Consider the following 46,823-nt stretch of genomic DNA (forward strand, 5'->3'; position numbering starts at 1 on the left):
GCTGGTGGCCACGCAGCTGGCCAAGGCGCTGACCGACCCGGCGGCCGCCGCCGCGCTCGCCGAACTGGACGCCGTCCTGCTCGGCGGCGGCCCGGCCCCGCAGGGGGTGCTCGACGCCGCCGCGGCGGCCGGCGTCGCCGTGGTGCGCACCTACGGGATGAGCGAAACCGCGGGCGGTTGCGTGTACGACGGTGTGCCGCTGGACGGCGTCCAGTTCGGCGAGCGCGGCGGCGGCCGCCGGGTCGGTCAGCGCCTTGGCCAGCTGCGTGGCCACCAGCGACGTGTATCGCCGGCCCGATCCCAATCGTTCTATCGCGCTGGGTAATTCGGCGACATCGAAGCCTGCGGAGACGTCCAGCTCGACGGGCGGCGAGCCGGCCAGCGCGCTGCGCACCAGCACCTGCAGCCCGGCGATGTGATGCGGCGGCAGCGCCAGCAGCCAGCGGCCCGGGCCGCCGAGGCGGTCATGGGTGGCCGTCGCGCTGGCCGTCAACGCGGTCGCGCTGAGCAGCGCCCCCTTGGGGGCGCCCGTGGTCCCCGACGTCGTCACCACCAGGGCGACGTCGTCGTCGATGGGTTCACCGACCCGCAGCCCGGCCGTCAGCTCCTCCGAGCCGGGCGCGAGCGCGACCAGAGCGGGGTCGCGCCCGTCCAGCACGCGTTCCAGGGCGGGTAACAGCGACGAGACGGCCGAGCCCGGCGGGACGGTGAGTGCGCGCAGTAGGGCTATGCGGGGTCCTCGACCTCGTCCGCGTCGTCGAACGGCCACCCCTGGGCCGCCAACCGCACCCGCACCCGCTCGACGTCGTCGGGCGAGGGCAGGTTGTCGGTGATCTGTGTGATCAGGACGCCGATGTCGACATCGTCGAACTCGCCCCGGCTGATCAGCTCGCAGGCGACGGCCTTGACCTCGTCGTTGGACAGCCGGCGGGCCAGCAGCGCGAGCACCGGGAAGGTGTCCGTCGGCGGGACGCCTTCCGGGTATCCCGCGCGCAGCCACGAGACGATCGAATTGAGAAATCCGTTCACGCTGGTACAGCTCCCCCCGGTGTCCGGCTCGGTGACGCGGTGGGCATCATTCGATGCTACTTGGGCTTGGCTCCGAGGAAGGCGACACCGGTGTGGTGGGCGATGAAGTCCCGGGAGATGTACGCCAGGGCGAAGGCGATCGCCACGATCACCACCGCATAGATCAGCCAGGCGAGCGCCAGCAGTGCCGGATTCTTCTGTGACGAGCCGCCCTCGGTGCCGGCCTGCCCGGCGCCCACCGCGTGGAACCGCAGCCCCAGGGCGAACAGCCCCGGCAAGGCGGCGCCGGCCAGCATCGAGAAGAGCAGGATCTTGAGGGAGGCCTGGTAGTTGAACCAATCGCCGAAGTGACTCATCAAGCGTTCGCCTTCATCGTGGGGTCGTCGGAGTCGTACCGGCCGGTCGTGCCGCTGCCGTTCGTCGGGGGAACGCTCGATGGCGGCCGGTGCTCGGCGGAGTCCTCCAGCCCGGCGGTCAGGTCGCCCTTCCATTCGGCGTTGACGTTGTTGTGGTCGACCTTGACCTTGCGCGACCGGATGTAGATGGTGGCGGAGACCGCGACCAGCAGCGCGAAGCCGACGATGGCGCCGGGGTAGCCGCCGATCAGGTGCACGATCCAGTAGGTGACCGCACCGACCAACCCGGCCAGCGGCAGCGTCACCAGCCAGGCGACGCCCATGCGGCCGGCGACTCCCCAGCGGACCTCGCCGCCGGGCTTGCCGAGCCCGCTGCCCAGCACCGAGCCGGTGCACACCTGCGTGGTCGACAGCGCGTAGCCGAAGTGGGCCGACAGCAAAATCACCGCGGCCGAGGAGGACTCGGCCGCCATGCCCTGCGGCGACTGGATCTCGACCAGGCCCTTGCCCAGCGTGCGGATGATCCGCCAGCCGCCCAGGTAAGTGCCCAACGCCATCGACACCGCGCAACCGACGATGACCCACAGCGGCGGCATGGAGGCGTTCTTGCTGACCGAGCCGTAGGACATCAGCGCCAGGAAGATGATGCCCATCGTCTTCTGGGCGTCGTTGGTGCCGTGCGCCAGCGAGACCAGCGACGCCGACCCCCATTGGCCGTACCGGAAGCCGGCCTCGGTGCGCTTGGTGGGGATGCCGCGGGTGATCCGGTACACCAGCCAGGTCGCCACCGCCCCGACCACGATGGCCAGGATCGCGGAAACGACGGCGGGGATGATCGCCTTGGAGACCACGCCCTTCCAGATCACCCCGTGCGCGCCGACGGCCGCGATGGTGGCGCCGACGATGCCGCCGATCAGGGCGTGCGACGAGCTCGAAGGGATGCCGAGGAGCCAGGTCAGCAGGTTCCACACGATGCCGCCGACCAGGCCCGCGAAGACCAGCTCGAGCGTCACGATGTGCCCGTCGATCAAGCCCTTGGCAATCGTGGCGGCGACGGCGGTGGACATGAACGCGCCCACGAGATTGAGCACCGCGGACAGCGCGACGGCCGCCTTGGGCTTGAGCGCGCCGCTGGCGATCGAGGTCGCCATCGCGTTGCCGGTGTCGTGGAAGCCGTTCGTGAAATCGAAAGCCAGTGCCGTGATTACGACAATGATCAGAAGGAACAATTGGATGTTCACAGCGCCCGATTCTGGTGGTAGGGGGATTCCATTGTCGAATGCAGCAAGACCCGAATCGCGGATGTACCTAGACTCGTCGCCAGATGTTACCTCTCAGTTAACCGGACTTTCCCGCTCGTTCACCCCGGGTGTCGCGCCGTAACGGGTGGTCCGGCGGGATCTGGACGAAGATCAGCGTGATTCCGTCCGGGTCGGTCACGTGCATTTCGTATAGGCCCCATGGCTCTTGGCGCGCCTCGCGGGCGATCGCCACGCCCCGGCTCTGCAACTCGGCCTGGGTGGCCTCGATATCGCGCACCTGCAGCCACAGCGCGCCGGGGAAGGGGCCGCGGGAGTGGTCCGGTGATCCGTAGCCGGCGAGCTCCAGCAACGACTGGCCCGCGAAAAACACTGTGCCGCCGCCGTACTCGCGGGCTATTGCGAGCCCGATCTGGTCCCGGTAGAAGGCCAACGACTGCTGATAGTCCGCCGGCCGGAACAGCATCCGGCTGGCCAGGATCTCCATAGCGTCGTGTCTATCACGTCGCTGTGGGCTCAGTCGCCTTCCGCGCGATTCGGCTGGATCCGCTGCCGCTGCATGAGCGTGTTGACCAGCCGGGGGCCGAAGGTGTCCAGGGCCTTGGCCGCGATCGCCATCCGCGGCGCGATCCGCACCGGCCGGGTGCGGGCCGCGGTCAGCATCCATTCGGCGGCCTCCTCCGACGTGAGCGCCGGCATGCCCTCGTACGCCTTCGTCGGCGCGATCATCGGCGTGGCCACCAGCGGGTAGTACAGCGTCGTCGAATGCACACCCTTGGGGCCCCACTCCGTCTCCACGACGCGGCTCACCGCCGACAGCGCCGCCTTCGACGCGTTGTAGACCGCGAACAGCGGCGACGCCTCCGACAGCACTCCCCAGGTGGAGACGTTGATGACGTGACCGTCGCCCCGTTCGAGCATCCCGGGCGCCAGCCCGCGGATCAGCCGCAGCGGCGCGTAGTAGTTGAGCGTGATGGTCCGTTCGACGTCGTGCCACCGCTCCAGCGACTCGGCCAGCGGCCGCCGGATCGAACGGCCGGCGTTGTTGATCAGGATGTCGACCCCGCCGAGGCGCTTTTCGACGTCGGCGACCAGCGCGTCGACGGCGTCCATGTCGGAAACGTCGCACGGCAATGCGACCGCGCTGCCGCCCGCCGCGGTGATCCGTTCCGCGAGCGCGTCGAGCAGGTCCTCACGCCGGGCGACGACGGCGACCGTCGCGCCCTCGCGGGCCAGCAGTTCGGCCGCGGCCTCGCCGATGCCCGACGAAGCCCCGGTGAGCAGGATGCGCTTGCCGTCGAGGTCGACCGGCTTGATGGCGGGCCGGTTGACCAAGACCTGCGGGGTCATCGGCGGCCGCATGGTGGCCAGCACCAGCTGATCGGTGAAACGGCGAAGGGGACTCTTGCTCACGGGGGGAGAGTCTAGGGGCGGGCCCGAATTGGCCGAGTGTCACGCCAGCGTGGCGTTGGCCGTCGAGCGTCACGCCAGCGTGACCCTCCTAAATCGTGACCCTCCTAGAAGTAGCGGGGGAACCGGCTCCAGTCGGGCGGCCGCTTCTCCAGGAAGGCGTCGCGGCCCTCGACTGCCTCGTCGGTCATGTACGCGAGCCGGGTGGCCTCACCCGCGAACAGCTGCTGACCCACCAGCCCGTCGTCGAGCAGGTTGAAGGCGAACTTGAGCATCCGTTGCGCCTGAGGCGATTTGGCGTTGATCTCGGCCGCCCACTCGATGCCCGCCCGCTCCAGGTCGGCGTGGTCGATGACGGCGTTGACCGCGCCCATCTGGTGCATCTGCTCGGCGGTGTACGCGCGGCCGAGGAAGAAGATCTCGCGGGCGAACTTCTGGCCCACCTGGCGCGCCAGATACGCGCTGCCGTAGCCGCCGTCGAAGCTGCCGACGTCGGCGTCGGTCTGCTTGAACCGGGCGTGCTCGCGGCTGGCCAGGGTGAGGTCGCACACCACGTGCAGGCTGTGCCCGCCGCCGGCCGCCCACCCGTTGACCAGGCAGATGACCACCTTGGGCATGAACCGGATCAGCCGCTGCACCTCGAGGATGTGCAGCCGCCCGGCGCGGGCGGTGTCCACGGTGTCCGCCGTGTCGCCGCTTGCGTACTGGTAACCGCTGCGCCCGCGGATGCGCTGGTCGCCGCCGGAGCAGAACGCCCAGCCGCCGTCCTTGGGCGACGGGCCGTTACCGGTCAGCAGGACCACCCCGACGTCGGGGGACATCCGGGCGTGGTCGAGCACGCGGTAGAGCTCGTCGACGGTGTGCGGACGGAACGCGTTGCGCACCTCGGGCCGGTCGAACGCCACCCGGACCGTCGCGTCGGTGACGTGGCGGTGATAGGTGATGTCGATCAGCCCGTCGAACCCGTCCACGGGCCGCCAGGCCGTCGCGTCAAAGGGATTGTCGCTCATGGCGTTTCAATCGGCTCGAAGCGAAACACCGCGCAGCGGCCGGCCAGGGCCTCGAACTCCTCGGGGCGGCCCTCGGTGACCAGCCCCGCCCGCTTCATGAAGCCGACGCCCGTCGGCACCTCGGTCGGAAAGAGCCGCAGGATCGGACGCGCGTCCTCGGCCGGCAGCTCGGCCACCCGCACCTTCTGCACGTGCCGGCCGCGCGCGATCGTCGCCTCACCGGCGGCCCGCACGTTGGCGACCCAGTCGGCGCCCGGGAACCCGGCGACGACGTACTGCCGGCCGTCGACCGTCATCGGGGTCACCGGGGTCGAGCGCGGCGCTCCGGACTTGCGGCCCTTCACCGTCAGCACGACGGGGCTCTCGCCGCCGAAACTCATACCCAGCCGCGACATCTGGATGAAGACCTTGTTGGCCGGCTTCAGCCACCACGGCGGTTTGATCGATTTGCCGCTTCCCATACTCAGCGACGTTACCTCTGGACGGACTCCACACGATGGGGCTGGGGCTCGGTTGTGCCGATGGCGTCCAGCCTTTCCAGCGCCTCGGCATCCAGGGTGACGTCGCCGGCGCCGAGGTTTTCCTCGAGGTGCCCGACGGATCGCGTGCCCGGGATCAGCAACGTGTTCGGCGCGTGCGCCAGCAGCCACGCCAAGCCGACCTGGGCGCCGGTGACCCCGAGCCGGCCGGCGATCTCGGCCACCACCGGATGGTCGGCGACCTTCGGGAAACCGGGAAACGACGATCCCAGCGGGAAGTAGGGCACCCACGCGACACCCGCTGCGGCGCAGAGCTGCAACGTGTCCTCCTGCGAGCGGTCCAGCGCGCTGTAAGCGTTCTGTACGCAGACGATGCCCGCCGGCAGCGCGCGCCGCACCACGTCCACCGGCACGGCGCTGATGCCGATCGCGCCGATCTTGCCCTCGTCGCGCAGCGCGATCATCTCGGCGAGCTGGTCGTCGACGTCCACCTGCTGATCGCCCTCGGCGGCCACGCCGGGGCCGAGGTCCATGCGCCGCAGGTTGACCACCGGGACGCAGTCCAGGCCGAGCTGACGCAGGTCGTCCTCGACCGCGGCGCGCAGCTCGGCGGGCTTTTGCGCCGCCGCCAGCGGCATGGGCTGTTCGCCGGTGAAGCGCGCGCCGACCTTGCTGACGATGACGAGGTCGTCGGCGTAGGGGAACAGCGCCGCCCGGATCCGCCGGTTCACCTCGCCCGGGCCGTAGAACGACGCCGTGTCGACGTGGTTGACCCCGAGCTCGACCGCGCGGCGCAGCACCGCGGCCGCGTCCTCGACGGATGGGGCCTCGAACAACTGCATTGCGCCGTAGCCGATGCGCGCGACGGTCGACCCGCCGATGCTGCCGGGACCGCCTGGCCGTGGTGTGTCCGTCATGGGTGCTCCCTCGTGCCACACTGGAGAAGATGCGGAGGGTCCTCCGCTTATTTGAGCGTAGCAGAAACGGAGGAGCCTCCGCTTGGCCGAGATCCGATCGGACGCGCGCCGCAATCGCGAGCGGCTAATCGAGGTGGCGACGGCGGCGTTCGCCACCGCCGACGGGCGACCGGTGTCGCTGGAGGCCATCGCCCGCGAGGCGGGCGTCGGGATCGGCACGCTCTACCGCCATTTCCCGAATCGAGAGGCGCTGGTGGAGGCGATCTACCGCGCCGAGCTCGACGAAGTGGCCGCGACGGCCGAACGGCTGCTCAAGCGCCACCCGCCCGAGACGGCGTTGCGCCGCTGGATGGACCGCTACGCGTCATTCGTGGCCGCCAAGCGTGGGATGGCGGAGTCGTTGCAGGCGATCTTCGCCTCCGGCGCAATGCAGGCCAACCAGACTCGGGACAGCATCGTCGGCGCGGTCGACCTGCTGTTGCGGGCCGGCGCCGAGGACGGCAGCCTGCGCGCCGACGTGCAGGCCGACGACGTGGTGTCGAGCCTGATCGGCATCTTTTTGGCCAGCGGCTCGCCGGAGCAGACCGGCCGCATGCTCGACCTGCTGGTCGCCGGCATCGCCGCCGCCTGATCACCGAGCGTCACGCCAACGTGACGGCAGCCGGCGAGCGCCACGCTGGCGTGACGCTCGAGCCGAAAGACTCAGCCGACGGCGCGGTCGGCGCCCTCCCAGAACCGCGCGCGCACGGCCTTCTTGTCCGGCTTGCCCAGCGCGGTCACCGGCACCGAGTCGACGACGATCACCTGCTTGGGCGATTGCACCGAACCCTTGCGCTCCTTGACGGCGGACTGGATCTCGACGGTCACCCGCGCCACCGACTCCTCATCGGAGGGGTGGTCGGGCCGCAGCACGATCACGGCGGTGACGGCCTCGCCCCACTTCTCGTCCGGGGTGCCGATCACGCACACCTGCGCGACGGCCGGGTGCTCGGCGACGACGTCCTCGACCTCGCGCGGGAACACGTTGAACCCGCCGGTGACGATCATGTCCTTGACCCGGTCGACGATGAACCAGAAGCCGTCCTCGTCCTCGCGGGCCATGTCACCGGTGTGCAGCCAGCCGTCCTTGAACGTCTTGGCGGTCTCCTCCGGCAGGTTCCAGTACCCGCCGCTCAAAAGCGGCCCGGACACGCAGATCTCGCCGACCTCACCCTGCGGCACCGGCTTGCCGTCGGCGCCCAGAAGCGCCGTGCGGGCGAACAGGGTGGGCCGCCCGCAGGAGGTGAGCCGCTTCTCGTCGTGGTCCTTCTTGGCCAGATACGAGATCACCATCGGGGCCTCGGACTGCCCGTAGTACTGGGCGAAGATCGGCCCGAAGCGGCGGATGGCCTCGGCCAGCCGCACCGGGTTCATCGCCGAGGCGCCGTAATAGACCGTCTCCAGCGACGACAGGTCACGGGTGTGCGAATCCGGGTGGTCCATCAGCGCGTAGATCATCGACGGCACCAGCATGGTCGCGGTGATCTTCTGCTCCTCGATCACCCGCAGCACCTCGGCCGGGTCGAACTTGGTCAGCACCACCAGCTCGCCGCCCTTGATGATCGTCGGCACGAAGAACGCCGCCCCGGCATGCGACAGCGGGGTGCACATCAAAAAGCGCGGGTTCTCCGGCCACTCCCACTCGGCCAACTGGATCGTGGTCATCGTGGTGATCGACTGCGCGGTGCCCAGCACGCCCTTGGGCTTGCCGGTGGTGCCACCGGTGTAGGCCATCCCCCCGATGTGATCGGGCGGCAACTCGGCCGCCACCAACGGCTTCGGCGGATACTTCGCCGCCTCGGCCACCAGGTCCACCGCGGAATCCCCGAGCGCCTCGGGGACCGGCCCGATGGTCAGGACCTGCTTGAGGCCGGGCACCTTCTCCAGCAGGCCCAGCGCCCGCTCGACGAACATCGGGTTGGGGTCGATGATCAGCGACGTCACGCCGGCGTCGTTCAGCACGTAGGCGTGGTCGTCAAGGGAGCCCAGCGGGTGCAGGGCCACCCGCCGGTAGCCCTGGGTCTGGCCGGCGCCGATGATCATCAAAACCTCGGGCCGGTTCAGCGACAGCAGCCCGACGGTCGCGCCGGTGCCCGCACCGAGCGCCTCGAACGCCTGGATGTACTGGCTGATCCGCTCGGCGAGCTGTCCGCCGGTCAGCGTGGTGTCGCCGAGGTATAGCACCGGCTTGTCCTTGTTGCGCTTGAGCGCACCGACGGTCAGGTGTCCGGAATGAATGGGATGGCGCAGCAGCTCGTCACTCATGTGGCCAAGACTAGAACGTGTTGCAGTTTTAGTCAGCCACCCCCTCGAAAGACGCCTAGGGGTCGGGCTGGGCAAGTATGCGCTGCCACCGTTGTCGTCCCCTTGCCGTGAGGCCGACGTCGCGGGTGTCGGGCCACTCCTCGATTTCCGCGATTGTCTGTTCGCACCATGCGATGACATTTCGGTAGAACTCGGCGATGAACGTCGCCTCGGGTTCCACGAGGTGAAGCCGCTCCGGAAAAGGTCCACCCGTGTGCAGGAGCTCTTCGATGAGCGCCTTGCCCTTGGCATGCATCTCGCGCGCCTCGCGGGCGGTGGCTTCGAGTGACTCGCGCAGGTCGTGCTTGGTTGCCTGGTCTCCGAGAAACAGCCGGAGGAATCCCTCCGCTTCGACCACCGGCACGGCCGGCTGGGTGCCGAACCAGTCCTCAAGTGCCGCACGGCCTTCCGGGGTGATGGTGTACCGAGTGCGTTGACGGCGACGGCCCTCGACTGTCTCGGCGCTGGCGTGACCGCGCTCGACGAGCCGCTTGAGCTCCGCGTACAGGTGAGCCTCCGACCGCGGCCAAAAGAAGTGCACGCCGCGTTTGATCTGGGCGACGATCTCGTACGCCGTCCACGATCTGATGCCGAGCAGACCGAGAAGCGCGAAAGATGTCGTGGTGGGTTTCGAGGCCATCCCTTGACAATACTCAATCCTGGAGTAATTTACCTCCAAACTGGAGTATTGGAGGTGCAGGATGAACGACACCGACCACGTCGCGCTTGTCGACACCACCCGCGACGAACTGAGGGATCGCATCGGGCGGGCGCGGGACCGCTTCGACCGGTTGATCCGCACCGCCGACCCGCATGCCCCCGTTCCCGGCTTGGACTGGACTGTTCAGCAGGTCGTCGCTCACGTGCTATCGGTCGCGCACCGCTACCAGGCGTTTGCTGAAGGACGGGACTTCCGCCGCGCCGCCTACCCGCGCGAATTGGACGAAATCAACCGCGTCGAGCTCAACGCGTTGTTGGCGCCAGTCGGCGAAATCGCCGACCAGATCAGCGATCTCGCCCCCGTCATGGACGCGTTCTTCGATACTTGCTCGAACGACCTTGTGTACGAGGCCCATTGCGGCGCCTTCGCGGACGGCATCACGCTGCAGACGAACTGGCTCGGTGAGTTGATCCTCCACGGGCGGGACGTCGCGCGGGCGACCAGGACGCCGTGGGAGGTTGAGGAACGCGACATGCTGCTCATCGCACGCGGTCTCATGCAGCTTGGCGAGGGGCCGGGATACGTGCGCGCGGGGTTGCCCGCCGGCACCGATGTCTGTGTCGCCTTCAAGCTCCCCGGTGCGCGCCCTTATGTGATCCGTATTCACGACGGTGCCGCGGAAATGCGCGAGCGCCGGCCCGCGGATCGCCCCGACGCCGTGCTCAGGATGCCCGCTTCGACATTGTGCGACATGCTCTACCAGCGCATCGGTCCGCTGACCGCTGCTCGCAGGGGCCTGATGATCGTCGGCGGGCGCCGGCCGTGGAAGGCACTCAAGCTGCAGTCCTGTTTCGAACGCCTCTGACACCCCGGAGCACTAGCATCCCTGCACATGGCCGCTGCAGATCTCGTCGTCACCGGAACCGTACTGACCGTCGACGAAAAACGGCCCACCGCCGAGGCGCTCGCCGTCGCCGACGGCCGCATCGTCGCCGTCGGCAGCCGGTCGGAAATGAACGACCACATCGGGCCCGACACCAAAACGCTCGATTTCGGGGACGGCTGCGTCATGCCGGGATTCGTTGAGGCGCATGGCCATCCGCTGATGGAGGCGCTGGCGCTGTCGGACCGGATCGTCGACATCCGGCCTGTCACGTTGCCGGCCGCCGACGACGTCGTCGCCGCGGTGCGGCGCGAGGTCGCCGCCAGGGGAGCGGACGGCGCCTACCTGAACGGCTGGGACCCGCTGCTGCAGTCCGGGTTGCCGCAGCCGACGCTGGCGTGGCTGGACGAGATCGCGCCGGACGGGCCGCTGATCATCATCCACAACTCCGGGCACAAGGCGTACTTCAACTCGCACGCGGCCCGCCGCGCCGGCCTGACCCGCGACACCGCCGATCCCAAGGGCGCGCGGTATGGCCGCGACGTGCACGGCGAGCTGGACGGCAGCGCTGAGGAGACCGGCGCGGTGTTCCCGCTGCTGGCCGGGGCCATCGCGCCCGGCGACTACCCGGCGATGCTGCTCGCCGAATGCGCGCGGCTCAACCGCGCCGGCCTGACCACCTGCTCCGAGATGGCCTTCGACCCGGCGTTCGGGCCGGTGGTCGAGCGGCTGCGCGACCAGCTGACGGTCCGGTTGCGCACCTACGAGATCTCCAACCCGCAGATGCGCACCGACGCCACCCCCGGCCAGGGCGACGACATGCTGCGCCAGGTCGGCATCAAGATCTGGGTCGACGGCTCGCCGTGGGTCGGCAACATCGCCCTATCCTTCCCCTACCTGGACACCGACGCCACCCGCACCATCGGCGTGCCGCCCGGTTCCTGCGGGCACGCCAACTACACCCGCGAACAGCTGAGCGAAATCGTCGGCGCCTACTTCCCGCTGGGCTGGCCGATGGCCTGCCACGTACAGGGCGACGCCGGGGTGGACACCATCCTCGACGTCTACGAGGAGGCCCTGCGCCGACACCCCCGCGACGACCACCGGCTGCGGCTCGAGCACGTCGGCGCCATCCGGCCCGAGCAGCTGCGGCGCGCCGCCGACCTCGGGGTCACCTGCAGCATCTTCGTGGACCAGATCCACTACTGGGGCGACATCATCGTCGACGGCCTGTTCGGTGCCGAGCGCGGATCCCGTTGGATGCCAGCCGGTTCCGCGGTCGCGACCGGCATGCGCATCTCGTTGCACAACGACCCCCCGGTCACGCCCGAGGAGCCGCTGCGCAACATCAGCGTCGCGGTCACGCGCACGGCGCCCAGCGGCCGGGTGCTGGCGCCCGAGGAGCGGTTGACCGTCGAGCAGGCCATCCGCGCGCAGACCATCGACGCGGCCTGGCAGTTGTTCGCCGACGACGTGACCGGCTCGCTGGAGGTGGGCAAGTACGCCGACCTGGTGGTGCTGTCGGCCGATCCGCGGACCGTGCCGCCCGAGCAGATCGCTGATCTGGACGTGCGCGCGACGTTTCTCGCGGGCCGCCAGGTCTACGGGCAGTGACGCCCACGCGCCCGCCCCGCCTGCAAGACCTCTTGGACCGCCTGCACGTGGTCGCGTTGCCGATGCGGGTGCGGTTCCGCGGCATCACCACCCGCGAGGTCGCGCTGATCGAGGGCCCCGCGGGCTGGGGCGAGTTCGGCGCCTTCCTGGAGTACGCCCCGCCGGAGGCCGCGCACTGGCTGGCGGCCGGCATCGAGGCCGCCTACCGCCCGCCACCGCCGCCGCGCCGGGACCGCATCCCGATCAACGCCACCGTCCCGGCCGTCGACGCCGCCCGGGTGGGCGAGGTGCTGGCCCGATTCCCGGGCGCCCGCACGGCCAAGGTGAAGGTCGCCGAGCCCGGCCAGACCCTGGCCGACGACGTGGACCGGGTCAACGCCGTGCGCGACCTCGTGCCGACCGTGCGCGTGGACGCCAACGGCGGCTGGAGCGTCGAGCAGGCGGTGCGAGCAGCTCAAGCCCTGACCGCCGACGGCCCGCTGGAATACCTCGAACAACCCTGCGCGACCGTCGAGGAACTCGCGGCGCTGCGCCGGCGGCCAGAGCTGCCGGACGTGCCGATCGCCGCCGACGAAAGCATCCGCAAGGCCGACGACCCGCTCGCGGTCGTCCGCGCCCGCGCCGCCGATATCGCGGTGCTCAAAGTCGCTCCGCTGGGCGGTATTTCGCCCATGCTCTCGATCGCCGCGCAGATCGACATCCCGGTCGTGGTGTCCAGCGCGATCGACTCGGCGGTGGGCATCGCGGCCGGGCTGGCCGCCGCGGCGGCGTTGCCGGTGTTGCGCCACGCGTGTGGGCTGGGCACCGGCGGGTTGTTCGTCGAGGACGTGGCCGAGGTCGCAGCGCCCGTCGACGGCACCCTGGCGGCGGGGGCGGTGACCCCGGATCCGGCGCGGTTGCGGGCCCTGGCCGCGCCCCCGGAGCGACGGCAGTGGTGGATCGACCGGGTCACGGCCTGCCACCCGCTCCTTGTACCGTCGTCCGAGTGATCAACCTGGCTTACGACGACCGCGGCTCCGGCGAGCCCGTGGTTTTCATCAGCGGCCACGGCGGCGCCGGGCGGACCTGGCACCCGTATCAGCTGCCGGCGTTCCTGGCCGCCGGCTATCGCGTCATCACCTTCGACAACCGCGGAATCGGTGCCACCGAGAACGCCCAGGGTTTCACCACGCAGACGATGGTGGCCGACACCGCGGCGCTGATCGAAGGGCTCAACGCCGCCCCGGCCCGCATCGTGGGGATGTCGATGGGGGCGTTCATCGCCCAGGAACTCATGCTCGCCCGGCCCGAATTGGTCAGCTCCGCGGTGTTGATGGGCACCCGGGGCCGCATGGACAAGGCGCGCCAGTTCTTCCGCGACGCCGAGGCCGAACTCAGCGACGCCGGCGTCCAGTTGCCGAACTCCTACGACGCGAAAATCCGTCTGTTGGAGAACTTCTCGCGCAAGACGCTCAACGACGACGTCGCCGTCGCGGACTGGATCGCGATGTTCTCCATGTGGCCGATCAAGTCCACCCCGGGCACCCGCTGCCAGCTGGACGTCGCCCCGTACACCAACCGGCTGCCGGCCTACCGCAGCATCACGACGCCGGTGCTGGTGATCGGCTTCTCCGACGACGTGCTGACACCGCCCTACCTGGGGCGCGAGGTCGCCGACGCGCTGCCCAACGGGCGTTACGTGCAGATTCCCGACGCCGGCCACCTCGGGTTCTTCGAACGCCCGGACGCCGTCAACGAGGCGGCGCTGAAGTTCTTCGCCGGCAACTGAGGGCGCGCCCAACGCCGGCTTTCCGGGCGAATTCCGGGCGGACCAGCCCGCCAACTCCACGTTCGGCCCCCGGTCGGCGGGCTGTGACAGGCTGTAGGAGTGAACCCCTCGACGACTCAGGCCCGCGTCGTCGTTGACGAGCTGATTCGCGGCGGCGTCCGCGACGTGGTGCTGTGCCCCGGGTCGCGCAACGCGCCGCTGGCCTTCGCGCTGCACGACGCCGACCGCGCCGGCCGGATCCGGCTGCACGTCCGCATCGACGAGCGCACCGCCGGCTACCTGGCCATCGGGCTGGCGATCGCCGCCGGCGCCCCGGTGTGTGTCGCGATGACGTCGGGCACCGCCGTTGCCAACCTGGGGCCGGCCGTGGTGGAGGCCAACTACGCGCGGGTGCCGCTGATCGTGCTGTCGGCCAACCGGCCCTACGAGATGCTGGGCACCGGGGCCAACCAGACCATGGAGCAGCTGGGTTACTTCGGCACCCAGGTCCGCGCCGCTATCAGCCTGGGCCTGGCCGAGGACGCACCCGAGCGGCTGGAGTCCTTCAACGCGACGTGGCGATCGGCCACCTGCCGGGTCCTGGCGGCCGCGACGGGATCCCGCACCGCCAACGCCGGCCCGGTGCAGTTCGACATCCCGCTGCGCGAGCCCCTGGTGCCCGATCCCGAACCCCGGGGCGCCGCCGTGCCGCAGGGGCGGCCCGGCGGGCGGCCGTGGACCTACACGCCGCCGGTCACGTTCGACCAGCCGCTGGACATCGACCTGTCGCCCGACACCGTCGTGATCGCCGGGCACGGCGCGGGCGTGCACCCCAACCTCGCGCAGTTGCCGACCGTCGCCGAATCGACGGCACCGGCACCGGAAAACCCGCTGCACCCGCTGGCCCTGCCGCTGCTGCGCCCGAAGCAGGTGATCATGCTCGGGCGGCCCACCCTGCACCGGCCGGTGTCGGCGCTGCTGGCCGATCCGCAGGTGCCGGTGTACGCGTTGACCACCGGACCGCGCTGGCCCGACGTCTCGGGCAACTCGCAGGCCACCGGGACGCGAGCGGTCACCACCGGCACGCCGAGTGCGGCCTGGTTGAAGCGCTGCGCGGAGGTCAACCGGCACGCCAACGACGCGGTGCGCAACCAGCTAAAGGCGCACCCGCTGACCACCGGCTTGCACGTGGCGGCGGCCGTCGCCGACGCCCTTCGGCCGGGTGACCAGCTGGTGCTGGGGGCGTCCAACCCGGTCCGCGACGCCGCCCTGGTTGGCCTGGACACCCACGGCATCCGCGTCCGCTCCAACCGCGGGGTGGCAGGTATCGACGGCACGGTGTCCACCGCGATCGGGGCCGCGCTCGCCTACGAGGGCCGCACCGTCGCGCTGATCGGCGACCTGACGTTCGTCCACGACAGCTCCGGGCTGCTGATCGGGCCCACCGAGCCGACCCCGCGGCAGTTGACCATCGTGGTCTCCAACGACAACGGCGGTGGCATCTTCGAGTTGCTCGAGCAGGGCGACCCGCGATTCTCCGACGTGTCGTCGCGGATCTTCGGGACGCCGCACGACGTCGACGTGGGTGCGCTGTGCCGCGCCTACCACGTCGAGAGCCGGCAGATCGAGGTCGACGAGCTAGGCGCGGCGCTCGACGAACCCGCGCCCGGTATGCGGGTGCTGGAGGTCAAGGCCGACCGGTCGTCGCTTCGGCAGCTGCACGCCGCCATCAAGGCGGCCCTTTGATCGACCCAAAGGCATTGCTGCACATACTGATTCACGGTCGCAGTGACAAGCCGCCCAACACCAGGCCCCGGATCGCACTGCGCTGGGCCCGCATGACGGTGCTCATCGTGACCGGCTTGGTCACCCTGCAGTCGGTCTTGCTGGTGGCCGGCGCCTGGCGCGATGACCTTGCGATTCGACACAACATGGGGGTGGCGCAGGCCGAGGTGCTCAGCGCCGGGCCGCGCCGCTCCACCATCGAATTCGTCACACCCGAGCGGGTCACGTACCGCCCGGAGCTCGGCGTGCTGTACCCGTCGCATCTGGCCACGGGCATGCGTATCTACGTCGAGTACAACAAGAATGATCCCAATCTGGTTCGGGTGCAGCACCGCAATGCCGGGCTGGCCATCATCCCGGCCGGTTCCATCGCCGTGGTGTGCTGGCTGGCCGCGACGGCCCTCCTGATCGGGCTGGCGGTGCTGGACAAGCTGCTCGATCGCCGCGACGAGGCCGCGGCGGCACCGGCATAGCCGGGGTTGGAAGCGTCCGACCAGCAGATTTCGCGCGACGTATGCCCGCAGGCAACCTTCGCGACAGCCGGCGCTGACACCGTAGTGGTGTGCGCGTTGCAATCGTCGCCGAATCGTTCCTGCCGGAAGTCAATGGTGTCAGCAACTCGGTGCTCCGGGTACTCGAGCATCTGCGCCGGACCGGTCACGAAGCCCTCGTCATCGCCCCGGACACCCCACCGGGCGTGACCCCGGCGGATCGCGTCCACGACGGGATCCGCGTGCATCGGGTTCCCTCGCGGATGTTTCCGAAGGTCACCACGTTGCCGCTCGGCGTGCCGATGCCCCGGATGGTGAGCGTGCTGCGCGGATTCGACCCGGACGTAGTGCATTTGGCCTCGCCGGCCTTACTGGGTTACGGCGGCGTCAAGGCGGCGCGCTGGCTGGGGGTGCCGACCGTCGCCGTATATCAAACGGACGTACCGGGTTTCGCTGCGAGCTATGGCATCCCGATGACGCAGCGGGTCGCGTGGGCCTGGTTCCGGCATCTGCACAGCCTCGCCGACCGAACCCTGGCGCCGTCCACCGTGACGATGGAATCGCTTGTAGAGCACCGCTTCCCGCGCGTGCATCGCTGGGCGCGCGGCGTCGACGTGCTGCGGTTCGCCCCGTCGGGGCGCGACGAGGCGCTCCGGCGCCGATGGTCACCGCGGGGCAAGCCGATCGTCGGCTTTGTGGGCCGGTTGGCCCCGGAGAAGCACGTGGAGCGGCTGATCCCGCTGGCGGCGCGCGACGACGTGCAACTCGTCATCGTCGGCGACGGCGTCGACCGCGGCAAACTGCAAAAGGCAATGCCGACAGCGGTTTTCACGGGCGCGCTGTACGGCGACGAACTCGCCGTGGCGTACGCCAGCATGGATGTCTTCGTGCATCCCGGCGAGCATGAGACGTTTTGCCAAGTCGTGCAGGAAGCGCTGGCGTCGGGGTTGCCGGTGATCGCCCCCGACGCCGGCGGCCCACGCGACCTCGTCACGCCGTGGCGCACTGGTTTGTTACTGGGCGTCGACGAATTCGAGGCGAGGTTGCCTGAGGCCGTCACCCATTTGATCGACGAACGCCACCGCTACGCATTGGCCGCCCGGCGCAGCGTGCTCGGCCGCAGTTGGCCGGTCATCTGTGACGAGCTGCTCGGTCACTACGAGGCGGTGCTGTCGCCGTTCTCCCGCAGGCGGATGTTCGCCAAGCGCTACGCGCAGGGCCAGTGAACTAACGGTCCGCCCGCGGGACCAACCCCAGGCGCTGACGTCAGTGGTCGTGCCCGGGCGGGGGATCCTGGATCGGGTTGTCGGGTCGCCCCGTGTGTGGTTGCTCTGGTGCCTGGCCGGAGCGCGCCGCCAGCAGATGCGTAATACGTTGCGGATCCCCCACAGCCGCCAGTTCCTTGAGAAAGGAATAGACCCCCTGCAGGGGAAAGCGGAAGGGTTCATCCGTCGTCTTGCGCAGCACGGCGCACGCGAGACTGTCTCGGATGCCCGGATTGGCGGCAACCAACTCGGAAGTGATCTGGCCTGGGATGATCGGCATCATCATGCTGTCGCTCGACAGCACGGCGAGCAGGACCTCGTAGCCGTTCGCGGCGGCCAGGTCGTGGAAGAACCCCGGCTGGATGTTGTAAAGGCCATGGTCGACCCATCCCAGGCACGGTGTCCAGTGGATCATCACGCCCCCCGGGGCGGTGTGATCATGAATCGCCTTGAAGCAATTGGCCTGATTGAAGACGTGCTCGGTCGTGCCGTTGTTGATGCAGACGTCGAACCTTGTCCCAAGGTCGAAGGGCAGGTTGAGATCCTGCTGCAGACGGTAGTGATTGGGTGGGAGCAGGTCGATGGCGTTGTAGCTGCGGAAGTCGAACAGGGCTCGGTAGATTCGCTTGGCGTCGGCGTAGACCTGGGCCACACCGTCCGGCGGCGTCTCGGCCAGCAACGCGTCGCGCCGTGGCCCTTCGGCGAGAAGGAGCGGGATCGCCTGCACCACATCGATCATGGTCTCGGCTTCGCCGAATTCCAGGAGGCGGCCTTGCTGAGGAAGCAGCCCGCGGCGCGACGCCTCCAGCAGGAAGCTGAGCTCGACATTGGTGATTGCCATCACGAAGTCGGGTTAGGGATGCGACGACGCATGCTCGTAGATCCTATGGCTTCTCGCCGGCAGGGAAAACGGCTACCGGTGATGCGTCACCACGGTCCAACCGCAACCGGGCGTCGTGGACCCGAATACCGGGGGAATCTCGGCAGCCGAGCACGCGATTTTCGGCTCAGCGGACCGTTCTCCGGCCATTCTTTGCGTCGCGGGGTCAGAATGGGCCGTGATAGGAGGGGTCGATATGTCGTCCCATTTGGAAGTGTGGAAGCCGTCGGGGCGGGAGCTGGTCGCGCTCAGTGGTGAACGGGTGACCCTCGGCAAGTCCTTGACCAACGCGGTGTCGTTGGAGCACGACCCGACCGTGTCGCGGGTACACGCCGTCCTGGAGAATTTCGGGCAAGCCTGGTCCGTGCGTGATTTGGGAAGCCGCAACGGCACCTACGTCAACGGGGAAAGAATCGCGGCGGAACGGATCCTGCGGTCGGGAGACGAATTGCGGCTCGGCAGTTCGCGGTTGGTGTTCTGGATGACAAAAGGGGCTGGCGAAGCGCCGGGCGACCAAGAGACCGAAACCGGCAAGTCCATCCTGCGGCCGCCCCGCATGACCGCGCGCGAACTCGATGTCCTCAAGGTTCTGTGCCGCCCGTTCGTCGCCGACGACCCGTTCCCCGAGCCCGCATCGGTCCGCCGGATGGCCCAGGAACTCTTCGTCACGGAGGCGGCCGTCAAGCAACACCTGCAGCACCTGTACGACAAGTTCGGCATCACGGCCGAGGGGGATCGCCGGGTCCGGCTGGCCAACGCGGCCATCCGGCTCGGGGCCGTCAACCGCTCCATGCTGCGTGACCGTCGCACCCAGCAGAAGTGAGCCCGCGGATATTTCGTTACCCGCCGTGTGGCTTGGCCAGCTCGTCGAGTACCCCGCCGCCAAGCAGGGCAACGGCATTGAGGGCGCTGCGACGGTACCCGTCGCATGTGGGGCACGACTCGATGTGGCGCGCAATGCGTTTCCGCATCAGGACGGTGAATTGATGGTCCCAGCCGGTCAGGTCCGCGGCGAGCCGCGGGCAGCCGTGTTGGGTCGCGCGGCGGGCCACCAACAGGGCGCCCAGTGAGCGTTCGATGGTGTCGCGCAGCCGCTGCAGGACCTTCTTGGTGGAGTCGTAGCTGATGCCCAACGCTTGCGCGAGCTCGGTTCCGGTCGCGCCGTGGCGGTAGGCAAGCTCCAGCACCCGCCGGTCGCGCTCGCACAATCCGTCGGCCGCCTGGTTGATCAGTTGACGGAGTTCGTTCTGGGCGGTCAGCGTGAACGGCCCGGGACCGGTCGCCGCATCGTCGGGCAGCTCGTCGCAGGCGGCCTCGCGGCGGCGTTCGGACAAGGCCCGCAGCGCACTGCGGCGGGCGATGGCGTAGAGCCACGGCCTCAGCTTGTCCGCGTCACGCAGCTTCGGCAACTGTGTGGTGGCGGTGCAGAAGACATCCTGCACGCAGTCCGAGGCGGCGTGGCGATCACGCAGCATGCCGACGCAGTAGGCGTGCAGTGGGCCCGCGTAGCGGTGGTAGATATCGGCCAGCGCCGCGCGATCACCGGCCGCCGCGGCCCGGGCGAGGTCTGCGTCGCTGAGGATGCTGCGGTTCGGCAGTGTGGTCGTGGAAGTCATGACCGAAATGCTCGGGGATTATCGGCGATCAGGTAATTACCGTGGGGGCCACTTTCTTCTCTCGGAAGGGAAGGGTTTCCTACCCATTTGGTAAGGCCCGGGCATGCCGGGCCGCGGCCGGTCGTCAGCAAATCGAGTATCGCCGTACTCAAGACAGCCGGTGGGCGCGGCGGGATCATCAGACGATGACCCATGCAGCCAGCACAGACCGGCCGCTGCCGGACGTCGACGTCGTCGTGGTGGGCGCGGGTATCGCGGGCCTGTACCTCGCCTACCGGCTAAGCCGTGCCGGATACCGGTTCCGCGTCTTCGAGGCGGGCGACGACCTCGGCGGCACGTGGTACTGGAACCGCTACCCGGGCGCCCGGGTTGACGTGCCCAGCGTCGACTACATGTACAGCTTTGATCCCGACTGGCACCGCGACTGGCGGTGGTCGGAGAAGTACGCCACCCAGCCGGAGATCCTGCGCTATCTCAATCACGTCGCGGACAAGCACGACCTGCGCCGCCACCTCACCTTCTCGACGCGGGTGCAGCGCGCAGGATGGGACGACGATGCCTCGCTATGGCGGGTGGGCACCGACCGCGGGGACGAACTCACCAGTCGTTTCGTCGTGATGGCCACCGGCTGCCTGTCCATGCCCAAGCAGGCCGAGGTCCGGGGGCTCGAGCGGTTCGCCGGCGAAATCTACTTCACCAGCGCCTGGCCGCACGAGCCGGTCGATTTCACCGGCAAGCGGGTGGCCGTCATCGGCACGGGTTCCTCCGGGGTGCAATCGATTCCGGTGATCGCACAGGAGGCGGCGCAGCTGGTGGTGTTCCAGCGGACGCCGAACTTCTCGATCCCGGCGCACAATGGTCCGGTGCCGCCCTCGAAGGTCGCGCAACTGACGAATGAGGCGGAATACCGTGCGGCCGCGAAGCTTTCGTTCGGCGGCATCCCGATGGAGCGCGACATCACTCCCACCTTCGGCGTTTCGGAGGCCGAACGCCAACGCCGCTACGAGCGCGCCTGGGCTGACGGCTTGCTGTTCGAGGCGATCAACGTCTTCGCCGACGTGCTGAGCAATCCCGCCGCCAATCACGAATATGCCGAGTTCTTCCGCAACAAGATCCGCTCGATCGTCGACGATCCCGACACCGCCGCCGAACTCTGCCCGACTGATCACCCGCTGGCGACGAAACGGCCGTGCCTGGACACGAACTACTACGCCACCTACAACCTGCCGCACGTGCGCCTGGTCAACGTCCGCAAACATCCCATCCGGGAAATCACGGCGGCGGGGATCGACACCACCGGCGAGTCGTTCGCTTTCGATGCGATCGTCTTCGCGACCGGTTTCGATGCGGTGACGGGCGCGATCACGGCGGTCGACATCAGGGGCCGTAATGGTCTGGCGCTCAAGGGCAAATGGGCCGACGGACCGCGGACCTACCTCGGCTTGACCACGGCCGGTTTTCCCAACTTGTTCTTCATCACCGGTCCCGGCAGCCCCTCGGTGTTGACCAACATGGTCGTGTCGATCGAACAGCATGCGGATTGGGTGCTCGACTGCCTCGGCCACCTGAGCGCGGACGGCTTCGAAGTCATCGAGCCCACCCAACTGGCGGAGGCCGGGTGGACGCAGCACGTCAACGACTGCGCCGACATCACCCTCTACCCCCAGGCGAACTCGTGGTACATGGGCGCCAATGTGCCCGGCAAATCCCGGGTCTTCCTGCCGTACTGCGCGGGCTTCGACTTCTACCGTGCCGGCTGCGACGAGGTGGTCGCCCGCGATTACCTGGGCTACAGGAGATCTGGCCCCGCCGGCTCACGCTGCAACGACGGAGTGGTGCGCCGGTTGCAGCCGGACGTCGAGATGGTCCTCAACGAGGTGGCGGCGCTGAATCTGCCGCCGATGGAATCGATGGGCGTCCAGGAGGCTCGCGCGTTGTACGCGCAGATGTCGATGGCGCGGCCGCCGGGACCGGATGTCGGCGAGATCGTCGACGGCGTGCTGCCCGGCCCCGCCGGCGATTTGGCGTACCGGCTTTATCGGCCTGCCACCCCGGGTCCGCATCCGGTGGTCGTGTATTTCCATGGCGGTGGCTACGTTCTCGGCGACGCCGTCGCGGATGATCCGCTGTGCCGGGATCTTTGCGTGCGGAGCGGCGCCATGGTGGTCTCAGCTGACTACCGCCATTCGCCCGAGAACCGCTTTCCTGCGGCCGTCGATGACGCGATGGCCGCGGTGCTGTGGGTCGCCGACAACGCCGAGGCGCTCGGCGGCATCCCGGGTCGGTTGGCGGTGTGCGGCTGGAGCGCGGGCGGGGGACTCGCGGCGGTGGTGTGCCGGCTGGCGAGGGACCTGGGCGGCCCGACCATCGTGGGCCAGGTGTTGTTGACGCCCTTGACGTCCGGCGAGATGACGCGCGCGTCGTTCACCGAGAACGCCGATGGCTACGGTCTGACGACGCCGCTACTTCGGTGGTGCTACGACCATTACATCGACGCGTCGGATCGAGAAGACCCCCGATTCGCCCCCTTGAATGCCGCCGACCTGTCCGGGCTGCCGCCGGCCCTCGTGGTGACCGCCGAGTTCGATCCCCTGCGCGATGTCGGCGAGGCCTACGCCGCCGCGCTGCAGGCGGCGGGGGTGCCGACCGAGCATGTCGGCGCCCGCGGTCACACCCACCTATCGGTGCCGATGGTCGACGTGGTCATCTCCGGCGCGCCGGTGCGGGCGCGGATGGCGGATGCGCTACACGAATTCCTCGTACAGACAAGGGTTTCCCAGCCCACGCCCTGACGGCTCGGCAACAGAGAAAGGACTCGCAAGGATGGTCACGACGCGCGCTGAGGCAGCGGAATACGTCAAGGACGCCGGAGGATTGAAGCTCGTCGTGTTCGGGGCCGACGGGCACGAGGTCGCGGCGATGTTCGTTGAAGGCGCGGTGACGTACAACCCCGAGGAATCGACCTTCATTGCCGTCGCCGAGGACGGTCACCCGGTGGGCGAACTCTTCGTGGACGAATCGGTCGACTACGACGAGAACATCGACGCCTTCGTCATCCGCACCGTGCGCTAGTCGCGGCGACATCGATCTCGGGCGTGAATTCGACTGGCAGCGTGGCGGGTCCGCTCAGCCCGGTCAGCGGCTTCCACGGCGCGGGTCCGGTGCGGCGCGCGTCGGGCATGCGCCGCGCCATGGTCGCCAGGGCTTCGGCGAGCTCGAGTCGGGCCAGGTTCGCGCCCAGGCAGTAGTGCATGCCGGCGCCGAACGTCTGCATCGGCGGGGCCCCCACTCGGGTGATGTCGAGTCGGTCGGGGTCGTCGTAGACGGCGGGGTCGCGGTTGGCTGCGGCGGTGTTTGCGATGACCACGGTGCCCGCGGGGATCACCACCCCGGCGACTTCGACGTCCTCGAGAGCGATGCGCAACGTCGCGGCCGCGATGGGCGAATGCCGCATCGTCTCTTCAACCGCACTGTTCGCGACTTCTGGGTGCTCGCCCAGCAACCGCCACTGCTCGGGACGGTCGCACAGCACGTGCACGGAGGCGGCCAGCTGGTTGCGGGTGGTGTCGGTGCCGGCCATCAGCAGGCCCGCGGCCAGCATGCGTAGCTCGTCGGCGCTCAGGTGGTCGCCGTCGTCCTCGGCGCGGATCAGGTCGGAGATGAGGTCGTCGGTCAGCCGGTGGCGTCGCTGCGCGACCATGTCGTCGATGTAGGCGTCGAGCTCGTCCCACGCGGCCAAGATGTTGTTCTGATGAGCGGCGACCTCCCAGCTGAAGGCCTTGAAGATGTCGTCGGTCCACTCGGAGAACAGCTTCCAATCTTCGGCCGGGGCGCCCAACAGCGCACAGATGATCGGGATCGGGTATTGCCGGGCGATGTCGGCGACCACGTCGCAGCGCCCAATTGCGGTGTGGTGGTCCAGCAGTCCGTTGATCACCCCGTCGATCGTTGCGCCCAGCCGCGCGGTGGCGCGCGGTGTGAACGCCTTGGACACCAGGCGGCGCAGCCGGTGGTGCTCGGCCCCGTCGAGGCTGATCAGGTTGGTGGCGACGCGCTCCCACAATGGGCCGGTCGTGATGCCCTGGGAGGCAAGGAACATCCCCTGGGGCACGCGGAAGCGCGGGTCGCGCAGCACACTTCGGACCAGTTCGTAGGTCAGCACTTCCGGCCCATGCGGGCCGATCGCAATCGGTGCCCGGCGGCGCGCCTCGTGGAGAATCAGGTGAGCCTCTTCGGGGCTCTGGCAGTGCTCGTAATCAATAGTCGGCAGGCCGGCATCGAAGACGCTCGGGCAGGCCGACGTGTCAACCGTGAGTGTCATGGTGGTGCTCCCCAAGGGCGTCGGTTGAGTGGTTTCGCCACCAAGTCTTGTTTGCGCTAGACCACCCCACACGCGTAGTCGACTACCTGTCTTGCGGTACCGGTACTTTCGCGAAGTGGTTGGGCTCACCAGGCGGTGTGAAGCCGGTCGCGCCCGTGCGCCGGGAGTGGCGGTGCCGGATGACGGAAGCCGTTCCCCCGGTATGTGCCTTACCCGCTGAGCGGGCCGCAACGGATTTCGAGACGCTCCCGCACCGTGTCGAGAACCCGGCGTTGGCGCTCGCACTCCCGGCGGTGCGTGAGCATGAACCGCGCCATGCCCGGCACCCGTCGCGGCAACGGGTACCACTTATCGAAATCGAGGTTGTTGTCGGTGAATACGCGACGGGGGACGTCGTCGTAGATCAGGCTGAGATTGTGCTGAACGAGGGCGAAGAGCACGTAGGGAAACGCCAGCGGCGCCTTCTGCCTCAGATTCATCCAATCTATTTCGTAGAGCGGAATATCCGTGAGCTTGCCCAGGAACATCAGGTGGCCCAGGAAGTACCCCATGAACGCAGGCAAGTGCAGCATGGCCGACCGCACATTGATGGAAACGACTGCGCCGCTGGGTGAAACGTACGGCTCATACGGGTATTCGTCTGGGAACTTGACGTATCCGGTGCAGTTGATTATCCAGCTACCCGGTTCGATCGTCTTCGTCGATCCGCTCCGGAACACCAATTCGGTCGTGCCGTTGCGATCGACCGCATCCTCGAAATAGTCCATCACGACGTCGTTCAGCCCGGCGGAGATCGTGCGGTTCTCGGCCTCGGACAACACTCCCAACACGAAGTTGTCCGCCTGGGGGGTCAGGAAGGTGCCGTGCGTGGCGCGATACCAAGCCTGCACCTCTGATTCGTTCGTGCCGTCGTACCGGTGACTCAACTGGGTGGCGACCGCGCTCGGCGGCGTGCCCGCCCACCAGCGGCGGGCGCCGCTCGGCAACAGGTCGTCGCGGCAGGAGAAGAACGTGCCGCGGCCGGCGACCATGTTGACCTCGCGGCCGGGGTAGCTCGTGATCAGCGCGTGCGCGGTGTCCATCGCGGTTTTTCCGCCGCCGACGACCCACACGGGCGCATCGCTTTCCCTGATGTGGCCCGCCCGCACGTCGCAGTAGTCGGGCGACACCGAATGGACGCGCTTGCTCGAGATGGCCAGCGGTTCGTTCGGGGTGATCCCGAGGCCGAAGGCCTTGATCAAACGCGTGGTCTCGACGACGAGCTGCCGGCCGTCGGGGGCCCTGCAGGTGACCCGCACGATGCCGTTCGTCTCTTCTGCGGACTCGAAGTCCCAGCCGAGATACTCCTCGACTCCGACCCGCTGCCTGATCACGTCGACGCAGTGCTCGAAGTGGGCGAGCACCTCGCCCTTGGTCGCCAGATAACTGCGCTCCTTGGCGAGCGTCCACTCGATGTTGCCCGCCGTGAACATGGGGTGCGGCTGGTGCAGGCGGACATAGGGGTAGACGTCGACCCACATGCCGCCGACGCGTCTCCGGCGGTCGATCAGGATCACCGTCTGCTCACGCGATAGGTATCGGCTGGCGGCGAACAAGGCATTCAACCCGGCGATGCCGGCGCCGACGATGCACACGTCGCTGGTTGCCACCGGCGCGGACTGGGGTGCGGACATCGGACCGCCTTTCCTCGCAGATGCCCACAATTATGGGTCCGCACCGCGCTGCCGACATGCGTAATCGACTACCTCATTGGTAGGCGCCGACGTCCGCGGCTCGCTACCCCTGGGCCAACTCGGCGACCGGCTGCCATTCCTCCCAGGTGCACAGCCGGCTCTCGTAGTCGGCCTTGGCCGTCGCCAGCGGTGAAGCGCCGAAAAAGACTCGCAGCGGCGGCTTTTCGGCGTCGACCACCTTCAGCAGCGCCGTGGCGGACGCCTCCGGACTGCCCGGGCTGGCCCAGCGCTTGCTGCGCTCGGCCTGCACGGCGGCACGAACATCGTCGTACGCCGGCAGCGGATCGGCGTGCCTGGCCGAATCCCCGGCCCAGTCGGTGTCGAAGCCGCCCGGCTCGATCAACGTGACGTGCACACCGAACGGGGCGACCTCTTGGGCCAGCGCCTGCGAAAAGCCTTCCAGCGCCCACTTGGACGCGTGGTACATGCCGACCAATGGGAAAGCGGTGATGCCCCCGATCGAGGACACCTGAATGATGTGGCCGCTGCGCTGGTCGCGCAGGTACGGCAACGCCGCCTGGGTGATCCACAGCGCCCCAAAGACGTTGGTCTCGATCTGATCCCGTGCGTCTTGTTCGGACAACTCCTCGACGAACCCGAACTGCCCGTAACCGGCGTTGTTGACCACGATGTCCAGCCGCCCGAAGTGGTCGTGCGCCTGCTTGACCGCGGCGAAGTCGGCGTCCCGATCGGTGACGTCCAATCGGATCGGCAACAGCGCGTCGCCGTACTTCTCGGCCAGGTCGTCGAGCGATGCCGTGTTGCGGGCGGTGGCGGCGACCTTGTCGCCGCGCTCGAGCGCCGCGATCGCCCACGCGCGCCCGAAGCCTCGCGATGTACCGGTGATAAACCAAACTTTTTCAGTCACGCAGTGTTGCAACGCCGCCGTCACCGCGTAATTCCCGGACGGTAGCGTTTCCCTCGTGAGTCGTGCGGCGTTGGACAAGGACCCCCGGGACGTCGCGTCGATGTTCGACGGCGTCGCCCGCCGCTACGACCTGACCAACACCGTGCTGTCGCTGGGGCAGGACCGGTATTGGCGGGCCGCCACCCGGTCGGCACTGGCGATCGGACCCGACCAGAAGGTGTTGGACCTGGCCGCCGGCACCGCGGTGTCCACCGTCGAGCTCAGGAAATCCGGGGCATGGTGCGTGGCGGCCGACTTCTCGGTCGGGATGCTCGCCGCGGGTGCCGCGCGCAACGTCCCGAAGGTCGCCGCCGACGCCACCCGGCTGCCGTTTGGGGACGACGTATTCGACGCGGTCACAATCAGTTTCGGGTTGCGCAACGTCGTCGACCCGCAGGCGGCGCTGCGCGAGATGGCCCGCGTCACTCGCCCGGGCGGCCGGTTGGTGGTGTGCGAATTCTCCACGCCGACCAACGGGCTGTTCGCCACCGTCTACAAGGAGTACCTGATGCGGGCGCTGCCGCGGGTGGCCCGCGCGGTGTCCAGCAATCCCGACGCCTACGTCTACCTCGCGGAGTCGATCAGGGCGTGGCCGGACCAGACCAAATTGGCGCACGAGATTTCGCGGGCCGGATGGGCGGCGGTGCGGTGGCGCAACCTGACCGGCGGCATCGTGGCGCTGCATGCGGCCTACAAGCCGCTGCGCTGAAAACGGGCTAGTGGGTGCCGGCCCGCTGAACGAAGCCGACCTGGTCGGGGCAGTAGTGGTCCACAGCGGCCCCGAGGAACTGGAACGCCTGGCCCTGGGTGGTGCCGCGCGGCAGGTTGTGCTGGATGAAGTTGGCCGACTTGTACGGGTCGCCGTCCACGCCCCGGCCGATCCGGTCGCAGGTGATCTTGCCCAGCCACGCGAGCTGGTCCTGCGGCTGGTAGATACCGAAGCCGTTGACGGTGTTCTTGAACGGGGCGTCGTAATCGTTCGACGGCGGCGGCGAGGCCAGCGCCGGCGCGGCCAGCGCGATGGCGGCGGCGGCCAGGCCGCCGATAGTAGCCAGCTTCGTTCCCTTCATTAGCCGGACTATACACCGCTCATCTGAAGCGCGCGGAAAAATGTCCACTGCCCCGATCCGGCCGGATGACCGTTTGCGCAGGTCAGTCGGCTCAGCTGAACGGCACCCGGCGATCGATCAGCCGCGACAGCCGGCCGCCGCCCCGCCAGGCCCGCGCGACCCAGTCCGCGTCGTCGTCGGTGACCAGGTTGGCCATCACCCGCACGGCGATCGTCATCAGCCGCGGCGAGCGCATCGCGATCGGTCCGGTCGCGGGCAGGAAGCGCTGAAAGGTCAGCAACAGCGCCAGCCGGCGCGCGACCGAGAAGCCCCGGCCGTAGTGCTGCTGCAGCAGCGACGGCCACACCCGCGACAGGTCTTGAGACAGGCCACAGCAGTCCAGCAGCTCGGCGGCCAACCGTCCCGTCTCCATCCCGTAGTCGATGCCCTCCCCGTTCAGCGGGTTGACGCAGGCCGCGGCGTCGCCGATCAGCATCCAGTTGGGCCCGGCCACCCCGGACACCGCGCCGCCCATCGGCAGCAGCGCCGACGCCACCGCCCGCGGCGGGCCTTCGAAGCCCCATTCGTCGCGCCGCAGGTCGGTGTAGTAGTCGATCAGCGGGCGCAGCGCCAGGTCGGCCGGCCGTTTCGACGTCGACAAGGCCCCGACGCCGATGTTCACCTCGCCATTGCCGAGCGGGAAGATCCAGCCGTAGCCGGGTAGCACCGCGCCGTCCGGCGAACGAAGCTCCAGGTGCGACGTCAGCCACGGGTCGTCGGCGCGCGGGGTGGCCAGATACCCGCGGGCGGCGACGCCGTACACCGTCTCCTGGTGCCAACGCCGGCCTAGTTTGCGGCCCAGCGAAGAGCGGGCCCCGTCGGCTACGATCAGCTGCCGGCAAGCCACCTCCGTGCCGTCGGCCAAGGTCAGCGATGCCACCCGCCTCGACGAGTCATGATGCACCGCAACGGCTTTCGTTCCCAACATCATTCGCGCGCCGGAATCCTCGGCGACCTTGCGGATCCGGTCGTCCAACTCGAGTCGGGCCACGGCGCTACCGGTCGACGGAAACGACGGGCCCGGCCAGTCGACCTGGACCTCGCCGCCGAAACCGCTCATCCGCAGGCCGCGATGCCGGATGCGGGTGTCCAGCCAGTCGCCCAGCCCGAGGCGCTCGCACTCGGCGACCGCGCGCGGCGTCAGCCCATCACCGCACGCCTTGTCCCGGGGGAAGCTGGCGGAGTCGATGACCAGCACGTCGTGGCCCGCGCGCGCGGCCCACGCGGCCGCCGCCGAACCCGCGGGTCCGGCGCCCACGACCACCAGGTCGGCTTTGGTCTCCACGCTCACCAGTATGTTGGTCGGGTGAGTACTCCGGCGACGGTGGTGGCGGGCATCGACTTCGGCGACCCCGCCTTCGCCGCCACGGTGCGCGACGGCGTCGGGCGGATCGAACGGCTCATGGACACCGAGCTGCGCAGCGCCGACGACGTGATGACCGACTCGCTGACCCACCTATTCAAGGCCGGCGGCAAGCGATTCCGGCCGTTGTTCACCGTCCTGTCCGCCCAGATCGGGCCGAACCCCGACGCGCACGAGGTGACGATCGCCGGCTCGGTCATCGAGCTGGTGCACCTGGCCACCCTCTATCACGACGACGTGATGGACGAGGCGGAGGTGCGCCGGGGCGCGCCCACCGCGAACGTCCGCTGGGGGAACAACGTCGCGATCCTGGCGGGGGACTACCTGTTCGCCACGGCGTCGCGGCTGGTGTCGCGGCTCGGGCCCGAGGCGGTGCGCCTGATCGCCGAGACGTTCGCCCAGCTGGTGACCGGGCAGATGCGGGAGACGCGCGGCCTGACGGGCCCGGCCGAGGGGGCCGATCCGATCGAGCACTACCTGAAGGTGGTGTACGAGAAGACCGCCTGCCTGATCGCCGCGGCGGGCCGGTTCGGCGCCATGTTCTCCGGCGCCGACGCCGAGCAGGTCGAGCGGCTCAGCCGGCTCGGCGGCATCGTGGGCACCGCCTTCCAGATCTCCGACGACATCATCGACATCGACAGCGACTCGCATGAGTCCGGCAAGCTGCCCGGCACCGACGTGCGCGAGGGCGTGCACACGCTGCCGATGCTCTACGCGCTGCGCGAACCCGGGGCCGACGCGGTGCGGCTGCGTGAGCTGCTGGCCGGGCCCATCGACGACGACGCGGCGGTGGCCGAGGCGCTGGCGCTGTTGCGGGCGTCCCCCGGGATGGCCAAGGCCAAGCAGACGCTGGCCGAATACGCGGGGCAGGCGCGCGACGAGTTGGCCCTGCTGCCCGATGTCCCCGGCCGGCAGGCGCTGCAGACGCTGGTCGACTACACCATCAGCCGGCACGGTTAGCGCGTCGAGGGAACCTTTGGCGCCTTTTCAGGCGTTCAATGAGCGATAGTCGACGCTCCAAGGAGGACCCGATGACCTGGCATCCCCATGCCAACAGGCTGAAGACCTTCGCCCTGTTGGTCGGTATGTCCGCGTTGATCGTGTTCGTGGGCTCGCTGTTCGGCAGGACCGCGATGTTCCTGTCGGTGCTGTTCGCCATCGGCATGAACGTCTACACCTACTACAACAGCGACAAGCTGGCGCTGCGGGCGATGCACGCGCAGCCGGTGTCCGAGCTGCAGGCGCCGGCGATGTACCGGATCGTGCGCGAACTCGCCACCGCCGCGCACCAGCCGATGCCCCGGCTGTACATCAGCGACACCAACGCGCCCAACGCGTTCGCGACCGGCCGTAACCCGCGCAACGCCGCCGTGTGTTGCACCACCGGCATTTTGGGAATCCTAAGCGAACGCGAGCTGCGGGCGGTCCTGGGGCACGAGCTGTCCCACGTCTACAACCGCGACATCCTCATCTCCTGCATCGCCGGAGCGATGGCGTCGATCATCACCGCCCTGTCCTACATGGCGATGTTCTTCGGCGGCAACCGCGACGACGAGGGCAATCCCTTTGCGCTGCTGTTGGTTTCGCTGCTGGGTCCGATCGCCGCCACCGTGGTGCGGCTGGCGGTGTCGCGGTCGCGCGAGTACCAGGCGGACGAATCGGGTGCGGTGCTGACGGGCGACCCCCTGGCCTTGGCGTCGGCGCTGCGCAAGATCTCGGGCGGCGTCCAGGCGGCCCCGCTGCCGCCGGAGCCGCAGCTGGCCAGCCAGGCCCACCTGATGATCGCCAACCCGTTCCGCGCGGGCGAGCGGATCGGGTCGCTGTTCTCGACGCACCCGCCGATCGAGGACCGCATCCGCCGGCTGGAGGCGATGGCGCGCGGCTAGCCGAGCATGAGTCCGTCGCGGGATTTGATATCGCCCGCGCTATCAAATCCGGCGAGAGCCATATGGTGCGGAGAGGCCCGTCCCTGGGGATGAGTGACTCCCGGATTTGATATCACCCGTGCTATCACATTGCGCGTGGACCACTACACCTACCGAGCGCAGTGGTTGACCGACTACGACGAATACCTAGGCGTATGCGTCGAATTGCCGTACCTGAGGCGCCAAGCGCCCACCGCGCCCCAAGCGGTGGCCGCCATCGAGGACGCCGTCACCGAGCATGTGGAGGTCCTGCGCGCCTGCGGCGACGAAGTTCCCGAACCGCTGTCGCGGCGCCACTACGGCGGGCGATTCCTGGTGAGAACCTCGCCGGAGTTGCATGCCCGCCTCGCGCTGGAGGCCACCGAGCAGGGTGTGCCGATGAACCAGTGGATCGTCCAGAAGCTCAGCGGGAGGGCGCCGAGCGGCACCTTCGGGCTTTCCGGGTGGGATTGAGCATGCCAATCAGGCAGCGGCCTCGGGCCTTTCGGGCTCGACGACCTCACTCGCATTTTTGCCAGCGGCATGGCCGGTCTCGAACCTCCCGCGGATGTTCACCGTGCCGCCGTTGGCTTCGTGCTGGCGCTGCCAGTCGCTGATCGTCTGATGCGCCGCGTGGTCCAGGTAGTGCACCGAAACATCCACGGTGACAACGGTTCCGGTGGGAATCGAGGCCAGGACCCGGGTGAGTCGCGGGAGCGCCAGGAACGTGCACGCGGCGCCCTCGATCTGCACCTGCCACTCGCCGTCGACGGACGTGGCGTCGACCTTGGCCCGAATCACCCGCCAACCGGTCAGCGCGATGGCCAGCGCGAGGCCGATCATCACCCCGTGCAGCAGGTTGAGGAACACCACACTGACGGCGGTCACGACGTACACGGCGAGATCGCCGTGCTTCATCGCGGTTTCGATATGGGCCGGCTTGAGCAACTGGATGCCGATGACGATGAGCAGCCCGGCGAGCGCGGCGGTGGGGATTTCGTCGACCAGCCCGGCGAACGGGATGGTGAACAGCAGGATCCACACGCCGTGCAGGAACGCCGAGGCGCGCGACTTGGCGCCCGCGTTGACGTTGGTCGAGCTGCGGACGATGACGCCGGTGACCGGCAGCCCGCCGATCGTGCCCGACACCATGTTGGCGGCGCCCTGCCCGACCAATTCCCGGTCGAAGTCGGTGCGTGGCCCGTTGTGCATCCGGTCGACCGACACCGCCGACAGCAGGCTTTCGACGCTGGCGATGAGCGCGACGGTGATCACGCCGATCGCGACCGCGCCCCAGCCGTCGTGCGGAATGTCGGGCAGCTGCAACGCGTCCAACGGCGAGCCCTCGAGGTCGATGCGGCGCACGTGGAACGGAAAGACGACCGACACCACCGTCACGACCACGATCGCGACCAACGGGCCGGGAACGCGGCGCAACTTGGCGGGAACCCACCGCCAGCAGACGAGGATGGCGATCACCAATGCGCCCAAGATGACCCCCGGCCGGTGCGCGCCGATGATCTGCCCCGGCAGCTCGATGACGTTGTGCCAGGCCGTGCTCTTGGATTTTCCGCCCAGCAGAACGTGCGCCTGTTGCAGCGCGATCGTGATGCCGATGCCGGCCAGCATGGCGTGCACGACCACCGGCGAGATCGCCAGCGCCGCCCGCGCGACGCGGCTGAGCCCCAACAGCACCTGCAGGGCGCCGGCGGCCACGGTGATGAAACACGTTACGCCCCAACCGAAGTCGGATACCAGGTCGGCTACCACCACCGTCAGTCCGGCCGCTGGGCCGCTGACCTGTAGCGGCGACCCGCCGATGGCGCCGACCACGATGCCGCCGACGATGGCGGCGATCAGGCCGGCCAGCACCGGGGCGTTGGATGCGATCGCGATCCCCAGGGACAACGGGAGCGCGACCAGGAAAACGACGAGCGACGAAGGGAGGTCGTGCCGGATGATCGACCGCACGCGGTCTTTGCGCGGGCTGGCGGTCTGGTCGTGAGGTTGGTTGCCGAGCTGTTCGATGTGTTGCATCGGTCGCTTCCCTCGTTAGATGTTTGCGGGGGATGTTCCGATGTCCGCCCCATATGGCGCTGTATTACGTCGGCGTAAACTCTTGGCGCACAAACGGTTACGACCCGGCCGGACCCACACTGGCACGGCCGGGAATCCCTGGCTGCTGCATCGACGGTATTTTGCTGGCGAACCGAGGGTCAAGCGGACGGGCCCGGCCCATATGGAATGCAAAGATTTGAATTCGACCGGTGTCAGATGGCCCGTCAGAAGCCCGAGCCGTGCACCTCGTGCCCGGGTACCTCGACCATCAGGCCGCGGTAGGCGTCCTCGACCGTCGCACCGTGGTTGATCACCGCGTCGACCTCGCGGGCGATCGGCATGTTCAGGCCGAACTCATTGGCGAATTCCATGATCACGCTGGCGGCCTTGACGCCTTCGGCGACCTGGTTCATCGAGGCGATGATCTCGTCGATCGGCTTGCCCGCGCCGAGTTGTTCACCGACGTGGCGGTTGCGGCTGCGCTGGCTGGTGCAGGTGACGATCAGGTCACCCAGGCCGGCCAGGCCCGGGAAGGTCTCGGGGTTGCCGCCCAGGGCAACGCCGAGCTTGGTCATCTCCCGCAGCGCGCGCGCGATCACCAGCGCGCGGGTGTTCTCACCGATGCCCAGCGAGTAGCCCATTCCCACCGAGATGGCATAGACGTTCTTCAGCGCCCCGGCCATCTCCACCCCGATGACGTCGTCGGTGGTGTACACCCGGAAACGCCGGGTGCGGAACAGCCCGGAAAGCCGGGTCGCCAGGTGCTGGTCGGGCATGGCCAGCACCGCCGCGGCGGCGTAACCCTCGCCGACCTCGCGGGCGATGTTGGGCCCCGCCAGGATGCCGGCCGGATGACCGGGCAGGACCTCCTCGATGATCTGCGACATCCGCATGTTGGTGCCCTGCTCGAGCCCCTTGACCAGGGACACCACCGGTACCCAGGGCCGCAGTTCCTTCGCCAGCTCGGTCAGCACCCCGCGGAACCCGTGTGAGGGCACGCCCATGACTACGACGTCGGCGCAGTTGGCCGCCTCGGCGAAGTCGGTGGTGGCGCGCAGGGTGTCGCTCAGCACCGCCTCGTCGCCGAGGTAGCGGCTGTTGCGGTGGTTTTCGTTGATGTCCTTCGCGGTCTCCTCCGAGCGCACCCACTGCAGCGTCGGTCCTCGTCGCGCGCAGATGGAGGCAACCGTGGTCCCCCAGGAACCGCCACCGAGGACAACGACCTTGGGTTCACGCATCTCTGCTGCCATGGCGATCAGCGTATTGCCGACATCGAAGATTTAGAAGCAGTTCACCCGGCGAGTGCCCGGTCGGACGCCCGGCCGAACACCATCGCCTCCTCGATGCGGTCGAAGCGGTAATCGATGGCGTCTGCCAGGTAGTTCTGCCGCACGTTCCACGGCCGCCTGGTTCCCGACTTCGGGAGCGCGTGCACCGAGCGCAGCACGTAGCCGGCGTTGATGTCCCACGAGGGCTTCTCGGTCATCGGCTCGTTGCCGCGGTGCGGGTAGGCGTGCGTGTAGCCGTGGGCGGCCATGTGCGCCAGCAGCTTTGCCGTCGCCCGGGCGGTGATGTCCGCGCGCAGCGTCCACGATGCGTTGGTGTAGCCGACGCACCAGAACAGGTTGGGCACGTCCTCGAGCATGTGTGCCTTGTAGACGAAGCGGTCGTTGGTCTTGATCTCGTTGCCGTCCAGGCTGATCGCGGTGCCGCCCAAGGCCTGCAGCTGCAACCCGGTGGCGGTGACGATGATGTCGGCGTCGAGGTGCCGACCGGATTCGAGCGCGATGCCCGTCGCGTCGAAATGGTCGATGTGGTCGGTGACCACCTCGGCGCGGCCGGCGCTGATGGCCCCGTACAGGTCGGCGTCGGGGATCAGGCACATCCGCTGGTCCCACGGGTCGTACCGCGGTTTGAAGTGGGTGTCGACGTCGTAGCCGGGGGGCAGGCTGGCGATCGCCTTGCGCCGCAGCAGCCACCGCACCAGGCCCGGCGCCTTGCGGGACAAGGCGAAGAACACCGCCTCGGTCAGTGCGCTGTACATCCGGACAACCAGGTGGGCGGGCTTGCGCGGCAGCACCTTCCGCGCGACGGCGGCGACCCTGCCGTATTTCGACGCCGAGATCAGATAGGTGGGCGAGCGCTGCAGCATGGTGACCTTCGCGGCCCGATCCGACAGCGACGGCAGCAGGGTGACCGCGGTGGCCCCGCTGCCGATCACCACGACCTTCTTGCCGGTGTAATCGAGGTCCTCCGGCCAGTGCTGGGGATGCACCACGGTCCCGCCGAACGTTTCGATGCCCGGGAAGTCGGGGGTGTACCCCTCGTCGTAGTTGTAGTAGCCGCTGCCGAAGAAGAGGAACCGGCCGCGGTAGCGCTTCGGCGCGCCGTCCTGCTCGACGGTGACCGTCCAGGTGTCGGTGGACGAATCCCAGTCGGCCGAGCGGACATGACTGTCGAATCGGATGTGGCGATCGATCCCGTATTTGTGCGCCGTGGCGGCCAGGTACTCGCGGATGTGCACACCGTCGGCCACGCCCTCCTTACGGGTCCACGGCTCGAACGGGAACGACAGCGTGAAAATGCTGCTGTCCGAGCGCACCCCGGGGTAGCGGAACAGGTCCCACGTGCCGCCGATCTGCGCGCGCCGCTCCAGGATGGTGTAGGTCAGCTGGGGGTTGCGCTCGTTGATCCGGTAGGCCGCGTCGATGCCGGAGATGCCGGCACCGACGATGATGACGTCGGAGTAGTCGGCCTCGGTAGGGGTCATCGCCATTGAGAACCTCGCTTACGGCCGTGGGCTACCGGTAGTTCACGAACTGCAGCGCGACGTCCAGGTCGGCCTGCTTGAGCAGCGCCTGGACGGCCTGCAGGTCGTCGCGCTTCTTGCTGGTGACGCGGATCTCGTCGCCCTGGATCTGCGTCTTGACGCTCTTGGGGCCCTCGTCGCGGATCAGCTTGGTGATCTTCTTGGCGTTCTCGCTGCTGATGCCCTGCTTGATGGTGCCGCTGACCTTGTAGGTCTTGCCGGATGACTGCGGTTCACCGGCGTCGAACGCCTTCATCGAGATGTCGCGGCGGATCAGCTTCTCCTTGAAGACGTCGACAGCCGCCTTGACGCGTTCTTCGGTGGACGACGTCAGCTCGATTGCCTCGTCGCCCTTCCACGCGATCGTGGTGTCGGTTCCGCGGAAGTCGAAGCGAGTGGCCAGCTCCTTGGCGGCCTGGTTGAGCGCGTTGTCGACCTCCTGGCGCTCGACTTTGCTGACAATGTCGAACGATGAGTCCGCCATTCGATCCGTCCCTTCATCCGGTGATGGCCGTTTGTGCTTTGTCTACCCCCTCGTTGTAACCTGTCTGGCGGCAGGTTGCCCGAGCGGCCAATGGGAGCGGACTGTAAATCCGTCGCGAAAGCTTCACAGGTTCGAATCCTGTACCTGCCACCAAGCTTCATCAGAGCGCGGGCTTCACGGCTTTCGGCTCGTCCTCGATCCGCACGTCGCGCCCGGCGCCCGCCGACACCGTGGCGGCCTCGCCGCGAGCCAGGCCCACCGTCGCGACGATCACCAGCGCCGCGGCCACTCCCAGCACAACCCAGTCGAAGCCGTGCGCGTCCAACGTCTCACCGAGCACGGTGATCCCGAGGACCGCGCCCACGATCGGCTTGGCGGCGATGATCGTCGGCAACGAGGCGGTCAAGGCGCCGGCGCGGTACGCCGACTGGTGGATCACCATCCCGGCCGCCCCGCAGAACACCCAGCCGTACACCTCGGGTCTGGTCCACAACTGGTCGGGGTTGTGTTCGAGGATGTCGACGACGCCTTTCATCAGCACCGCGAAGACGGCCAGCAACGAACCGGCGACCGCCGCGAGCAACAACGCCGCCACCGGCCGATCCGACCAGACCCGGGCGCCGGCCATCGCCAACAGCAGCGGCGGGGCCATGGCCAGGGCCACGATCAGCCATACGTCGGCCGCCGCGCGCTCCTGACCGCCCGCCGGCTGGCCGACCGCGATGACAACCACCAGCGCCGCGGTGAGCACCACCGCCCACAGCCACTCCGGGCGGGTGACCGGGTGGCGGCTCATCCGCGCATAGATCGGCAGCGCGAACAGCAGCGACGTCACCTGAAGCGACATCACCAACAGCACGGAGCCCTTGTCCAGGGCGGCGGCCAGCAAAACGTAGCTGGCGATGTCGCCGAGACCGCCCAGCAACCAACGCCTGTCGCGCAACAGCATGCCGAACAGCGCGAGGTGGCCGACGGGTTTGTCGGTGACCTCCTGCGCGGACCGCTGGCGGACCACGTTGCCGATCGCCGACGCCAGCGCGGCAAGGAGGGCAAGGATCGCCGCCATATCAGTGTTCGACACGGGTTACCTCCTCGCCTGGGCGTCGCTGCACGGATTTGCTCACCAATCTAGTCGGGCTGCGGCAAACCGCCCGTCGAGCATTCTCATAGCGGGAAAGCGGTGCCGGTGAGCTGCTCGGAAAGGTCCCACAGCGCCGCGGCGGTGCCCGCCCGCTTGGCCGGCCAGTTACGCCAGGTCGGCTGGGTGCGGCCATACAGACCGAAGCGCGGGCCGACGAAGGTGTCGCCGGGCAGATCCTGCGAGACCGCGTACAGCGTCTGCCTGGCCCCGAAATCGGCGTCGGTGGACACGATGCGGTCGACGGCCAACACCGCCGCGTCGCCCAGCTTGCGTCCGGAGTTGCCCTGCAGGTTGGTGTGCGACCAGCCGGGGTGGGCGGCCAGCGCGCGCAGTGGAGAACCGACGGCGTCCAGGCGCCGCTGCAGCTCCTTGGTGAACAGCAGGTTGGCCAGCTTCGACTGGCTGTAGGCCAGCCACGCCGAATACGGGCGGGAGCGCCAGTTCAGGTCCTTGAGGCTGACGTAGCCGAAGTGGTGCATCAGCGAGGACACCGTCACCACCCGGTCGGTCAGCTTGGGCAGCAACAGGTTGGTCAGCGCGAAATGGCCGAGGTGGTTGGTGCCGATCTGGCCCTCGAAGCCGTCGGCGGTCACCGCGTGTTTGGTGGCCATGATGCCGGCGTTGTTGACCAGCACGTCCACCGCCGTCATCTCGTCGGCGAAGCGCCGCACCGAGCCCAGGTCCTGCAGGTCGAGGTGGCGGACGTCGACGTCACCGCGCATCCGATCCGCGGCGGCCTTGCCCTTCTCGGTGTCGCGAACGGCCAGCACGACGCGGGCGCCGGCCCGGGCCAATTCGCGGGCGGTCACTTCCCCCAGTCCGGCGTTGGCGCCGGTGATCACGACGGTGCGTCCGGCGAAGGAGGGCAGGTCTGCTGCGGTCCAACCAGGCATGCAGCCCACCCTAACTACGTGATGCCTCCCACCCGAACGCCGCAGGTATCGTGCGTGGGATGGCCGGTGGAACTCCGACGCCGCGGATGTATTTAGGGGTCATCGTCAATCCGCTCGCGCGCAGGAATCGCGGCGCGCGCGGTGACCGCGTCGCCGAGCTGCGCCGCATCGTCGGTCCGTGGGGCGAGGTCCACGAAACCGCCTCGACCGAGGAGCTGGGCAAGACCCTGGACGGGCTCCACCCGCGGGTCACGCACCTCGTGGGCGACGGCGGCGACGGCGCGCTGCACTGGTTGATCAACGAAATCGAGCGCTGCGAAGCCGATCCGGAACGCTGGCCGACGTTCGTGCCGTCCAACGGCGGCAGCGTCAACGCCGTCGCGCGCAAGGCGCGGGTGCGCGGGCGGCCCGACGCCATCGTCCGCGCCCTGGTGGCAGCCGCCGAGGCGAACCGGCCCCCGCCCGAAATGCGTTTGGACACCCTGCAACTCGACGGCGAGACCGCGGACGGCGCGGCGTTTCATCGCCTGTGTTTCGGACTCGCCGCCGGCGGCGTCGGCAACCGGTTCTACGACATGTATTACGGAAAGCCCGACCACGGCCGTACAGAGGTCGCCCGGGTGATCGGCCGTTCGTTCCGCGATTACCTAGCGTCCAAGGTCGGCCGTTCGCGGGCGTCCAGTTACTCGTCGGTGCTGTTCACCCCAACGCGTGCCCGGGTCGTCATCGACGGCGAGGAGGTCCCGTCGCGGACGCACCGCGTGCTGCACGCGGGAGCGATCGACCTGCGGATCGGGGGACCGTTCCGGCTCTTCCCGAAGGCCGAGAATCCCGGCGCGCTGCATTTCCAGGCCGGCGAGATACGGCCCTCGCGGATCGTGGTCCAGCTGCCCGCGGCACTCACCAATGGCACGCTGCGGGGTCCCGGGGTTCGCGACGTGAACGGCCGCGAAATGACCATCGAGGCCGAGGGGGAGCCGCTCTCGCCGATCATCGACGGCGAACGCTTCGTCGGGATCACCCGGTTGGTGGCCCGGGCCGGCCCCCGCATCCGGGTTGCCCAGCCGAGCTGACTCCGTAGCTCAGTAGGTCAGCAGCGGCGAGACGGCTCCCGTGGCGCATCTCACTCGCCGCCGGGAATGCGAAGCTCGATATTGGGGTTGCTATGGCCTTTGCGGTGCGAATACGAAATGCACCCCGGATTCGGCCGAAGTCATCCCAGGAGAAATCATGATGCTGAGAAATACGTACCTCAGTATCCGCACGGATGCGACAAGGCCCGGGCGATAAATGCGCTGTTCAACCCATAAACGTGAATACTGAAGTCCGTAGATGCGGATCCCATGATTGTCGACGGGTGCCGGTAGTTAAGTCCATCCTGTGAGATTAATGTGCGGTCTCCGGAAATGCCTTGCACGCTTTGCTCAACATCCATCAACGGCGTTACATTGGGCGTTATCAATTGATCCGAAAAGTTCTTATCGCTCATAGTTGACCCGGAAGGGGGTGGCTCCTGCGATGGAGACGCTCATTGACCATCTGCACATGCGCGAAGCCCAAACACCCGACAAGACCCTCTTCCGCTTCGTCGACGACGAAGGCCGCGAGCTGGAGCACTACACCTATCGGAGCTTCTCCGAGCGGACGCGCGAGCTGGCCGCGTACCTGTCGACCGAAGCCGGGCTGCGGCCGGGCGATCGAGCGTTGCTCGTCTACCCGCCCGGCCTGGAGATGGTCGCGGCGTTCTACGCCTGCGCGCGGATCGGGGTGATCGCCGTGCCGGTCAGCCCGCCGCTGCCGATGTCGTTCGAGTCGGGTCTGGCCAAGCTCAGCTTCATCGCCCGCGACTGCCAGGCCAAGGCGGTGCTATCGACCAAACAGTTCGAGTACGACTACCGCATGCTGCTCAACCACCTTGACGGCGGCTCGCCGTGGGCGGAGGCCCAGCGGCCCCCGGAGCTGCCCTGGTTCAGCACCGACGGCACGCAGGAGTTCGGCGGCGCCCACGTCCCCGACACCCCGGAGCCGGTGCTCTTCCTGCAGTACACCTCCGGATCCACCAGCGACCCGAAGGGCGTGGTGGTCAGCCACGCCAACGTCATCGCCAACGCCTCGGCCTTCGCGGGTGGCGAGGTGCTGGTCAGCTGGCTCCCACAGCACCATGACATGGGCCTGATCTCCGCCTACTTGTTCATCCTGCTGGTCGGCGGCACCACGCACGCCATGTCACCGCTGGACTTCCTCAAGCGGCCGTCGTCGTGGCTGCGGCTCATCAGTGACGTGCGCGCGACCCACACGCCGGTGCCCAACTTCGCCCTCGAGTTGTGCCTGCGCGAGGACAAGCTGCCCACATCCGAGCTCGCCGGGATCGACCTGAGCAGCCTGGAGAACATCGTCGTCGGCGCGGAACCGTTGCGCGCCAGCACGTTTGCGCGCTTCCGGCAACGGTTCGCCCCCTACGGCCTGGAACCCAACGCCCTTACCGGCGCGTACGGCATGGCCGAGAACACCCTGATCGTTTCGCTTCGCGGCCGCCAGACGCTGGCGCTGAACAAGCGTGCGCTGGAGAGGAACCTCGCGCGGGTCGAAAAGGCCCAGCCGGAGAACAGCAACCAGGCCCCGGTGGTCAGCTGCGGCAAGCCGATCGACGGCAACGTGGTCCGCATCGTCGACCCCGAGACCGGCGAGGCCCTCGGGGAGGGCCGGGTCGGCGAGGTCTGGCTGGATGGCCCGTCCAAGGGCGGCGGCTACTGGAACCGCCCCGACGTCACCGCGGAGGCGTTCGCGGCCCGCATCGCCGGCGACACCGAGCGCACCTACCTGCGAACCGGCGACCTCGGCTTCCTCTACGAGGGCGAGCTGTTCGTCTGCGGCCGCAGCAAGGACCTGATCATCGTGCGCGGCGTCAACTGCTACCCCTCCGACATCGAGGGCATCGTGGAGCGGTCTGCCCCGCAGGTGCGCGGCGGCTGCGTGGCCGCGTTCGCGGTGGAGCGCGACGACCAGGAGGTGCTGGCCGTGGTGGCCGAGGTCCGTGACGCGGGAGCGCTGCCGGACGGCAAGGCGCTGGCGCGGGCCATCCGCCGGCATGGCCACATCGACCCGCACACCATCGTGTTCGTGCCGCCGCACACCATCCCCAAGACCACCTCGGGCAAGATCCGGCGGTCCTCGACGCGTCAGCTTTGGCTGGACGGCGAGCTGCCCGTCCTGGCGAGCTACACGCACCAGGCCCACGAATGGGCGCAGACCGACCCGGGCCCGCTGGACCGGTTCCGCAACCTGATCGAGAGCTACGACCTCACCGGCGAAGAGGACTGCTCCTTCGCGGACCTCGGCATCGACTCGCTGGCGCTCGCCGAGCTGCGCGCCGACCTGCAGGCCCTGCTGGAAGAGCATGGCGCGGGGGAGCTGGCCGAGGAGGTCAACACGCGCCTGCTCCAGCGGCTCACGGTGGCCGAATTCTTCCGCCTGATGCGGCAATTCGGCGGGGGGTCCGGCCAGCCGCTCGATGCGCTGCGTCAGGCGCTGGACCAGATTTCGACCGAGTACGAGGCCTACGAGGTCGCGCGGATGCGGGCCGACGCCCAGCTGCCCCTGCCGGCGTTGCCGCCGGCGCGGTCGGGGGCCCCCGGCGACATCCTGCTGACGGGCGCGACCGGCTTCCTGGGGCCGTTCCTGGTCGCCAGCCTGCTCGGCCGGACGTCCCTCACGGTCCACGCGCTGATCCGCGCCACGGATCCCGCGCACGGGCTGGACCGGATCGTCGCGTCCCTGCGCCGGGCCCGGCTGTGGACGCCGGCCCTCGAAGCCGAGGTCCGGGCGCGGGTGCGCGTGGTCTGCGGCGACCTCGCCGAGCCGCAGCTCGGCATCGGCGAGGAGGGGTTCCGGCGCCTGGCCGAGAGCGTCGACGCCATCCTGCACAACGGCGCCCTGGTCAACTACGTTCGGACCTACGACGCCCTGCGCCCGGCCAATGTGATCGGGACGCACGAGCTGCTGCGGCTGGCGATGACGGCGCACCGCAAGACCTTCCACCTGGTCTCGAGCACCTTCATCTACGGGTGGAGCGTCAAGCCGGTGGTCGGGGAGTCCGACGCCAACCTGGAGATGAACGCCCTGGACTTCGGCTACTCGCAGACCAAGTGGGTGGCCGAGCAGCTGGCCTTCGCCGCCCAGCGGCAGGGGCTCGACGTGCGCATCTTCCGGCCCTCGCTGATCTCGCCGACCAGCGCGGGCTTCGGCAGCGGCGACGACATCCTGGTGCGCACCGTGGCGTTCATGATCGAACACGGCATCGCCGCCAACGCGCTCAACCAGCTCAGCCTGCTGCCTGCGGACCTGATCGCCGACCACATCGTCGCGCTGATGGACCTGCCGGCAGACGAGGGCACCGTGTTCAACATGACCGCGGACGACTACTACAACCTGATGGACATCACCCGCGTCCTCTCCGAGCGCTACGGCTATCGCTTCGACTACCACGACATCCCGGCATTCGCCGCCGAGATGAACCGCCGCTGCACGACGCGGGACCCGATCTACCCGCTGGTCGACTTCCTCACCCGGTCGGCCGACAAGATCGCGGCGATGCGGGACAAGCGCTACGGCAACTCCCAATACCGGAGTGCGCGTGCGCTGGCCTCGGTCGGCCTGCGTGAGCCGTCGCTCACCGACACGGTCGAGAATCTCGTCCGGTTCTTGCGCAGTGAGCGCCTGATCACCGAGGCTGAGGCCGAGGCGCAACGCAGCGCCTAGTTTCCCAAGGGGGTTCTTCCATGTTCACCGTCGACGACCAGGCGACGGGCCCGCATGACGCCTCGCTCGACCACGAGCGGATCGTCCTGCAGGCGCGCGACGTCGAGTTCGACTGGGCGACGCTGCCGTTCTACTACGTGCCCAACGAGCCCTTCACCACCCATTTCTGCAACGTGCTGCACCTGCTGCTGCCCGCAGGCGAGGAGTTCATCGTCGACGCGTTCAAGAACGCGTTGCCGCTGATCAAGGACGACCAGCTGCGGCTGGACGTGCAGGGCTTCATCAGCCAGGAGGCCATGCACTCCCAGGCTCATTCCGGGGTGCTGGATCACTTCGCGGCCAAGGGCGTCGACGTCACGCCGTTCACCGACCAGATGGCCTGGCTCTTCTCCCAGCTCATCGGGGACCGGCCCGGGTGGGGTTGGCGGCGACGGCAGAGCTGGCTGCTCGAGCGGGTGTCGATGGTGGCCGCGCTCGAGCACTACACCGCCATCCTGGGCGAGTGGATCCTGGACACCCCGCAGCACGACGCCTTCGGCACCGACCCGGTGATGCTCGACCTGCTGCGCTGGCACGGGGCCGAAGAGGTCGAACACAAGGCGGTCGCGTTCGACACCATGAAGCACCTGCGCGGCGGCTACTGGCGCCAGGTGCGCACCCAGCTGCTGATCACGCCGGCGCTGCTGTGGCTGTTCGTCCGCGGCGTGCGGTTCATGTACTCGGTCGACCCGTACCTGCCGCCGGGCACCAAACCCCGCTGGCGCGACTACTTCAGCGCGGCGCGCCGCGGCCTGGTGCCCGGGCCGTTCCAGTTCCTGCGGGTCATCGGCGCCTATTACACGCCGAGTTTCCACCCGTCCAAGCTCGGCGGGGTGGGCCGCGCGGTCGACTACCTGGCCCGCTCGCCCGCGGCCCGCGCGGCGCACTGAACGTCGGGGGCACACGAATGACTCAGTCCAACACCGTGATCGCGTCCGACGGCGTGTCGCTGGCCGTCCACGCCCACTCGCCGATCGACCCGGGGCGCCCGACGATTCTGGCGATCCATGGCTACCCCGACAACCACCACGTGTGGGACGGCGTCGCCGACGCCCTGGGTGGGCGCTACAACTTCGTGGCCTTCGACGTCCGGGGCGCCGGCGATTCGTCCAAGCCGGCGAAGCGCGCGGCATACCGCCTGCCGCAACTGATTTCGGACATCGGCGCGGTGATCGACAGCCTCGGGGTGAACGAGGTCCACCTGATCGCCCACGACTGGGGTTCCATCCAGGCCTGGGCCGCGGTCACCGACGAGTCGGTGATGGGCAAGGTCGCCTCGTTCACGTCGATCTCCGGTCCGCACCTGAACTACGCGGGCAAGTTCCTGCGGTCCGCCCGCTCACCCCGCGGCGTGTTCGACGTCCTCAAACAGGCGCTCGCCTCCACCTACATCTGGTTCTTTCTGTGCCCGGGCGTGCCGGAGTTGGCGATCTGGTCCCGGGCGACCGTTGCGGTCTTCGCGGCGGTCGAACTGATCGGCCGGCCACGCCGGGCCGGTCGGCGCCGCGCGGCGACCACCCGGTCGACCCGCGACTACGTCAACGGGCTGAACCTGTACCGCGCCAACATGCCCGGGCCGTTCCTGGCGCCCGGGAAGGAGCTGCCGCAGACCAAGGTCCCCGTGCAGGTCTTGGTGGCGCGCTGGGACTACTTCGTCTCGCCGCCCCTGCAGCGGTTCACCGGCTCGATACCGCCCAACGGCAGGGTCGTCGACATCGAGGGCGGGCACTGGGTGGTGTCCTCCCATCCCGAGGTCATCGCCCGGCTCACGAGCGAATGGGTCGATCAGAACACCATTGGTCAGACGTAGGACTTGTTGTGGCACAGACGATTTGGGGCAGCAGACCCGCCGACTTGTACGGTCGTCGCAAGCGCGACCGCCTCTACACGGCGTTGTGGGGAGTGGGCACCCTCTTCGGGGGCTTGGCGTCGGCGTCGCGCTGGGACCCCTCGCGGGTGGTGCCGGTGCGGCGGACCACCACCGCGGTGGTCACCGAGCGCGAACTCCTCACGCCCGACGTCGTCGCGCTGACGCTGGGCGACGCGCAGGGTGGATTGCTGCCGTCGTGGACTCCCGGCGCGCACATCGACATTCGGCTGGCGTCGGGCCGCCGACGCCAGTACTCACTGTGCGGTCCGCCCGGGCGGCGCACCGACTACCGGATCGCGGTACGCCGGATCGCCGACGGTGGCGGGGGCTCGATCGAAATGCACGACACTTTCGACGTGGGCGACACGATCGAATTCGAGGGGCCCCGCAACGCGTTCTATCTGGTCACCGACGAGCGCGAGGTGCTGTTCGTGATCGGCGGCATCGGCGTGACTCCGATCCTGCCCATGATCTCACTCGCCCAGCAGCGCGGAATCGATTGGCGTGCCGTGTATGCCGGCCGCAGCCGGGAGTACATGCCGCTGCTCGACGAGGTATTGGCGGTGGCGCCCGACCGGGTCAGCGTGTGGGCCGACGACGAGCGTGGCCGCATTCCCGACGCCTCCGAACTGCTCGCCGATGCCGGGCCGTCGACGGCCGTCTACGTGTGCGGCCCGACCGCGATGCTGGAGTCGGTGCGCACGATGCGCGACCAACACGCCGACGCGCCACTGCATTACGAGCGGTTCGGGCCGCCGCCCGTCGTCGACGGCGTCCCCTTCGAGCTGGAGCTTGCCCGTTCACGGCGCGTGCTGAGCGTGCCTGCGAACCGGTCGGCGCTGGACGTCATGCTGGACGGCGACCCGACGACCGCGTACTCCTGCCAGCAAGGCTTCTGCGGCACCTGCAAGGTGAAAGTGCTTGCCGGGGAGGTCGATCGCCGCGGCCGCGCCGCGGAGGGCGACGGCGAAATGCTGGTCTGCGTCTCGCGGGCCAACGGCGGTCGCCTGGTGATCGACGCCTAGGGGTGGTGCGCCGGGTAGGCGTGCACCAGGGCGCTGTCGAGCCGCGGCACGGCGTGGGTCAGCTGGTGCTCGGCGTCGTGGGCGATGCGGTGCGCGTCCTGAAGGCTGATGCCGGGGTCGATGTCGAGTTCGGCATCGGCGTGCAGGCGGTGCCCGATCCAGCGCATCCGGATGCTGCGCACGCTGCGGACGCCGGGGCGGGCGGCCAGCGTCGCTTCCGCCGTGTCGACGAGCGCGGGGTCCACCGCGTCCATGAGCCGGCGGAAGATGTCGCGCACGGCACCGCGCAGCACCGCCAGGATCGCCACCGTGATGATCAGGCCGACGATCGGGTCGGCCAGCGGGTAGCCGAGCGCGACGCCGGCCGCCCCGAAAAGCACTGCGAGCGAGGTGAATCCGTCGGTGCGAGCGTGCAGGCCGTCGGCGACGAGGGCGGCCGAGCCGATCCGGCGGCCGGTGCGGATCCGGTAGACGGCGACGACCTCGTTGCCCGCGAAGCCGATGAGCCCGGCGGCGGCGACCCAACCCACGTGGCCGATGGCGACGGGGTGAATCAGCCGCAGGACGGCCTCGTAGCCGGCGACGATCGCCGACAGCGTGGACACGGCCCTGGAATCCAGCGCGATCGGCATCCGGGCGGTCAAGATCAGCCTCGTTGGACTGG

The 46,823-nt window shown here is 68.7% G+C and carries 45 protein-coding genes and 1 tRNA gene; 21 read left to right on the plus strand and 25 right to left on the minus strand.

Annotated elements, in window-relative coordinates; translation table 11 throughout:
• From A5701_RS04525 to A5701_RS04565, 9 genes are all read right to left on the minus strand, one after another.
• On the minus strand, positions 1 to 658 hold a 658-nt coding region (locus tag A5701_RS04525; protein WP_231972766.1), incomplete at its 3' end, for an AMP-binding protein.
• Between the two features lie 68 nt (positions 659 to 726).
• Positions 727 to 1,029: a DUF3349 domain-containing protein gene (locus tag A5701_RS04530; protein ID WP_067275226.1), complete on the minus strand. Its 303-nt coding sequence runs from the start codon at positions 1,027 to 1,029 to the stop codon at positions 727 to 729.
• A gap of 56 nt (positions 1,030 to 1,085) precedes the next feature.
• A complete protein-coding gene (locus A5701_RS04535; protein ID WP_067749160.1) occupies positions 1,086 to 1,385 on the minus strand; it encodes a hypothetical protein in 300 nt (99 codons plus the stop codon).
• Positions 1,385 to 2,626, minus strand: coding sequence for an inorganic phosphate transporter (locus A5701_RS04540; RefSeq protein ID WP_067749164.1), 1,242 nt, complete (start codon positions 2,624 to 2,626; stop codon positions 1,385 to 1,387). Before A5701_RS04540 ends, A5701_RS04535 begins: the two co-directional genes overlap by 1 nt.
• Positions 2,627 to 2,723: 97 nt before the next feature.
• Positions 2,724 to 3,131, minus strand: coding sequence for a VOC family protein (locus A5701_RS04545; protein WP_067749167.1), 408 nt, complete (start codon positions 3,129 to 3,131; stop codon positions 2,724 to 2,726).
• Positions 3,132 to 3,160: 29 nt separating this feature from the next.
• Positions 3,161 to 4,057 carry an SDR family oxidoreductase gene (locus A5701_RS04550; RefSeq protein WP_067749170.1) on the minus strand — a complete coding sequence of 299 codons (897 nt, stop codon included), beginning with the start codon at positions 4,055 to 4,057 and terminating at the stop codon, positions 3,161 to 3,163.
• A 104-nt stretch (positions 4,058 to 4,161) separates the two neighbouring features.
• Complete coding sequence (locus A5701_RS04555) at positions 4,162 to 5,064, minus strand: 1,4-dihydroxy-2-naphthoyl-CoA synthase (RefSeq protein WP_067749172.1); 903 nt, start codon at positions 5,062 to 5,064, stop codon at positions 4,162 to 4,164.
• Positions 5,061 to 5,525, minus strand: coding sequence for a nitroreductase family deazaflavin-dependent oxidoreductase (locus A5701_RS04560; protein ID WP_067749175.1), 465 nt, complete (start codon positions 5,523 to 5,525; stop codon positions 5,061 to 5,063). Before A5701_RS04560 ends, A5701_RS04555 begins: the two co-directional genes overlap by 4 nt.
• Before the next feature lie 11 nt (positions 5,526 to 5,536).
• Positions 5,537 to 6,460, minus strand: coding sequence for an aldo/keto reductase (locus tag A5701_RS04565; RefSeq protein ID WP_067749178.1), 924 nt, complete (start codon positions 6,458 to 6,460; stop codon positions 5,537 to 5,539).
• 82 nt (positions 6,461 to 6,542) lie between these two features.
• Here A5701_RS04565 and A5701_RS04570 point away from each other — a divergent pair, with 82 nt between their 5' ends.
• Complete coding sequence (locus tag A5701_RS04570) at positions 6,543 to 7,091, plus strand: TetR/AcrR family transcriptional regulator (RefSeq protein ID WP_067749182.1); 549 nt, start codon at positions 6,543 to 6,545, stop codon at positions 7,089 to 7,091.
• A 71-nt stretch (positions 7,092 to 7,162) separates the two neighbouring features.
• Here A5701_RS04570 and fadD8 read toward each other — a convergent pair whose 3' ends face one another.
• Positions 7,163 to 8,764: a fatty-acid--CoA ligase FadD8 gene (fadD8, locus tag A5701_RS04575; RefSeq protein ID WP_067749185.1), complete on the minus strand. Its 1,602-nt coding sequence runs from the start codon at positions 8,762 to 8,764 to the stop codon at positions 7,163 to 7,165.
• Positions 8,765 to 8,819: 55 nt separating this feature from the next.
• A complete protein-coding gene (locus A5701_RS04580; protein WP_067749189.1) occupies positions 8,820 to 9,443 on the minus strand; it encodes a PadR family transcriptional regulator in 624 nt (207 codons plus the stop codon).
• A 61-nt stretch (positions 9,444 to 9,504) separates the two neighbouring features.
• Here A5701_RS04580 and A5701_RS04585 point away from each other — a divergent pair, with 61 nt between their 5' ends.
• The 7 genes from A5701_RS04585 (at position 9,505) to A5701_RS04615 (ending at position 17,210) form a co-directional block, all read left to right on the plus strand.
• A complete protein-coding gene (locus A5701_RS04585; RefSeq protein ID WP_067749192.1) occupies positions 9,505 to 10,329 on the plus strand; it encodes a maleylpyruvate isomerase N-terminal domain-containing protein in 825 nt (274 codons plus the stop codon).
• A gap of 27 nt (positions 10,330 to 10,356) precedes the next feature.
• Entirely contained in the window at positions 10,357 to 11,961 is a 1,605-nt protein-coding gene (locus A5701_RS04590) for an amidohydrolase (RefSeq protein ID WP_067749196.1), read from the plus strand.
• A 62-nt stretch (positions 11,962 to 12,023) separates the two neighbouring features.
• Positions 12,024 to 12,950, plus strand: coding sequence for an o-succinylbenzoate synthase (locus A5701_RS04595; RefSeq protein ID WP_369807385.1), 927 nt, complete (start codon positions 12,024 to 12,026; stop codon positions 12,948 to 12,950).
• The gene (locus A5701_RS04600; RefSeq protein ID WP_067749201.1) at positions 12,947 to 13,729 is read left to right on the plus strand and encodes an alpha/beta fold hydrolase; all 783 of its coding nucleotides are present in this window, start codon (positions 12,947 to 12,949) and stop codon (positions 13,727 to 13,729) included. Before A5701_RS04595 ends, A5701_RS04600 begins: the two co-directional genes overlap by 4 nt.
• A 99-nt stretch (positions 13,730 to 13,828) precedes the next feature.
• A complete protein-coding gene (gene menD, locus A5701_RS04605; RefSeq protein ID WP_067749209.1) occupies positions 13,829 to 15,454 on the plus strand; it encodes a 2-succinyl-5-enolpyruvyl-6-hydroxy-3-cyclohexene-1-carboxylic-acid synthase in 1,626 nt (541 codons plus the stop codon).
• Positions 15,451 to 15,966 carry a DUF3592 domain-containing protein gene (locus tag A5701_RS04610; protein ID WP_067749212.1) on the plus strand — a complete coding sequence of 172 codons (516 nt, stop codon included), beginning with the start codon at positions 15,451 to 15,453 and terminating at the stop codon, positions 15,964 to 15,966. Before menD ends, A5701_RS04610 begins: the two co-directional genes overlap by 4 nt.
• A gap of 89 nt (positions 15,967 to 16,055) precedes the next feature.
• Positions 16,056 to 17,210 (plus strand): glycosyltransferase family 1 protein, encoded by a 1,155-nt coding sequence (locus tag A5701_RS04615; RefSeq protein WP_067749215.1) that lies wholly within the window; start codon positions 16,056 to 16,058, stop codon positions 17,208 to 17,210.
• A 40-nt stretch (positions 17,211 to 17,250) separates the two neighbouring features.
• On the opposite strand, the gene A5701_RS04620 is transcribed toward A5701_RS04615, so the two are convergent.
• Entirely contained in the window at positions 17,251 to 18,093 is an 843-nt protein-coding gene (locus A5701_RS04620) for a class I SAM-dependent methyltransferase (protein ID WP_156669911.1), read from the minus strand.
• Positions 18,094 to 18,325: 232 nt separating this feature from the next.
• Here A5701_RS04620 and A5701_RS04625 point away from each other — a divergent pair, with 232 nt between their 5' ends.
• Positions 18,326 to 18,952 (plus strand): FHA domain-containing protein, encoded by a 627-nt coding sequence (locus A5701_RS04625; protein ID WP_067749221.1) that lies wholly within the window; start codon positions 18,326 to 18,328, stop codon positions 18,950 to 18,952.
• A gap of 16 nt (positions 18,953 to 18,968) precedes the next feature.
• Here A5701_RS04625 and A5701_RS04630 read toward each other — a convergent pair whose 3' ends face one another.
• The gene (locus A5701_RS04630; protein ID WP_067749224.1) at positions 18,969 to 19,745 is read right to left on the minus strand and encodes an RNA polymerase sigma factor; all 777 of its coding nucleotides are present in this window, start codon (positions 19,743 to 19,745) and stop codon (positions 18,969 to 18,971) included.
• 185 nt (positions 19,746 to 19,930) lie between these two features.
• Here A5701_RS04630 and A5701_RS04635 point away from each other — a divergent pair, with 185 nt between their 5' ends.
• Positions 19,931 to 22,537, plus strand: a complete 2,607-nt coding sequence (locus tag A5701_RS04635; protein WP_067749226.1) for an FAD-dependent oxidoreductase — start codon at positions 19,931 to 19,933, stop codon at positions 22,535 to 22,537.
• Between the two features lie 31 nt (positions 22,538 to 22,568).
• Positions 22,569 to 22,817, plus strand: coding sequence for a hypothetical protein (locus A5701_RS04640; RefSeq protein ID WP_067749227.1), 249 nt, complete (start codon positions 22,569 to 22,571; stop codon positions 22,815 to 22,817).
• Here the strand turns inward: A5701_RS04640 and A5701_RS04645 are convergent.
• The 3 genes from A5701_RS04645 to A5701_RS04655 form a co-directional block, all read right to left on the minus strand.
• Positions 22,798 to 24,066 (minus strand): cytochrome P450, encoded by a 1,269-nt coding sequence (locus A5701_RS04645; protein ID WP_067749228.1) that lies wholly within the window; start codon positions 24,064 to 24,066, stop codon positions 22,798 to 22,800. The two genes, A5701_RS04640 and A5701_RS04645, sit on opposite strands and share 20 nt — an antisense overlap.
• A gap of 209 nt (positions 24,067 to 24,275) precedes the next feature.
• Positions 24,276 to 25,739: an FAD-dependent oxidoreductase gene (locus A5701_RS04650; RefSeq protein WP_067749229.1), complete on the minus strand. Its 1,464-nt coding sequence runs from the start codon at positions 25,737 to 25,739 to the stop codon at positions 24,276 to 24,278.
• Positions 25,740 to 25,842: 103 nt separating this feature from the next.
• Complete coding sequence (locus A5701_RS04655) at positions 25,843 to 26,667, minus strand: SDR family oxidoreductase (RefSeq protein ID WP_067749301.1); 825 nt, start codon at positions 26,665 to 26,667, stop codon at positions 25,843 to 25,845.
• Positions 26,668 to 26,722: 55 nt separating this feature from the next.
• Between A5701_RS04655 and A5701_RS04660 the strand changes: the two genes are divergently transcribed.
• Positions 26,723 to 27,415, plus strand: coding sequence for a demethylmenaquinone methyltransferase (locus A5701_RS04660; RefSeq protein ID WP_067749232.1), 693 nt, complete (start codon positions 26,723 to 26,725; stop codon positions 27,413 to 27,415).
• A 7-nt stretch (positions 27,416 to 27,422) separates the two neighbouring features.
• On the opposite strand, the gene A5701_RS04665 is transcribed toward A5701_RS04660, so the two are convergent.
• On the minus strand, positions 27,423 to 27,776 hold the full coding sequence (locus A5701_RS04665; protein ID WP_067213104.1) for a DUF732 domain-containing protein: 354 nt from the start codon (positions 27,774 to 27,776) through the stop codon (positions 27,423 to 27,425).
• 91 nt (positions 27,777 to 27,867) lie between these two features.
• On the minus strand, positions 27,868 to 29,106 hold the full coding sequence (gene menJ, locus A5701_RS04670; RefSeq protein ID WP_197504920.1) for a menaquinone reductase: 1,239 nt from the start codon (positions 29,104 to 29,106) through the stop codon (positions 27,868 to 27,870).
• 15 nt (positions 29,107 to 29,121) lie between these two features.
• Here menJ and grcC1 point away from each other — a divergent pair, with 15 nt between their 5' ends.
• The 3 genes from grcC1 to A5701_RS04685 all read left to right on the plus strand — a co-directional run bounded on the left by grcC1 (position 29,122) and on the right by A5701_RS04685 (position 31,556).
• Positions 29,122 to 30,138: a nonaprenyl/(2E,6E)-farnesyl/geranylgeranyl diphosphat synthase gene (gene grcC1, locus A5701_RS04675; protein ID WP_067749238.1), complete on the plus strand. Its 1,017-nt coding sequence runs from the start codon at positions 29,122 to 29,124 to the stop codon at positions 30,136 to 30,138.
• 71 nt (positions 30,139 to 30,209) lie between these two features.
• Positions 30,210 to 31,064, plus strand: coding sequence for a zinc metalloprotease HtpX (gene htpX, locus A5701_RS04680; RefSeq protein ID WP_067749241.1), 855 nt, complete (start codon positions 30,210 to 30,212; stop codon positions 31,062 to 31,064).
• 135 nt (positions 31,065 to 31,199) lie between these two features.
• On the plus strand, positions 31,200 to 31,556 hold the full coding sequence (locus A5701_RS04685) for a type II toxin-antitoxin system HicB family antitoxin (protein WP_067749244.1): 357 nt from the start codon (positions 31,200 to 31,202) through the stop codon (positions 31,554 to 31,556).
• 9 nt (positions 31,557 to 31,565) lie between these two features.
• On the opposite strand, the gene A5701_RS04690 is transcribed toward A5701_RS04685, so the two are convergent.
• The 4 genes from A5701_RS04690 to A5701_RS04705 form a co-directional block, all read right to left on the minus strand.
• Positions 31,566 to 33,119, minus strand: a complete 1,554-nt coding sequence (locus A5701_RS04690; RefSeq protein WP_067749249.1) for a SulP family inorganic anion transporter — start codon at positions 33,117 to 33,119, stop codon at positions 31,566 to 31,568.
• Between the two features lie 245 nt (positions 33,120 to 33,364).
• On the minus strand, positions 33,365 to 34,390 hold the full coding sequence (locus A5701_RS04695; RefSeq protein ID WP_067749252.1) for an NAD(P)H-dependent glycerol-3-phosphate dehydrogenase: 1,026 nt from the start codon (positions 34,388 to 34,390) through the stop codon (positions 33,365 to 33,367).
• Between the two features lie 41 nt (positions 34,391 to 34,431).
• Positions 34,432 to 35,916, minus strand: a complete 1,485-nt coding sequence (locus A5701_RS04700) for an NAD(P)/FAD-dependent oxidoreductase (protein WP_067749254.1) — start codon at positions 35,914 to 35,916, stop codon at positions 34,432 to 34,434.
• A gap of 25 nt (positions 35,917 to 35,941) precedes the next feature.
• Positions 35,942 to 36,433, minus strand: coding sequence for a YajQ family cyclic di-GMP-binding protein (locus tag A5701_RS04705; RefSeq protein ID WP_067749264.1), 492 nt, complete (start codon positions 36,431 to 36,433; stop codon positions 35,942 to 35,944).
• Positions 36,434 to 36,502: 69 nt separating this feature from the next.
• Here A5701_RS04705 and A5701_RS04710 point away from each other — a divergent pair.
• A tRNA-Tyr gene (locus tag A5701_RS04710) sits at positions 36,503 to 36,586 on the plus strand.
• Between the two features lie 7 nt (positions 36,587 to 36,593).
• On the opposite strand, the gene A5701_RS04715 is transcribed toward A5701_RS04710, so the two are convergent.
• Both A5701_RS04715 and A5701_RS04720 read right to left on the minus strand, forming a co-directional pair.
• The gene (locus A5701_RS04715; protein ID WP_067749268.1) at positions 36,594 to 37,514 is read right to left on the minus strand and encodes a DMT family transporter; all 921 of its coding nucleotides are present in this window, start codon (positions 37,512 to 37,514) and stop codon (positions 36,594 to 36,596) included.
• A gap of 83 nt (positions 37,515 to 37,597) precedes the next feature.
• On the minus strand, positions 37,598 to 38,467 hold the full coding sequence (locus tag A5701_RS04720) for an oxidoreductase (protein ID WP_067749275.1): 870 nt from the start codon (positions 38,465 to 38,467) through the stop codon (positions 37,598 to 37,600).
• Between the two features lie 86 nt (positions 38,468 to 38,553).
• Between A5701_RS04720 and A5701_RS04725 the strand changes: the two genes are divergently transcribed.
• The 5 genes from A5701_RS04725 to A5701_RS04745 all read left to right on the plus strand — a co-directional run bounded on the left by A5701_RS04725 (position 38,554) and on the right by A5701_RS04745 (position 46,159).
• Positions 38,554 to 39,540 carry a diacylglycerol kinase family protein gene (locus A5701_RS04725; RefSeq protein WP_067749288.1) on the plus strand — a complete coding sequence of 329 codons (987 nt, stop codon included), beginning with the start codon at positions 38,554 to 38,556 and terminating at the stop codon, positions 39,538 to 39,540.
• 445 nt (positions 39,541 to 39,985) lie between these two features.
• A complete protein-coding gene (locus A5701_RS04730) occupies positions 39,986 to 43,225 on the plus strand; it encodes a thioester reductase domain-containing protein (protein ID WP_067749291.1) in 3,240 nt (1,079 codons plus the stop codon).
• Positions 43,226 to 43,245: 20 nt separating this feature from the next.
• On the plus strand, positions 43,246 to 44,154 hold the full coding sequence (locus A5701_RS04735) for a metal-dependent hydrolase (protein WP_067749294.1): 909 nt from the start codon (positions 43,246 to 43,248) through the stop codon (positions 44,152 to 44,154).
• Between the two features lie 17 nt (positions 44,155 to 44,171).
• On the plus strand, positions 44,172 to 45,074 hold the full coding sequence (locus tag A5701_RS04740) for an alpha/beta fold hydrolase (protein WP_197498857.1): 903 nt from the start codon (positions 44,172 to 44,174) through the stop codon (positions 45,072 to 45,074).
• Positions 45,041 to 46,159 carry a PDR/VanB family oxidoreductase gene (locus A5701_RS04745; protein ID WP_067749297.1) on the plus strand — a complete coding sequence of 373 codons (1,119 nt, stop codon included), beginning with the start codon at positions 45,041 to 45,043 and terminating at the stop codon, positions 46,157 to 46,159. Before A5701_RS04740 ends, A5701_RS04745 begins: the two co-directional genes overlap by 34 nt.
• Here the strand turns inward: A5701_RS04745 and A5701_RS04750 are convergent.
• Positions 46,156 to 46,823 (minus strand): cation diffusion facilitator family transporter (locus A5701_RS04750; RefSeq protein WP_197504921.1); only part of this gene is annotated, 668 nt, incomplete at its 5' end. The genes A5701_RS04745 and A5701_RS04750 overlap by 4 nt on opposite strands.

It is taken from the genome of Mycobacterium sp. E3305, from assembly GCF_001666785.1.
Lineage (GTDB): Bacteria > Actinomycetota > Actinomycetes > Mycobacteriales > Mycobacteriaceae > Mycobacterium.

Bases quoted from the DNA above. Each gene is read 5' to 3' on its own strand.
- A5701_RS04535 (WP_067749160.1), bottom strand. From the start codon at position 1,385: ATGAGTCACTTCGGCGATTGGTTCAACTACCAGGCCTCCCTCAAGATC.
- A5701_RS04545 (WP_067749167.1), bottom strand. From the start codon at position 3,131: ATGGAGATCCTGGCCAGCCGGATGCTGTTCCGGCCGGCGGACTATCAG.
- A5701_RS04555 (WP_067749172.1), bottom strand. From the start codon at position 5,064: ATGAGCGACAATCCCTTTGACGCGACGGCCTGGCGGCCCGTGGACGGG.
- A5701_RS04560 (WP_067749175.1), bottom strand. From the start codon at position 5,525: ATGGGAAGCGGCAAATCGATCAAACCGCCGTGGTGGCTGAAGCCGGCC.
- A5701_RS04565 (WP_067749178.1), bottom strand. From the start codon at position 6,460: ATGACGGACACACCACGGCCAGGCGGTCCCGGCAGCATCGGCGGGTCG.
- fadD8 (WP_067749185.1), bottom strand. From the start codon at position 8,764: ATGAGTGACGAGCTGCTGCGCCATCCCATTCATTCCGGACACCTGACC.
- A5701_RS04580 (WP_067749189.1), bottom strand. From the start codon at position 9,443: ATGGCCTCGAAACCCACCACGACATCTTTCGCGCTTCTCGGTCTGCTC.
- A5701_RS04585 (WP_067749192.1), top strand. From the start codon at position 9,505: ATGAACGACACCGACCACGTCGCGCTTGTCGACACCACCCGCGACGAA.
- A5701_RS04590 (WP_067749196.1), top strand. From the start codon at position 10,357: ATGGCCGCTGCAGATCTCGTCGTCACCGGAACCGTACTGACCGTCGAC.
- A5701_RS04595 (WP_369807385.1), top strand. From the start codon at position 12,024: ATGCGGGTGCGGTTCCGCGGCATCACCACCCGCGAGGTCGCGCTGATC.
- A5701_RS04625 (WP_067749221.1), top strand. From the start codon at position 18,326: ATGTCGTCCCATTTGGAAGTGTGGAAGCCGTCGGGGCGGGAGCTGGTC.
- A5701_RS04630 (WP_067749224.1), bottom strand. From the start codon at position 19,745: ATGACTTCCACGACCACACTGCCGAACCGCAGCATCCTCAGCGACGCA.
- A5701_RS04635 (WP_067749226.1), top strand. From the start codon at position 19,931: ATGACCCATGCAGCCAGCACAGACCGGCCGCTGCCGGACGTCGACGTC.
- A5701_RS04640 (WP_067749227.1), top strand. From the start codon at position 22,569: ATGGTCACGACGCGCGCTGAGGCAGCGGAATACGTCAAGGACGCCGGA.
- A5701_RS04645 (WP_067749228.1), bottom strand. From the start codon at position 24,066: ATGACACTCACGGTTGACACGTCGGCCTGCCCGAGCGTCTTCGATGCC.
- A5701_RS04650 (WP_067749229.1), bottom strand. From the start codon at position 25,739: ATGTCCGCACCCCAGTCCGCGCCGGTGGCAACCAGCGACGTGTGCATC.
- A5701_RS04665 (WP_067213104.1), bottom strand. From the start codon at position 27,776: ATGAAGGGAACGAAGCTGGCTACTATCGGCGGCCTGGCCGCCGCCGCC.
- htpX (WP_067749241.1), top strand. From the start codon at position 30,210: ATGACCTGGCATCCCCATGCCAACAGGCTGAAGACCTTCGCCCTGTTG.
- A5701_RS04690 (WP_067749249.1), bottom strand. From the start codon at position 33,119: ATGCAACACATCGAACAGCTCGGCAACCAACCTCACGACCAGACCGCC.
- A5701_RS04695 (WP_067749252.1), bottom strand. From the start codon at position 34,390: ATGGCAGCAGAGATGCGTGAACCCAAGGTCGTTGTCCTCGGTGGCGGT.
- A5701_RS04700 (WP_067749254.1), bottom strand. From the start codon at position 35,916: ATGGCGATGACCCCTACCGAGGCCGACTACTCCGACGTCATCATCGTC.
- A5701_RS04705 (WP_067749264.1), bottom strand. From the start codon at position 36,433: ATGGCGGACTCATCGTTCGACATTGTCAGCAAAGTCGAGCGCCAGGAG.
- A5701_RS04720 (WP_067749275.1), bottom strand. From the start codon at position 38,467: ATGCCTGGTTGGACCGCAGCAGACCTGCCCTCCTTCGCCGGACGCACC.
- A5701_RS04725 (WP_067749288.1), top strand. From the start codon at position 38,554: ATGTATTTAGGGGTCATCGTCAATCCGCTCGCGCGCAGGAATCGCGGC.
- A5701_RS04730 (WP_067749291.1), top strand. From the start codon at position 39,986: ATGGAGACGCTCATTGACCATCTGCACATGCGCGAAGCCCAAACACCC.
- A5701_RS04735 (WP_067749294.1), top strand. From the start codon at position 43,246: ATGTTCACCGTCGACGACCAGGCGACGGGCCCGCATGACGCCTCGCTC.
- A5701_RS04740 (WP_197498857.1), top strand. From the start codon at position 44,172: ATGACTCAGTCCAACACCGTGATCGCGTCCGACGGCGTGTCGCTGGCC.
- A5701_RS04745 (WP_067749297.1), top strand. From the start codon at position 45,041: ATGGGTCGATCAGAACACCATTGGTCAGACGTAGGACTTGTTGTGGCA.